Here is a 57,671-nt window from a genome sequence, read left to right as displayed (position 1 = left end):
GGTGCGTGCCGTACCGAACACCGACGGCGTGAGAAGGAGAGCGTCGACCATCGGGAAATCCTCCTGGTATGGCTTGTCGATCAGCATCGACCGCCCGTCGAAGGCGACCGTGTGGTGCAGGGTGGCAAGCATCTCGTCGGATCCATGTCGCACGGCGCGCCGGGCGCGCTGGTCGAGGTCGCGTTCCAGTCCGTCGCGGAGCGTGCGCCATACCGGGCGTACGGCAGCCTGCCAGTGCCGGTGCAACGCGGCTGCGGTGGCCTGCAGCAGGACGTCCTCGCCGCGGTCGAGTAGCGTCCGCACCGAAGTTGGGACTCCTCGGCCCGGCATGCCGACGGCCGGGTTGCCCGCGATGACCAGGGCGAGGTCGTCGACCGCGCGGCCCACCGCGCCCTCGAGCATCCGATCCAGCTCGTCCGCGAAGTTTGGATTGACTCCGTCGATCGGTGGCGGGTCGAGAAAATCCGGGATCGCCCCCGTCGATGGGACGAGGAAGCACAGCAGTTGCGCGTCGGCCGGCCGGCCGTGAAGCTCCGCGCGCGCGATGCGCTGCCAATGACGCTGACCGGGCAGCCCGGCGGCCTCGCCGAGGAACCGGAGGCTCGCCAGCGTCTCGGTTAGCGGTGAGTACCAGAACCGCAGGTTACGCATCGCGTGATCGCCCAGGCCAAGGCGGAACATGAGGTCCATGCTGGCAGCGTCCGGTCACGGCGTGGTCACGGAGCGCGCCGTTTCGATCGTCCTCGAATCGCTGTCGTCTGGAGGAAGGGAAGCGGTGAGGTGGGAGAGCGGGGGTTTCCCCGCCATCCCGTCTAGGAGGAGCCTGATGCGTCGAACGACAGTCACCGCTGTGCTCAGTGCAGCACTGGCGGCCGGCCTGCCAGCCGCCGCCCAACTCGGCCAGCCCACTCAATCCGATCGGGCCGCGGGCAGCCACATACCGGGTCGGCAATCCTTCGACGCGGCGGTGGCCGCGCATCTACGTGCCATCGTGCAGCGGGACCTGCCCGGCTACGCGGCGACGCTCGCGCCACAGGTGCAACTCGTACTCCCGGACGCGAGCGTGGTCTCCGGAAAGGACGCGGTTGTCGAGGTGAATCGGGAGTTCTTCGCCGACCGGACGTGGCGGCTGGAGGCGACCGAGGTGGCCCGAGGGCTCGGCGATCGAGCGGGCACGGTCGTCTACCAATTCTCGTTCGTCTACGCGCTGCCGGACGGCTCCACCCTGCGCGGGACCAGCCTCGTCGGTCTGACGTTCGTCTGCCAGCGAGGCCGGTGGCTCCTTCTGCACGACCAGAACACGAGGGCCCAGCCAACTCCCGAGCAGGCCATGCAGGCTCTTCGAAGTTGAGCAGGGTTCGAGGCCGAGATCCACTGGAGCATAGAGGGCTGCCCGGAACCCGCCAGGCGGCAGGAACCGGGCAGCCACTCAGTCAGCCGTTCCGGGAGGGCCTCAGCGGGAAGGTGCCGCGGCCCACGTCGCTGAGCGTGGTGGTGTTCGCCGCCAGGTACGAGTCCAGGTACGGCGAACGGCCATCCTGGGTCGGCGCATCGGACTGCGGATTTTGCACGGTCGAGGCGAGCCGGGCGCCGGAGACCTTGATCGTGTGGCCCGCTGCCGTGCTCCACCGCCAGGGGCCCGGCGGCCGCCGCCGAGGCACCGCCGTCGAGGTACTGGCCTCACGCCGGGTTGCAGGCGCTCTATGACCGGGACGCGGGACGGACCTCCGTTCCGGCATACAGGTCGACGACCCGGTCGCGGGTGGCACCCTGCCGCAGCCGGCCGTCGTGAGGATGCCGGTACGACCGACCGACCGAGCATGACCAAACTCGGCGTGGGGTGTCGGGAGGTGGACGATCGCCCGTCGACGCAACTCGGGAGGGGAGCGGCCGCCGGGGAGCTCGACGCCCCGGGATTTCGGCGGGCAGCAGGGTTCGCTGGCCGTGGACACGACCGGCGGGGCCGGCGTACGCATCGAGGTGCTGGTGCTGGTGCTGGTGCTGGTGCTGGCCGAGGCAGTGGTGCGCGGCGGCGCGAATCGGCTGGCGCCGACGCACGCCGGCCCAGACCGTCATCGGAGGGCGCTGTCGAGGATGCACCGAGGCAGGTTCAACCACCACGATGCCGCGGCTCGGGGTTCGCCGGGAAGGGTGGCATCGTTCCGCACGAGCTGAAGCATCCGCTCGTTGCGTGCGATGCCCAGCGCGTAGACCAGCCCGATCAAGGGGGTAGCGTGGGTGTTGCTCCGGTTATGTCGCCACCGGCTGGCGTGGTGCTCTATCGCCTGTCTCCAGTAGCGATCGCTACTGCGGCCACCGATGTGCCCGATCGCCTGAGTGGCGGCGATGGCGATGACCGAGGGAAGTCCGGTTGCTGTGGTCAATCGTTCGATAATGGGACGCTGCTCGGACGTACCAACGATCCGGAGCGCCTCGATAATGGCCAGCGCCTCTTCCGTCGGGCCGCTGGCGGCGCAGACGGCCAGCTCAGAGGCGAGCGCCGCAGCGAGGGGTTGACGATACGGCGTGCCGGAGAGCAACATCGCGGCGTACATCCGGACGTCGAAGACCGCGCTGAACAGCATCTCGTCCAACAACGCCGGGAGCAGCCGGTCGTGGAAATTGGGCACCGCGATCGGTGTCCGCGCCAACGTCGCGCCCACGAGCCGGGTGACCAGTAGCCGGGCTGCGTCCTCGTCGGTAGGACGCTCGGCCTCCAGCGCCGGCCGGGTCGAGCCGAGAGCCAGTGCCCGGCCGAGCTGCGCGGTGGACCGTGCGGCATGCGTTGGCAGCCGCCGTAGCAGCTCGGCGGCGAGCGGCTGCGCCCTTTCGTAGGTGGCAGGGTCGAGCACCAGGTCTTGGACGACCGGTAGGAGCCGCTGTAGCTGCGGTCCAGTGAAGTGTCCGTACCTCAGCTTCCGGACGCAGCCGAGCAGGGCTCCGTATTGCGCCCGGTCGTTGGTGGGGTTGGCGAGTTGCGCGAGCAGGTGCCGGCTCGCGTCCGGATGGGAGCTGCCGTCGAGGATGCTCACCGTCTCGACGAAAACCTGGCCCGTCCGGTCGGCCGCGAGCTCCGCGCAGGCGGCGATGGCGGCCTGTTGGCCGACGGGATGAGCCAGAAGCCGGTTGAACGCTTCGTGACGCTGCATCCATGCCAGGCCGTCGGCGATGATCATCTCTGACAGCAGTCGCTGCGCCATCTCGCGCCAGGCCGAGTGCGGCGTGATGACCTGGCGAGGGGCCACGGCCAGATGCGCGGTCAATTCGTCCCATTCCGGCCCGGTAACGGTGTTGTCGGAGAGGGTGAGCTCCAGCAGTTGCTCAATGCGCGCCAGATTTTCGGTGGGGTGCGAATCTGCACCTCTGGCTAGCAGGGGAGAAGCGCTGACATCCGGTGCGAAGTACCGGTAAATGGTGTCAAGAAGTGCAACGAGACTACCATCGGCAAGGTCGAGTAACTGCTCGTACCGCCGTACGGCCAGGAACGGCACCCGTACCGCCGCCGTTTCCCAGCGGGAAATACGGTAGACGCTGGTGCGCTCCTGCCAGCAGCCGCCCTGAAATGCGTCCGCGAACCCGGTGGCCGCTGCCCAGTCTCCTCCTCGCCCATGCAACCGGTTGACGCGGAGCAGCCATGCGGCCCGATCCTGTTGCGGTGGCCAGCCGGATCGGACGGGTGTCTGGCGCGGTGAGCGAGGCGGTCGGCCTCGACGCCCAGTGAGTCGACTCCCGCTCCCCACAGCGCATTTATTGCACGCCGTTCAGCGGAGTGCAACAGCGCCGCCACGAACTGACACTGAACGTACCGTTGACTGACCGCCCAACCAGGACCGCCAATATCAGAGCGAGAGCTCCAGGTCGAGTCGCGGTCATTTCTCTATCGATTCGGGGTTGATTGGCAAGGGGTGGCCCGGACGTCAGCAGGGAGGACGGATGGAGTTCATTCACACCAGGAAGGTATCCGAGTTGGTCGCAACGGCTGGGTCGGTGCCCCGTATCCCAGCTCAGCGCGGCGACACGGAGGGCATGGGACCCGAGCCGGTCCAGTCGCCGCGTATGCCCTCGCTCGTGCAGGCGATTCGGACCGTGCCGGTGCCGGGAGCGCCGCCGCCGTTGTCCCGCGAGGGGGCCGCCGTAGGTCTCGCCTTCCTCGACATGGCGTTGCGGCAGAACCACATTCGCCGACTCACCGAACGGCTTTCCTTCGTCGAGCACGGCGTGGCGAGCAGGACCACCGAGGTGGACGTCCGGTTGAGCCTGCTGGACCCCAGCCAGCGCGAGGCCAGCCACGTGTTCCAGCGCCTGAGCAGCCGCAGCGCCCGGGACCCGGAACAGGAGCAACCCGCTACACCCACCATCTGGGTACCGGTGACACGCATCTCGAGGTTGAGCGTCTCACCGATCGACGTCGTCGACGCGGCCGGAAACAAACTTCCCCGCCTGACCCAGTACGAGACGTCTCGACTGCTCGCGTCGGGTCTGTACCGACTGTTGAAGGGCATCCTGTCCAGCCGGCCGGAGTCGCGCCAACCGTCCAACGTGAGTCGGCTGCTGCGCGAGGAACGGGCCCGGTGGCTGCTCCAGGCCGCCCTGCTCGCGCTCTTGACCGAACGCAGCAGGCCGTTGGGTGACATCGAGCAGGACGAGCATCGCATCCTCCGGCCCCCGGTAGCCGGCGCCTCCGACGCTCACGACTGCCGAGAACTCGTCATGTCCGTGCTGCGCCAGTACGAGCCGCAACTTGAGTCGTACGCGAATCTGCTCGACGTGGCCCTCGACAACTACCTCCTGGTCACCGCCCTTGACATGAGCAAGGACGACCACCTGCTGAGCTACGACGCGCCGGTGCATCTGAGCGAGCAGACCCGCGCCGCCCGCCGCGCCGGCGTCTGGTCCCGCTCGACTTCGGCCCGATACCGCATCCAGTACCTGGCGCGGATCCCCGCGAGCCTGCGCTCCTACCATGTGGTCGCCGAAACCGAGCCCGGCGTCCACATCGAGGCGATGTCTCTCGTAACCGACGTGGACGAGGCAAACGCGACGGAGCTGAGCGCGGATCTGCGCGCCCTCGCCGACCGGCGACGCAGGCACAAGCCGGGGCGGCAGACCGAGGCCCGCCTGCTGGAACTCGAATTGCAGTCGGCGCTGGGTCGACTCTCCGAACTTCTCCGATCTCGGCGATGGGACGCCAGCCAGGCCGGGTTGGAGATGACGGAGGCTGCGCTTCGGAGCAGCAACCGCTTGGCAGAGCTTTACCTGTCAGCTGAGTCGCTGGTCAACGAGCCGGAGAGGCTCGAGGCACCCCTGCTGTCCAACCCCACCCTGACCGCCGACGATCTCGATCAGGCGGCCGACGAAATCGAGGCACAGCAGCTCGGCTCCGACTTCTCCGTGGAGAACGACCAGGAGAGCAGCCGGGCACACGCCTACTGGCGCCGCACCTCACCCCGATCGTCCGACGGCGAACACACCTCTGTGACCTGCACGCTGACTCTTCGAGACGCGACTGGGGTGCGCCCAGGCAGCGTCATCGCCTTCGCGGTCGCCGTGGCCGCCACGATCTACCTGGTCGGTGCTCTGCTCGCGGGAAGCCCGTGGCCCTATGGCCGGTCCGCCAACAGTTCCTCGAATGCGGACGCAGTGGTCGCGGTGCTGCTGCTGGTGCCCGGATTCCTTTACACGAGGCTCGAGCTCCCGATGCGACACACGATTCTCGGGCACCTTCGGCGACAGTCCCGGCGCCTGGCGCACCTGTCCATCGCGTCGGCCGTGGGAGCGTCCGCGGCCATCGCCACCGACGTCCACGATTACGCGCTGGGCGGGATGCTCGCCCTGACGACAGCGCTTCCGCTTCTGGCGGCGGCCATCCTGCACCGGCGAATTGTCAAGCATCGCGACCTCGTACCCGCCCGCCTGTCCGCTCCGAGATGGCTTCTTTCGCCGGCCGTCAAGCCAGTGCCGACGGACGCCGTCTTCCAATCGACTGGATGGCATCATGAGTGACGAAGAAGAAGCCTCCCCCGCCGCGCTGGCCGACCTCGCCCGAGCCGGATTTCTGATGGCAAGGCAGTCCCTGATGCAGGTGAACTTCGAGGTGCATCACGTCCTGGACCGGAGCGGCTACCTCCGTGACCTGTTCGACGACCGGGTTGCTGCCGGCCAATCTCCACTACCGCAACCCGAACATGGCATGGCGTACGGCAACCGCGAAGCGCCGCCATCACCGGGCCAGACTCCGCGCGAGACCCTCTCCGCCGCCGCGCACGGTGTCGGCCTTGTCGTCGGGACATACGTCGGCGCGCTCCCGCAGGGCATGCAGCGCCGGCGCCGTGGCAGCGATCTTCCGGTGGCGCTCAGGGTCGATGATCGGTCGTCCGACTCGTGGGTCTTCCAGGGCACCGCGTGGCCCAACCCGACCTTCATCTACGAGTCGGGGCAGAAATTCGAAGGCCTCATCCTGATTCAGGAGAAGACCACCGGACGGTCGAGCTTCCAGGGCCGGGCGATCGCCGAGTTGATCGCGGAGGTATCGAAGATCGCCGCCGAGCAGAAGGCACCTCTACTTTCCGTGCAGGGCCCGGTTCAGCTGCCCGCTCGACCCGACGACGGGGAATGGCCGGTACCGTCCGTCGTCGCGGTGCGTTTCGCCATGGCGCTGCGACGTGCGGGCACTGAACGGCGCCTCAAGCTCTCCGAGGCGTTCGCCGAGTTCGCCGGCAAACGCGGTTACGGGTTCTGGCGGGCCGACATCCGGCCGGGCCACCGGCAAGGCAACTGGTATCTGGTCCGCCCGCACGACCGGTCGAGAGCCGAGCAGTACGCGGCCCGGGCCCGATGGAACGACGAGGAACCCCGATGTTCCCTGCCCATCACCTTCGTCGGACCCGCGCGCGTCGGATCGACCAGCGCAATCATGTCCTACCTTCGCGAGTTCCCCGAACTGGGCGTGCTGGCGTGCTCGATCATCTCGCTGGACGACCTCGCTTTCATTCACCTGCAACTCGCCGTCAACCGGCTCCCAGCCGGAGGAACCCAGGAGTTCGAGAGTGACCTGCGCCGTCGTGTCCGATCGGCGGGAGGGAACGACATGGAGGGCCGGACCAGTGCTCCGCAGGAGTTGCTCCCGGAGATCCTGCCCCTGGTGACGGGAAACGGCAACGGCAAGCCCGGGCTTGACAAACTCACCAACCTGACCGACCGTGCAGGCGACTATCAGGTCCTCACCGGGCCGACCATGCTCGTTCGACATGAGGGGGATGACCGCATCCCGCTCTGGTTTTCCTGGCGGGCCGCCGGCACCGACGACGGTCTGGCCGCACCCCTGATCGCGTTCATGGACGCCCTCGCGGTGACGGGGTTAGCTCCCGCTTGCGGGGGAGCGAAGCAGGTCAGGGACCAGCCGAACCTCGACTACCTGGTGTGCCGGGATATCGGCGAGTCGACGCTGCGCGGGCGAGGGAAGATCACTCTGCCTCGCCATGTTCTCCGTCAATTCGCGGACACCAGGCCCGAAGTCATCGGCCCCCGGATATCCACCAACCTGGAGGATGCCTGGCGCGTGGAGCTGAGCCGATACGCGCTACCCGGTGGCGTGGAAGTCTCGGTGGCGTGGATGGAGTATCGCCTCAACAACTCGACAACCTTGATGTGATCCCAGCCGCTGCGGACGACAGGGCACGCTTGTCGGGGTTGCCGCTGCGACGGGGCCACCGAGAACACGTGGATGCTCTGGGTCGTCCGCGTCTGAGCGGTCCTGGGTTGGTATGGGTGGGGGGCGGTGACGCACACCGGATCCGCACTCCGTGAAGGGCGCGGGGCTGCTGGTCGCCGCGCGGACCTCGGCGAAGGACCCGAACCAGGTGGTCAGGTACGCCGTCGCGCTGCAGCCGGCCGGTGCAGGCAGGCCCACCTGGTATGCCGGGCGCAGCCTGGACGGCGACCTCAGCCTGCCCCAGGTCCGCAAGCGGTGGAAGCGGCCCCGTTATCGTCGGCTGGCGTGCTGGTGAGAGCTGCTGCAACGGGCGTCTCATCATGACTTGTGGGCCCAAACCTCGACGTCCACCCCGATGGCGTCTTTGGAGCCAACGGATTTTGGCACTTTCATACGGGCACGGACGCCAGGACCCACCAAGGTGATCCACCACTCTGTCTCCGAGAGCCACCAATCGCGGACGCGCAGCTGCACATCTGCGGGAAAATCGTCGACCCCAATTTGCTCAATCCGCTCTCGCAGAGCCACTCGCGCGATCTGAACCGCTTGAGTCTGGCTGAGAACCACTTTGGTATCAGCCTGACGAGACAGCAAGCGCGAGACGGTGGCCTTGAGCAGGTCGTAGGTCGCGTTACCCAGTACACCAGCGCTGACAGCGCCTCCTACCCAGACCATCGCGATGGTCAACAGCTCCATCTCACTGCCGCTGGCACTGCCGGTGGGTTCTACTGCGCGAGGTATGGGAGTCGGAGCCGGATACGCACCGCCGGAGTTTCGCGTCGGATACTGATCGTCGTCTGGCAATGAGGGCGTGCTGCTGCTCATGCGGTCAGGATAACGACGAACGTCGAACGGAAGGTGCCGCCGCAGGGATCCCTCAGCGGGGCGCCGGGAAATGCCACTGGTCGCCGCCCGCTTGGCATGGCGGGCCCGGTGCACCGCGGCCACCAGGTCTGGTTGCCGGTCGAGGTCGGCGGCCTACGCGGCCACCGCGTCGACCTGGTCGTGCTGCCTGCCGCCGCTGCGGCTGGCGCCGACGCGGTGCGGGTTGGCGTACCGGCTGGCCAGCAGACCGGGCGCGGGCATCTGCCTACTGCATGGCGAGACCGCACGGCCAGCGTCTGACGTCGCCCTACGCGGCGGCGGGACGCTCGCGGCGGGCAACCTGAGCTAGCGCGCGGACGACGTCGGCGGGTCGCACGGTGATCGGCTCGTCGCCGGCGGCGTCGAGCGTGGCGTAGTGCGCCTCCACGATACAGACGCATACGCGGTGCGGAGTGGGTTCCGGCTGGTGTGGTCCAGCGTGCGGGTCGAACGCGAGCGGCTGATCGCGAGATATCTGAGTTCCTGTTTGCCTCGACCCGTTGACCGCACCAGAAGTGCGAGGAACATTTGGTCCCGGCTGAACCGGCGCCGCGGACGCTGCTGCGACATCCTGATCATCCTCCGAGGCTGACAGTGGCCACTGTGCCGGGCAGCCACGGGGCATCTTGCTCCGTGGCTGCCCGGGATGTCGCTACCGGCGTAGATGTTAGTAATGGGTCACTGTTGGGCAGCAGCTTTCACAGCGAATCGGGGCGGTGGACCCCTTCGGTGTCAGAGCGTCAGGGGGCGCTCGCTTTCCGGTTGCTGGGTGTCTGGAAGCCGGTGAGGCCGGGTGTGTCATCCGTGGTCAAGGCGATCTGGTTGAGCACGAGCCCGGCCTCGCGAGGCGCCAGCGTGATCGTGTGCTCACCCGGCTCGAGCGCCATCGCGGCCGCGGCGACGCTCGTGGTGCCGTACCAGGTTTCGAACCCGGTCTCCGGCCCGGACTTGCTCGACTGGTATCGCCACTGCCCGTCGACGAGCACGTGGTAGGAGTCGGCGTCGGGGTTCGGGTTGCTCGAGTTGACGAACAGGTAGTACGTGCCAGCGGTCTGGATGTCGACGGTGAAGTCGAGCTGCGGTGGTGCTCCTGCCGCCGAACTCCCGTTGGCCTTCTCGGTCGGTCCGGCCCTGAACAACGCCTCGGCCTGAGCCGGCGAGGTCGCCAGCCAGTTCGCCTTCGCGCTGGCGTCGGCCGGTGGGACGACTTGCAGGCCGTTTCGAGCGAGGGCCCAGCCGTGCGTCCCGTTGTTGCTGCCGGTCGCGTGGGCTGCGGCACTGTTCTCGAGCGCGTCGGTCGTATCGAGGACGACCAGGCCGTCCTGTTCCAGGTACGGGCCGCCCGGCGCACCCTCGCCTCTGGTCACCGTGACAGGCGCCACCCAGGTCTCACCGCCACCGGTGGTGATGGAGACCTCGGCCTTCCCGACCCTGTGCCCGGTGACGCTCAGCCGACCGCCCTCGACGGCTACCGAGGCCGCGGTCGTGTTGTCCGACTCTGCGGCCACCACGTCCGTCACACCCTCGACCGTGCTCGTCCGGCCCACCGACGTCTCGATCGCCGGCAGCCGGTGAAGCTCCGGCATCACGCCGGGAAGTGGTGCAACGGTCGCCCTCTGGGGTGCGGCGATGTTGTTCGGGCTCTCGGGTGGGCCGACCAGGCTGTCACCGACCGCGCCGTCGCGAGTCTCGATGATGATCCGGTCGAAGAGGATCGCTGCGTCCGAGCGGTAGACCGTCAGTTCGTGCCAGCCCGGTGTGGTCACATCGACGGTGAAGTTCAGGGGTTCGATCTGACGCATGATGTTGAATCCCCAGGTACTGGTGCTCGTACCGGCGACAGAGTTTCCGCGCAGCAGGCTGGGAACCTGGTCGTCGAGCCCGATTGCCGTGCGCGCGGTTCGCGGCGTGCCGTCGTCCTCGGTGCCTTCGTTCAGCGTCGGGATCCGGTAGAAGGTCCCGGTGAACCTTCCGGTGGAGGTGAAGTAGATCCGGTATTTCAAACGGGCGGTCGTCTCGAATCCGGAGTCGACCCGGGGCGCGATCTCCGGGAAGCTACCCATCGATGCTCCCCGCTGACCTACGCCCTGAAGGGGCGCCCACCGGCTCCCGTCGGTGCCGGGCATGTTGTCGGAGAAGTGCTCGGCCTCGAGGGCCACGTATCCGTTGGCCTCCAGGTGCGCCGGCTCGGCGACCCGGCGTAGATCCACGGCGGCCCGCTCCGCGGCGACCGTGAAGGTTGCGACCGGGTCGCCGACCTTGGCGCTGTCGGCGGCGTTGAAGACCCGGATCGTCCCTGTCGTGGCTGGGTGCTTCTTGGCGACCGTCACCGTGACTCGCTGTTCTGTCGCGGTCGTGCCCGAGCGCTGTGAGAGGGTGATCCACGGGGCGTCCGCCTCGGCGACCCACTCCTGCGGGTTGGCTACGTCGTCGCGGGAGAACACGTCGAAGAACCGCTTGTCGTCGGGCGTGGCCGAGTTGAACGTCAGTGTGCCGCGGCCAGGCTCCTTGCTGCCCTCGGCGGCGGCGCCCACCGCATCGGTCGGTGCGGCCACCCGGGCATACCGGTCGTTGTTGAGCATGACCGTGCCCTCGTTCGGGAACCCTTCGGGATGGCTGTGGCCGATGGCGTGGTCCCACTTGCCGTCGCTGATCGTGTTCCAGTAGTCCTCGTCGGTGACGATGCGCTCACGGGCCTGCTTCGAGAGCAGCTCGTAGCTTCCCGCGCTGGCGTAGCGACCCTGGGCGGCAGCGAGCTGGTTCTTCCAGTAGTAGCCGATCTGCTCCGCCATGTTGCGGTAGGACCGCACTCGGTGGAGCACCTGCTGGTAGAACGCGGAGCGAGAGCGCGGGTCGAGCTTCGCGGAAACCCTCTCGAGAATCCGCACCAGATCGTTGGACTCGTTGATGTAGCGCTGGAGCTCATCCCCGTCCGAGGTGGCGCTGAACGGAAAGACCTGACCGGTGTGGATCCTTCCGGAGTTCGCGTTGGACGAGTTGACCTCCCCCCAGAACTCGGCACGCTTGGTGTTCTCGAGCGCGTCGAACCTTTCCAGCGCGTCAACGACCACAGCAGTGTCGTTGCCCCTCAGCCTGAATTCGCGCTGCACGTGCTCGGTGAGGAACTTGCTGCCGATGGTCGTCTCGTCATAGCCCTCGACGTCCCATGCGAGCTTGGCGAACAGGTCGAGCTTGATCTCGCCGGGCTTGATGTCCCCGACATTGAGGATCCAGTAGCGCCCCGCACCGGAATTCCACGCCCGACGCAGCTGCTGCACCATCAAGGACATCGGCGTCGAGTTCAGCCACAGGTAGCTCTTCGGCTCACCCCAGTAGGAGATGTGGTAGTAGACGCCGTTCCCACCGGACCGGGCGGCTTCGGTCGGCGTGGGCACCTGGCGCAGATAGCCCTGATTGTCCTCGGCCCACATCAGGGTCACGTCGTCGGGGATGTGGTCCTTCAGCCCGGCGTTGTAGAGATCGTTCATCTCCTTGTAGGGGATGAAGACCTGCGGCACGGCGTCGGCGCTGCCGTAGACCTCCGCGATCATCTTGCGCTGTTCGCGAATGACGTCGGCCTCCATCTCGACCTTGTCCTTGAACCCGTACGGGTTACCGGGTGTGAACACCGCATCGCTGTCGTGCACACCGCGGATACCCAAGGCAAGGATGTTCTCGAAGTCGGCGTTGGCGACCACCCGCTGGCGCCAGTACTCCAGGATCGCGGGCTTGTTGATCGAATAGTTGAAGGCCGCCACGGCGTCCGAGCCCTTGATGTCGAGCGCGTCCTTGTTGCGGTCGTACCACTGGCGCCATTCGCCCTCGTTGTTGCGCAGCATCAGCTCCGCGTGCGACGAGGAAGCGACCACGCCGAACGCTGCCGCCTCACGCGCGTTGATCGGCGTCCCCTCGTCGTACGTCCCGGTGTCGGTGACCGCGTTGAACGCCGTCGAAGACAAGTGCATCGCGGGCCACAGCGTGTTCAGCCTCAGCCGCAGCATCAGCTCGTAGACGTGCCGGTAGAAGTTGACATCGGGCGTGCCGTTGCCGGTGGGGAACTTCCGCTTCGCCCACGCGATGGTGCGTTCCTCGTCGTTGATGAAGAATCCGCGGTACCTGACGTCCGGCCCGTCGTCGACCCGGGTCTTGCCCTTGACGTCGATGTCGTCTCGATGTTTGACCGGCACGTCGCTGTACCAGTACCAGGGTGAGACGCCGATCTCCTCGGAGATCGAGTAGATCCCGTAGATCGTCCCTCGGGCATCACTTCCCGCGATCACCAGTGCCTTGTCGACCCCGGGGACCGGGTCGGTGATGGTCTTGGCCGCGTACGCCTCCCACCTGCCTTCGATGCCAGCGGCCTCGTCGAACTTGCCGGCTTCGACGATCTCGTCGATCAGCCGGCTCTGACCGATCTGGCCGACGATGATCGCGGTCTTCTGGCCCACTGCCTTGGTCAGCAGGGCCGGCAGTTTGCGCCGGTCGGCCTCCGCCAACCGCGCTTCCTTGGCCGACTCGTCGTCGACGAACACGCTCTGCACGTCACCGGGATCGATCGCCCCGGTCACCATGGCGACGTCCTGCCGCAGGTCCTGAACCGCGCGGCGCACCTGCGTGTAGTCCCGATCGCCGTGGTCGCCACCGTAGGACGGGTCGATCAGGATCGGAGAGGTCGTCCGACCGTCGAAGATGGTGAAGTCGCCCGGCGATGCGTGCGCCGGCGTCACCCCCACCGACGTCAGGGACGCGGCCAGCACAACGCCGGTCGCGGCGGCCGCGGACCACCGCCTGACCCGACCCGCGATACTGCGCTGGGCGTTCTGCACACCTCGAGTTCTTTGTCCGGGCAGCGACATCCCTCGCTCCTCTCCTCCGGTACGTCATCTTGTTTGCGGTCACGGGGTGATCGGATTTGGCTGCACCCGCTGCTCTGCGAGCGGGTCCAGGTGACGGAAGCGCCTTGGCGGCGTCGTCATCGCTGTTGCGGAGGATGACCTGAGGTCGATGTCGTCGGTGTTGTCCTGCCCCACCGGGAGCCACGGCGGAACGGGCTGTCGACGTCGAGGAGGGTCAGCCGCATCGTGCGGCTGTGCAGCCCGCGTGGATGCCGGGCAGACTAGTTGCGGACGACGACGGAGATCGCGGAGAGCGTCGAGTGCCCGTCGACCGGCGGCCTCGGCCCCGACGTCAGAACGGTTGAGAACGTTTCGGACCGTGCCGGACCGAAACTTGCGGTGTTGTACGGCGGGTTTCCCTGTTTCGATTCGTACGCCCTCATTGGGCCAGCCGGGCGTAGGCCTCCCGCGGGAGGCGGTAGGCCAGGTCGGCTGCCGTCTCGATCGCCTCGTCCTCGGTCAACCGGTGTTCCAGGACGAGACGGGCCAGGTAGCCGGCGTCGACGCGCCGGGCGAGGTCGTGCCGGGCCGGGATGGACAGGAACGCCCGGGTGTCGTCGACGAACCCTGAGGTGTTGTAGAACCCGGCCGTCTCCGTCACCAGCTCGCGGAAGCGGCGCATCCCGTCGGGGCTGTCCAGGAACCACCACGGCGCACCGAGGCGTACGGCGGGGTAGACGCCGGCGAGTGGGGCGAGCTCTCGGGAGTAGACCGTCTCGTCGACCGTGAAGAGCACCAGCCGGAATCTCGGGTTGCGGCCGAAGGCGTTGAGCATCGGCCGCAGCGAGCGGGTGAACTCGGCCGTGACCGGGATGTCGAAGCCGAGGTCGGAGCCGAAGTCGCGGTGGATTTCGGGATCGTGGTCGCGGAGCACGCCGGGGTGAATCTGCATGACCAGGCCGTCGTCGCAGGACATCCGGGCCATCTCGTAGAGCATGTGACCGGCGAAGGCTTCGGTCGCGTCGGGGCTGACGGTGCCGCGGTGCGCCTCGGAGTAGATCTGCCGTGCCTCGGCCGGGGTCAGCGGCTGGGCGGTGGCGGTGAGGTGGCCGTGGTCGGTGGCGCGGGCGCCGGCCGCCACGAACGCTGCGCGCCGCGCGCCCAGTGCCGCGAGGTAGCCGTCGTAGTCGCCGGTGTCCTCGCCGGTCAGCTCCTGGAGCTGCTCGAGCTGGCGGGCCCAGCCGGGGTGGCCGACATGGGTCAGGGCGTCCGGGCGGAAGGTGGGCACCACCCGTTCGCCGAGCCCCGCCTCGCGGAGCCGGGCGTGGTCGTGCAGCGGCGACGTCGCGGAGTCCGTGGTGGCCATCAGTTCGATGTTGAAGGTGTCGAGCAGGGTGCGCGGCCGCAAGCCCGGCTCGGACAGTCGTGCGTCGATGAGGTTGTAGAGCTCGTCCGCGGTGTCGGGCCCGGGGGTGAGGTCGAGCTTGAGCACTTCGGCGATCTCGTGCTCCAGCCAGTAGCGGCTGGGGGTGCCGCGGAACAGGTGCCAGTGGGCGCAGAACAGCCGCCAGATGGCGCGGGGGTCGGTTTCGGCTACCGTGCCGTCGAGGCGGGGGACGCCGAGTTGGTCGAGGGTGACGCCCTGCGAGACGAGCATCCGGGTCACGTAGTGGTCCGGCACGACCAGCAGGTGAGCCGGGTCGGAGAAGCGCTCGTCGTCGGCGAGGACGGCCGCGTCCACGTGCCCGTGCATACAGAGCAGCGGCAGTTCCCGCGTGGAGTGGTAGATGCGGCGGGCTACGGCGCGGACGTCGTCGCCGGCCGGTAGCGCGCGGTCGGGATGCAGACGCAGCTGTGCCACGAACTTCTCCTCTGCGGCTTCGATGGGACGGGCCCTGAAAAGGATTGCATCGATGAGTCTCTGTCACAAGGGTGGTGTCAGCAGAGCCAGGAAACATTCATGCGCAACAGTATTGACAGGGTTCTGCAATCGCTTTCAGACTTCGGACGTGACGGTTCCACGATCGAGGAGGTGAACCGTTGCGCACGACGATCCGCGAGGTGGCCCGGGAAGCCGGCGTGTCACCGTCGACCGTGTCCCGGGCCCTGTCGATGCCCGGACTGGTCAACCCGGTGACCCGGGAACGGGTGCTGCGCGCCGCCAAGCGGTTGGGTTACGAACCCAACCGGGCCGCGCGGGGTCTCATCACCGGCAGGACCGGCAACCTGGGGCTGATCGTGCCGGACCTGGCCAACCCGTTCTTTCCCAGCCTGGTGAAGGGTGTGCAGGCCAGGGCCCGGGAGGCGGACTACGCCGTATTCCTGGCCGACTCCGACGAGGACCCGGCCGCCGAGAGCGATCTGGTACGGGTCCTCGCCAAGCAGGTCGACGGGCTCATCCTCTGCTCTCCCCGAGGGCGTGAGGAGGACATCCTCACCCTCGCCGCGACCACGACCCTGGTCATGGTCAACCGGCGCTTCGGGCGGGTGCCGTCCGTCGTCTTCGACAACTCCGACGGGATCCGGCAGGCCGTCGCGCACCTGGCGGCGCTCGGCCACACCCGGGTGGCCTGGGTCGGTGGTCCGCGCACGTCCTGGTCCAACCGCGACCGGATCCGGGCGCTACGCTCGGCGACCGACGCGGCCGGGATGGACCTGTACGTGGCCGGTCACTTCCCGCCCCAGTTCGAGGGCGGGATCGCCGCGGCGGATCTCATCATCGCCTCCGGTGTCACGTCCGTCATCGCCTACAACGACGTCATGGCGCTGGGCCTGCTCGGCCGGCTCCGGGACCGCGGATTGCGCGTACCGCAGGACATCAGCGTGATCGGCATCGACGACATTCAAATGTCGTCGATGTCGTCGCCCACGCTCACCACCGTTTCGCTCACCAAGGGGCAGGCCGGCCGCGCCGCCGTCGACCTGCTGCTGTCGCTGCTGGAGCAGCCCGACGGCGTGCGCAAGCCGCGCCGGGAACTCCCCACCCAGCTGCTGGTTCGCGCCTCGACCGGGGTCGCGCCGACCGACTGACATTCGGCCGAAAGGACGCGCCCCCACCCACCACCACCCCGTGACTGACGACCGAGAGAGGGAAGTTTCATGGGCATCACCCGGCGGAGCGCCCTGATCGCCGCAGCATCGTCCCTGCTGACCGTTACCGCCGCCTGCGGCGCCCCGGACAACTCCAGTGGCTCCGGCGGCAACAGCGACGGCGAGGTTCCCGACAAACCGAAGAAGGCCGTGGCGCTGAACATCCTCGACGTCGCGGGCAACCTGCAACTGACCCAGGGGATGATCGACGAGTTCGTCAAGAAGAACCCGGACGTCATCTCCCGGGTGACCTACTCCAAGTCGCCCGCCCCGGAACTGGTCGGCAAGATCAAGGCCCAGCAGAACGCCGACCGGGTGGACATCGGCCTGGTGCTCACCGGCGTCGACGGTCTCGCGGCCGGCATCGACCAGGGCCTGTGGCTCGACGTCCTGCCGAAGTTCCAGAGCCGGCTGACCGGCATGAACAACTATCTCGCGCCGGCCGCCGAGATGCAGAAGCTCGCCGGCAACGCGGGCGTGACCGTCACCTACTACCCGTCCGGCCCGCTGCTGGAGTACCTGCCGGCGACCGTGGCGACCCCACCGACCAGCGCGGAGCAGCTGCTCGCGTACGCCAAGGCCCACCCCGGCAAGGTCCAGTACGCCCGCCCGTCGAACTCCGGTCCCGGGCGTACCTTCCTGATGGGGCTGCCCTACATCCTCGGCGACAAGGACCCGAAGGACCCGGTGAACGGGTGGGAGAAGACCTGGGCCTACCTCAAGGAGCTCAACCAGTACGTCGACTACTACCCGTCCGGTACCACCGAGACGATGAAGAACCTGGCCAACGGGTCGGTACACGTGATCGCGTCGACGACCGGCTGGGACATCAACCCCCGCGTGCTGGGCACCGTGCCGAAGGAAGCCAAGGTCACCTCGCTGCAGGGGTTCCACTGGGTGACCGACGCGCACTACGCGGTGATTCCGAAGGGCGCGTCGACGGACACCCAGGCTGCGGTGCTGGCCCTGCTGGCGTTCATGCTCACCCCTGAGCAGCAGGCCAAGGCGTACGACGACGGCTACTTCTACCCCGGCCCGGCGGTGCAGGGCGTGAATCTGTCCGACGCGCCGCAGAAGAGCCAGGACGCCATCCGGGACTACGGCCGGCCGGAGTACGAGTCGCTCATCGCGAACAACCCGACGGAGGTGCCGCTGGACGCGAAGGCCCTGGTGGCGGCGTTCGACCAGTGGGACCGCGAGATCGGTAGCGGGAAGGTCAAGCAGGGATGACCGCCGGCACCAAAGCCTTCACCCAACTGCGACTGGACGGCGTGTCGCGTCGCTTCGGCGGCCAGGACGCGCTGCGCGACCTCGACCTGACCATCGAGGCGGGCGAGTTCGTCGCCCTCCTCGGTCCCTCGGGCTGCGGCAAGTCCACCGCGCTGAACTGCCTCGCCGGGCTGCTGCCCCTGACCGGGGGCAGCATCTGGCAGGACGACCGGCGCATCGACACGCTGCCACCGGAGCGCCGCGGCTTCGCCATGGTGTTCCAGAACTACGCGCTGTTCCCGCACATGTCCGTACGCGCCAACATCGCGTTCGGGCTGCGGATGCGGCGGCTGCCCAAGGACGAGATCCGTCGCCGCACCCAGGAGGCGGTCCACCTGGTACGCCTCGAGGAGCACGCCGACAAGCTGCCCGGCCAGCTCTCCGGCGGGCAGCAGCAGCGGGTGGCGATCGCTCGTGCGGTCGTCCTGGAGCCGTCGCTGGTGCTGATGGACGAGCCGCTGAGCAACCTCGACGCCAAGCTGCGCCTCGAGATGCGTACCGAGATCCGCCGGCTGCACCAGTCGCTGGGCCTCACCACGGTCTACGTGACGCACGACCAGGAGGAGGCGCTCTCACTGGCCGATCGCCTGGTGGTGCTGCGGGCCGGCCGGGTGCAGCAGATCGGTTCGCCGCGGGAGCTGCACACCCGCCCGGCCAACTGGCACGTCGCCGACTTCATGGGCTACCGCAACCTCTGGGCGATGCGGGTGGGGGAGGCGGTGGACGACACCGTCGCCGTCGAGCTGGACGGCTTGCGGCTCGTCGGCGTCCCCGTCGGCCCGGCGGGGCCGGGCGACGAGGTGATCGTCGCGGTGCGCCCCGAAGACGTCCGGGTCGATCAGGCCGGCGCGACGACCAACGCGGTGCCGGCGGAGATCGAGGTGGTCGAGTACCAGGGCCGGGAACTGGCCGCGGAGGCGGTCACCGCCGCCGGCGCCCGGGTCCACCTGCGTACCGACCAGCGGGTGGCGCCCGGCGACCGGGTCACCCTGAGCATCGACCCGCAGCGGCTGCTCGTCTTCCCCAGCGACGCCACTGCCACGCGGGCCGTCGACGGGGAGTCGGCCGTGGTCGAGGAACCAGGGCTGGTCGGATGAGCGTCACGACCCCCACCCCCGTGGCGGCCTCCGCCGGACCCCCGCCGCCGACGCGGGCCCACTGGCAGCACCGCCTCGCCGAACGAGGCGTCGATCGTCAACTGTGGCTACTCACGCCGGCGCTGCTCTTCGTCGTGCTGCTCTTCCTCTACCCGTTCTTCTACGGACTGGGCCTGTCCTTCCAGCCCACCGAAGGCGGCCCCTTCAGCGACTACGCGCGCTTCTTCAGCGACGCCTACCAGCGCGGCACGATCTGGACCACCCTCGGCCTGTCGCTGCCCGCCGCGCTGCTCAACGTGGTCGCCTCGGTGCCGATCGCGTACCGGATGCGGGGACGGTTCCGTGGCAAGCGGCTGGTCACGATCCTGCTGGTGGTGCCCATCACCCTCGGCACCGTGCTCACCGCCCAAGGCCTGCTGAACTTCCTCGGCCCGACCGGATGGTTCAACCGGGTGCTGACCGCGCTGCACCTCACCGACGAACCGATCCGGCTCGTCCACAACTACTGGGGCGTCTTCTTCTCGCTGGTCATCACCGGGTTCCCCTTCGCGTTCCTGCTCGTCCTGTCGTACCTGTCCGGCATCGACCCGACACTGGAACGCGCCGCGGCGACCCTCGGCGCCGGCTGGTGGCAGCGGTTCCGCATGATCACCCTGCCGCTGCTGATGCCCGGACTGGCCACCACGTTCTGCCTGACCTTCGTCCTCGCGTTCAGCGTGTTCCCGTCGGCGGTCCTGGTCGGCAACCCGGCCGGCGAGACCCGGGTCATCTCGATCGCCGCCTACCAGGCGGCCTACGAACAGTACGACTACCCCTACGCGTCGGCGATCGCGATGATCATGGGGCTCATCGAGCTGGTGGTCATCTCGGTGGTGCTGTTCGCCCGCACCCGCTTCTACACCGGATCCACGGGAGGCAAGGGCTGATGGTCACCACCACCGCGGCAACCGACGTGCGTACCCGGCGGCGAATCACCGCCCGCCCCGCCGCCTGGCTCGTCTGGGGCGCGGTCATCTTCTTCTTCCTGAACCTGCTGGGCGTCGTCGGATCCGTGCTCGTCAGCTCGTTCGGCCGGCGCTGGTTCAACACCTGGCTCCCCGACGGCTACACCACCAAGTGGTACGGCGAGGCATGGACCGAGTTCGCGCTGTTCCAGGTGATCAAGGTGACCCTGGAGGTCTCCCTGCTCGTCGTGGGACTGTCGCTGGTGATCGGCGTACCGGCGGCCTATGTGCTGGCGCGCCGGAACTTCCCCGGGAAACGGGCCATCTACCTGATCTTCCTGCTCCCGATCTTGATGCCGCCGATCACCTACGGCATCCCGCTGGCGACCGTGCTCTACAAGTTCGGCTTCGCCGGCCACCTCTCCGGCGTCGTGCTGGCGAACCTCGTCCCGTCCGTGCCGTTCGTGATCCTCACCATGACACCGTTCATCGAGCAGATAGACCCCCGGATCGAAAGCGCGGCCCGGATGTGCGGAGCCGGCATGCGCTCGGTGTTCCTGCGGGTGCTGGCGCCCCTGCTGCTGCCGGGGATGCTCGCTTCGGCGATCCTCGTCCTGGTCCGGACGGTCGGCATGTTCGAACTCACCTTCCTCACCGCCGGCCCGGACTCGCAGACCCTCGTCGTCGCGCTCTACTACTCGATGTCCGCCGCCGGCATCCGCGCCCAGCAGTCGGTCGACGCCATGGCGGTCATGTACACCGCGATGATGCTGGTGCTGCTCGTCATCGCCCTCCGGTACGTCAACCCGACGCAGCTCGTCGCCCGGGTGAAGGAGGAACCGGAGCCATGAGGACCACCGACGCCCCGGCCATCGTGACCCGCCCGGAAGGCACACCCGTGGTGAGGGAGGCGAACCGATGAGCCTGGTGCTCCTGTACGACAGCGACGACGTCGCGGTGGCGACCACGCCGATGAAAGCGGGGGAGCCGTTGGCGCTGCCGGGGGTGGCGGGCACGACGCTGCGCGACGACGTACCCGCCGGACACAAGGTCGCCCTGCGCGACCTTCCCGCCGGATCGCCGGTACGCAAATACGGCCAGGTGATCGGCCGGGCCCTGGCGAAGATCCGCGCGGGCGAGCACGTGCACACGCACAACCTCGGGATGCCCCAGGACGCGGCCGCCCGGCTCGCGGGTGATACGGCGGTGTCCGTTCCGAGGCTCCCCGCCGACCTGCGCCGCACCTTCCACGGCTACCGCCGCCCCGACGGACGGGTCGCCACCCGCAACTACGTCGGCGTCCTGACCACCGTCAACTGCTCGGCCACCGTCGCCCGGAAGATCGCCCGGGTCACCGAGGACGACGCGGAAGCGCTCGACGGCGTCGACGGCGTCGTCGCACTGACCCACGGCACCGGCTGCGGGATGGCCGCCCAGGGCGAAGGGTGGGACCTGCTGCGTCGTACCCTCGCCGGCTACGCCCGCAACCCGAACATCGGGGGCCTGGTCGTGATCGGGCTCGGCTGCGAGGTGAACGCGGTGGCCGGGCTCATGACCGACCTCGGGGTCGCCGAGCACGTGCCGGTGTCGTCGTACACCATCCAGGAGCTCGGTGGCACCTCCGCCGCGGTCGCCCGCGGCGTCGAGCTGGTCCGAGGCATGATGCGCGACCTCGCCGGCACGCCACGCACCGAGGTGGGCGTCGAGGAACTCGTGCTCGGCCTGCAATGCGGCGGGTCCGACGGCTGGTCCGGACTCACCGCGAACCCGGCCCTCGGGGTGGCCTCGGACCTGCTGGTGGCGGCCGGCGCGACGTCCGTGCTCGGCGAGACACCGGAGATCTACGGCGCCGAACACCTGCTGGCCGCACGCGCCACCAGCCCCGAAACCGCCGACGCGTTGATGGAGCGGATCCGGTGGTGGGAGGAGTACACCGGACGGCAGGGCACGACGATGGACGCCAACCCGTCCCCGGGCAACAAGGCCGGCGGCATCACCACCATCCTGGAGAAGTCGCTGGGCGCGGTGGCGAAGGCCGGCAGGAGCCCGCTCGCCGCAGTGCGGCACTACGCGCAGCCGATCCCGCGACCCGGGCTCGTCTTCATGGACACACCCGGCTACGACCCCGTCTCGGTGACCGGGATGGTCGCGGGCGGCGTGAACCTCATCTGCTTCACCACCGGACGCGGCTCGGTCTTCGGCAGCCGTCCGGTCCCGACCGTCAAACTCGGCACCAACGCCGAACTGGCCAGCCGGATGGCCGGCGACATCGACCTGGACTGCTCGCCGATCGTCGAGCAGGGCGTCTCCCTCGAGGAAATGGGCCGGCGGGTCTACGACCTGCTGCTGGACGTGGCGTCGGGCCGCCGCAGCGCCAGCGAGGAACTGGGCCTCGGCGGTGAGGAGATCGTCCCGTGGCAGTTGGGCGCCGTGCTGTGAGCGACACGCAGCGGTTGAGCCTCGACGCGCTGGACCGGCTCGGACGCAACGTAACGTTCATCCCGCCGGCGGTGGATCCGCGCGCGCTGCGCGTCGGCGTCGTGCACCTCGGGATCGGCGCGTTCCACCGGGCGCACCAGGCAGTCTTCACCGAGCTGGCCATGGCGGCCGCCGGGCGCGACGACTGGGGCATCGCGGGGGTCACCCAACGGTCGACGTCCGTACGCGACCAGCTCATGCCGCAGGACAACCTCTACTCGGTGCTGGAGCGGGGCCCCGGCGCAGCGCCCCTGCACGTCGTCGGCAGCGTCCGCGAGGTGCTCTTCGGGGCGGGCGACCCAGCGGCGGTCGTCGACCGGATCGCCGATCCGGCGGTACGGGTTGTCACCCTCACCGTGACCGAGAAGGGCTACCGCCGCGACGGCACCGGCCGGTTGGACCGGTCCGACCCGGAGGTCGCCGCCGACCTCGCCGGGCGCCCGCCCCGCACCGTCGTCGGACAGCTCGCCCGCGGGCTGCAGCGCCGCTCGGCCGGCGCGGCCGGACCGGTCACCGTGCTCTCCTGCGACAACCTCGTCGGCAACGGCGAGGTCCTGCGCGGGCTCGTGCACGACTTCCTGGACGCGCTCCCGGAGGCCGAGGCGGGCCCGCTCGCCGAATGGATCGCCGCCTCCGTGCGCTTCCCGTCCGGCATGGTCGACCGGATCGTGCCGGCCACCACCGACGACGATCGCGCCGACGTCCGGACGGTGCTGGGGCTCGACGACCAGGGCGTCGTGGTGGCCGAACCGTTCCGCCAGTGGGTGATCGAGGACGACTTCGCGGCCGACCGACCTGCCTGGGACCTCGCCGGCGCGGTGTTCACCGACGACGTCGCCACCTGGGAGTCGGTGAAGCTGCGCATGCTCAACGCCACCCATTCGCTGCTCGCCTACCTGGGGGCCCTGCGCGGTCACGACACCATCGCGGCCGCGCTCGCCGACGACGAACTCGCCACCGCAGCCGAGGCGCTGATGGTCGAGGACGTGACGCCGACCCTGCGCGTGCCCGACGGCCTGGACCTGGCCGGCTACCGGCGGCAGGTGCTGGAACGGTTCGCCAACCCGGCGCTGCGCCACCGGACCGTACAGGTCGCCATGGACGGGTCCCAGAAACTGCCAGTCCGGCTGCTCGGCACCGTCCGCGACCGTCTGGCCGCCGGGGCGATCCCGCGGCAGGCCGCACTCGCGGTCGCGGCCTGGATGGTGTACGTGGCGAAGGGTCGGGACGCCAGCGGACGCGAACTACCGCTCGACGACCCGCTGGCCGACCGGCTCAAAGTGGCCGCAGCCGCCGGTGCGGGCGACCCCAAGCGACTGGTCGACTCGCTGCTGAACGTCGAGGAGGTCTTCGGTGTGGACCTCCCCGGCCAGGACGGATTCCGGACCGTCCTGGCCGACCACGTCGCCCGGCTCACCGCCTGAGACCTGCTGACGGAGGTGAGTGCGTAGGTTCCCGGTACAGCCGGTGTAGACGATCGTTGGCGCGACCGAGGCGGCGTGCGCGCGGGGGTGCGGCGAGCGTCGGCGGCCGCACGCCTCGACGCCGGCGCGGATCGCTGGGGTCGCGGCGGCGACCCGGTCGCGGACGGCCCCGCAGGCGGTCATGTCGAAGACCCGGGGCGGGGACTGCGGCGGCCGAACGTACGGAACGCCGGTCCGACGTCGCTGCTGCTTTGACCGGCAAGGTTCGCCGGGCTGGCGGGCCAGTCGATCCTGGAGCTGATTCGGTGAGAGTTCGCGTAGCGCGGGGCTCGTACGGCTCGGCCAGGGCGTCGTCGTACCCCGGGCGTAGCGTCCAGGCGGGGTCAGGTTCATGCTCAACGGTTGACGGAGGAGCGGGTTGACGACTACGACAGGCGAGCCTGTGGTGATGGTGTCCCGGCGCATCGGCGCCCCAGCGGGGGACATCTTCCGGATCCTGGCCGATCCCAGACGGCACGCGGACCTCGACGGTTCGGGGATGCTGCGCGGTGTCGTCTCCGACGCCGTGGTCTCGGGCGTGGGCGACGTCTTCGTGATGCGGATGCACTACGAGCGCTACGGCGACTACGAGATGAACAACCACGTCGTCGAGTACGAGCCGGACCGCCGCATCGGCTGGGAGCCCAGGCCCGGTCGCGGGCACCCGGACGCCACCGAGCCCGGGGCCGCCTGGGGCCACCAGTGGATTTTCGACCTGGTGCCGGACGGAGCCGGGGCGACGGTCGTGACCGAGATCTTCGACGGTTCGCGCATGCCGGAGGACAAACGCGCGGAAGTGAACAGTGGGCGTGCCTGGTGGCAGACGCAGATGGCGAGCACCCTGGAACGTCTCGCCGATCTGTGCGCCGCGCGGTGAACACCGACCTCGACGCCCTCTAGTACTCCAACGTCACTTAATCTCTCGGGCGGCTTGACGGCGGATCAAGCACCGGAGCCCTTTATATGGGCCACGGAGCACGCTCGGTGCCGACAACCGCCCCGCCGCGTCGCCGAGGTCGCCCGTAGCTGGGTGCGGTGATCGCGTCAGGCGCAGAGCCCTGTCATTACGGCTACGCACCAGGGTTGACAACCTTTGTTGTCGAGCGGACCCTGAATGTGAGCTACCTGGCGAGAGGAGTCGCACCATGCGGGATCTGACACCGGACGAGCAGCAGGAGCTGCGGCGGGAGCTGGGTGCTGTCGCCGCCGATTGGGCGCGGCGGCTGACGGCCGCCGGCCCCGGTGCCCGGGCCACAGGCGACCGCGAGTCGGGGGACGCGGAGCGGATGTTGGTCGCCCACCTGGCGCGCATGGCGGCAGGGGAACAGATGCGCCGCCTGCTCGCTGACCTCGTGTCCGACAGCGCGGAGGAAGCGGTGCAATGTGGTGCCGGCTATCCCGAGCTAGGCGCGGCGGTAGGTGCCAGCCGGCAAGCGGCACGAAAGCGTTGGCCCCACCTGCCGATCTCGAAGAAGCGTGCCGGCGATTGGAAGCAGCCGCCCGGAGGCCTCGGTTCCCAGGCCGGCGAGAGTTACCTGGGATATCCGAAGGGAGTGGCCTAATACTCCAACTCACTTGATCTTTCGACCGGCTTGGTGACCGAGTCTGCGCTGGTAGTGGGATCGTCGGGCTCGCGCTTGGGATGTTCGTCGCCACGTTGACCAGTGCAGGGTGTGTGCTGGTGGGAGTGGTTGGGTGAGGACGAAGGCGTTGAGGAGTCGGCGGATCTCGGCGACGGTCAACGCGATGGTCTCGGGGTCGGAGTCGGGCTGCTGCGCGGCGAGGATGGTCAGGACGGCCAGGGCGAGCATGGCCAGGGTGATGAAGCGGTGCCAGCCGGTCCAGCCGCGGACCTGGTAGTGGTCCAGGCCGACCTGGCCTTTGCCGGTTTGGAACAACGCCTCGATGCTCCAGCGGGATCCGGCGACGGTCACGAGGGTGTGCAGCGGCACCGGGCGGGGTGACCAGCACAGGTAGAAGGCGAGCTGACCGGTGGTGCGGTTTAGGCGGATGAGCAGCCACCGATGCTCATCCGGCCGAATGGCGGTGGTGATCCAGGCCCACACATAGTCGCGGGGACCTTTCGCACCCGGCCCGCAACTGGCAGGTAGAGCCGGCGGTCGATCATCGCCCGCCCCGCCGGTGACACGTAGGCCAGGAACACCCCGACCTGGCTGTTCTCGACACGACCGGCGGTGCCCGTGTACTGCCGCTGCACCGCGACCGAACACACACCCTTCTTCAGGAAGCCGGTCTCGTCGGTGACCAGTACGGCGTCGGGGTGGCCGAGCCGCTCGATCAGCCGGTCACGCACGTCATCGCGGACGGCGTCGGCGTCCCACACCGCCGTACGCAACAGCCGCTGCATTGCCTGCGGGTCGGCGTGACCGGCGCGTTCCGCGAGGGACAAGCAGGTCTTCCGCTCTACCGTCGACAGCAGCCCTTCGACGAACTGCTCGGCGGTCCGACGTGGCTCCGCCCGCACGAACCGATCAGCGACACGCGTCACCACCTCGTCCAGGATGACCCGCCACCCGGTCGGGTCTACGCTGTGGCACACGGCCACCCACGGTCTTCGGTTGTCCTCACAAACCATCGATAATCAACGCGGTGGCCGTCCTCATGCCCGCGCCACGCCCAACGACGAAGCCAAGTGACGTTGGAGTACTAGGCCCCCTGGACCACTCTGAAACCCTTTGCGCCTACCTGACGGCAACAAATGGCGGAGGCATCCGTCAATGCGTCCGAGGGTTGAAACAAGTTTCAAACGCGATCGTGGTCCGGCCGGTTCGCTGTCAGCGGGAGGTTCGCCCACCCGCCCGACGGCGATCGCCGGGGACGAAGATCGATTCTGAAACAAGTTTCAAGCGGGTAACGCATTGACCGATGTTCAACTGTTTGGTGTCGTGAAGGTCGGACCGCAAACGATTTCAGGGTCCGCGCGGTCCCCGACGCGGTTCGGAGGAGAGATCATGTCGCCGATGACGGATCCCGCCATCACCCGACGCGGGCTGCTCGGTCTAGGGGCGGCTGCCACCGCCGCCACGACGCTTACCGGCGTCACTGGACCTGCGCGGGCGGCGAGTCCGGATGACATCACCCCGCCGGGCGACGCCGCCGCGGATCTCCTCCGACAGTGGCGGGAGGATCCAGGCAGCCATCCGTTACTTCCGGACGTGTCGACCGCCGGCTACCGGCTCGGCCAGCGGCCCCCGCGACCACGGGTCACCACGAAAGTCACCGATTTCGGCGCCCGGCCGGACGGAACGGACTGCACCGAGGCGTTCAACGCGGCCGTACGCCACGCCGGCGAGCACGCCGGGGGAGTGGTGCTGGTGCCACCCGGGACCTGGACACTCACCGGACCGGTCTGGATGCACTGGTCGGGGGTGGTGCTGCGCGGCGCCGGCCGGGATGCCACCGTGCTGCACTGCACCCGTACCCTCGACGACGGATACCGGCCGAACCGCCAGCCCAACGGCAACAGCCGCTGGTCATGGACCGGCGGACAGATCTGGTTCCTCGCGCCCGAGCGACGTGCCCGCTCCGAGGCCGAGGACTACGCGGGCACCGAGGGATGGCTGCTCGGTGACGTGCTCGCCGAGGTCGGCGCCGCCTCCCGCGGCCAGCGGACCCTGGTGGTCTCCGGCACCAACCGGCTCACCCCCGGCGACATGGTCGTGCTCGAGTGTCAGAACCCACCAGACGCGAGCCTGCTGCGCCACCTCGCCGGCGACGTGCCCGGCACCCGGGACTACGACTGGCCCCGCGGCGCACCGCAACTCGTCACCGAATCCGGCGGGCAGTACGTGCAGTACGCGACCCTGCAGTGGCCGGTGCGGGTGGCAGTGGTACTCGGCGACCGGATGGTCCGGCTGGCGCAGCCCCTCAAGTACGACCTGCGGCCCGGCTGGCCGGCCCGGCTACGCGCGATCGGCCCCACCGTCCACGACGCCGGCGTCGAACATCTCACGGTCCGCAACGAACCCGTACCGCAAACCGCGCACAACCGGCACCCAGGCTCGAACGGGGTGTGCTTCCAAGCGGTCCACGATTGCTGGGCGCGGGACGTCCGCGTGGAGAACTGCGACCTCGGATTCGGGCTGACAACCGCCAAGTCGGTCACCATCACCGGAGTGACCGTCGGCGGGCGCGCCGCCCACCACAGCTTCGCCTGCCGGATGCAGTCGAACGACAACCTGGTGGAGGACTTCGAGATCGAACGTTTCACCGTGCCGGTACCCTCCGGCGCGATCCACCACGGCCTCAACGTGGAGGGGCTCTCGGCCGGCAACGTCTACCGCAGCGGGCGCATGGCGGAAGGCACCTTCGACACCCACCGCGCACTGCCCTTCGAGAACGTCCGGACCGACATCACGCTGGAGAACAACGGCCGCGTGGGCGGATCCGCCGCCTCCGGCCCGCTGTTCGGCGCGCGGATGACGCACTGGAACGTGCGCATCACCAACGGCCGGCCGTACGCGATCACGATTGCCGACGTGGCGCCGCGCAGCGTGACCGTCGGCGTGCAGGGCGTCGAGGACACCGACAGTGGACTGCCCCGCGACTTCCCCGGCGACCTGGAATCACTGCTCGCCGACCACGGGTCGGCACCATCCGTCAAAGACCTCTACCTCGCCCAACGCGGACGGCACTAGCTTTCCGCACCTGCCCCAGAAAGACACCCCCGTACCGAGTCCTGTGTCAGCTGGAGCCCGGGAGAGTGCGATGACCACCGAACACAGCAGGCGTAACGTCCTTCGCTGGGCGGCAGCGACAGGCGCCGCCGCAGCCCTGACGCCGCTGCTCGGCAGTCACGCGCACGCCGATCCGACGCCCAACGGCAACCCATGGGCCCGCGCCCGGTACATCAGCGCCAAGGTGCGCCGCCCACACTTCCCGGACCGCTGGTTCGACGTCACCCGGTACGGCGCGGTGGGCGACGGCGCCACCGACTGCACGCGGGCCATCCGACGTGCCGTCGAGGCCTGCCACGCCGCCGGGGGTGGTCACGTGCTGGCGCCCGCCGGCCGCTTCGTGACCGGCCCCATCCACCTGCGCAGCAACGTCGACCTGCACGTCACCGCCGACGCCGTGGTGCTGTTCAGCCAGGACCCGGCCGACTACCTGCCCGCCGTGCTGACCCGGTTCGAAGGCGTGGAGCTCTACAACTACTCGCCGCTGATCTACGCCTACGGTCAGGAGAACATCGGCGTCACCGGCGCCGGAACGCTGGACGGCCAGGCGGACGACGCGCACTGGTGGCCGTGGAAGGGCAAACCGGAGTACGGCTGGAAGCCCGGCGACCCCAAGCAGGACGACGCCCGTGCCCGGCTGTTCGCGATGGCCGAACACGGCGTGCCGGTCACGCAGCGGGTCTTCGGTGAGGGGGACTACCTGCGGTCGTCGTTCATCGAGCCGTACCGGTGCCGCAACGTGCTCATCGAGGGCGTCACGATCATCCGGTCCCCGATGTGGGAGATCCACCCGACACTGTCGACGAACGTCCTGATCCAGGGCGTCACCGTCGACTCGCACGGCCCGAACAACGACGGCTGCGACCCGGAGTCCAGCCGGCTGGTCGTCATCCGGGACTGCATCTTCGACACCGGGGACGACTGCATCGCGATCAAGTCCGGGCGCAACGCCGACGGCCGCCGGGTCGCCGCACCCAGCGAGGACATCCTCATCGAGGGATGCGTGATGCGCGACGGCCACGGCGGCGTGACCATCGGCAGCGAGATGTCCGGCGGCGTACGCAACGTCTTCGTCGACGACTGCGAGATGTCCAGCCCCAACCTGGACATCGCGCTGCGGTTCAAGACGAACTCGGTCCGCGGCGGTTTCATCACCGGCTTCCACGCCCGCGACATCCGCATCGGCGAGGTCGCCGGCGCGGTGATCGACATCAACTTCTACTACGAGGAAGGCCCCGGGTACGGGTTCAACCCCGTCGTCGGCGACATCGACGTCCGAGATCTCACCGTGCGTTCGGCCGGGCGGGCCCTCAACCTCCGCGGCTACTCGGATGCGCACATCCACGGGGTGACCCTCACCGACATCGACTTCGGCACGACCAGCAGTCCCGGCGTGGTCGAGTATGTGGACGACCTCGTACTACGCAACGTGCTGGAGAACGGCGCGCCGCTCGAACCGGCCTCGGCCTGAACTCAGCCACCGCTCGAGCAGTCACCCGCACCTGCGCCAGGAAGCCCCCCGCCGCATCAGGCGCCTCCCAACAAGGAGAAGCATGACCACGCCCTCTACTCGTCGCGACGCTCTTCGGTTCGGCGTCGTCGCGGCCGCCGGCGTCCTGCCGCTCGCGGGAGCAGGCGCCGCGAACGCCGCCGCGCCGGCGGCCGCCGGCCCACGACCGGGTGATCCCCACGGCCCCTACCTGCAGGTCACGGCGTACGGGGCGAAGGGCGACGGCGCGACCATCGACTCGCCGGCCATCAACCGGGCCATCGAGGCAGCGTCCGCAGCCGGCGGCGGCACGGTCTACTTCCCCGCCGGCACGTACGCGAGCTATTCCGTACGGCTGAAGAGCAACATCACACTCTTCCTCGACCACGGCGCGACCCTGCTCGCCGCCACGCCGAAGGACGGCGTCGGGTTCGACGATCCGGGCGACGGTGCTGGTAACCCGTACCAGGACTTCGGGCACAGCCACTGGCGGGCCAGCCTGATTTGGGGCGAGGGGCTGGAGAATGTCTGCGTCCAAGGACCGGGCCGGATCGACGGTGCCGCGCTGGTGCGGAACATGTCGGCCAACAGCCCCGCCGGCACCGGCGACAAAGCCATCGCCCTCAAGCTCTGCCGCAACGTGGTCATCCGGGACCTGACCATCATCCGCGGCGGTCACCTGTCCATCCTGCCCACCGGCGTGGACAACCTGACGATCCACAACGTCAAGATCGACACCATCCGGGACGGCATCAACGTCGACAGCTGCCGCAACGTTCGGATCTCGGACTGCACCATCAACACCCACGGTGACGACGCCATCGTGCTCAAGAGCTCGTACGCGCTCGGCTTCGCCCGGCCGACCGAGAACGTCACCATCGCCGACACGATGGTGAGCGGATACGACGTCGGGACCATCGTGGACGGGACGTACGGGCGGGACGAGCCGGCCGCCGCCGACCGCGACGGGCCCACGGGCCGGATCAAGTGCGGCACCGAGTCCAACGGTGGGTTCCGCAACATCGCCATCTCGAACGTCATCTTCGAGCGGTGCCGTGGTCTGGCGCTGGAGACGGTCGACGGAGGCCTGCTGGAGGACATCACGATCAGCAACGTCACCATGCGGGACGTGTCCAACGCGCCGATCTTCCTGCGCCTGGGTGCGAGGATGCGCGGCCCCGAGGGCGTAGACGTCGGAAAGCTGCGCCGGATCAGCATCAGCGACGTCACCGTGCACAACGCGGACCCGCGATACCCCTCTATGATCATCGGCCTACCCGGGCACGACGTCGAGGACGTACGCATCAGCAACGTGCGGATCCACATGCGCGGTGGCCTGTCGATGACGGAGGCGGCAGCGCAGCCGGCCAACCTCATCAACACCTTCTTCGCCGAGCCTGGCGCGCGGGAGCCGTACGCCGTCCCGGATCGGCCGCAGGCGTACCCGGAACCGTCGATGTTCGGCATCCTGCCGGCGTGGGCGTTCTACGTACGCCACGCCACGGGTGTCCAGCTGAACAATGTCGACGCCAGGTTCGAGCGCCCGGACACCCGTCCGGCGATCGTGCTCGATGACGTCCGGGACGCCGAGTTCCACCACGTCCGGCTGCAGAAGGCGCAGGGTGCACCGACGTTCGTGCTCCGGAACGTCACCGACTTCGCGTTGCACCAGGGCAGGCCGGTCGAGGACGTGCGGATCCCCGATCACGTCGACGTCCGCGAGATATGAGGGGGCAAGCCCGATGAGGGGAGCCGAGGAGTGAAACGTCGTATGCGGGTTCTGCTGTGCCTGGGCGTGGTCGCGGCCATGACGGCCGGGCTGTCGGGCCCGAGCCTCGCCGCCGGGCCGGACGACACGACGGTCGCCGGAGGCCGCCCCGGGGTGCTATCGACGGGCACGGTCGTGGTGGCCCGCCCAGGCTCCGCGCCCATCGTCACGAACGTCGGCACGTCCACGATCACCGTGCGCCCCGGCGCCCGGGTGCCCGCGGTCAAGGAGCAACTGGTCGCCTCCGACCGGTCACGGCAACGGCTCGCAGTCTTCGACGCGGCCGGCAGCGAAAAGCGGGCCGAACGCATCGAGGCCGGAGACGTCCTGCGGGTCACCGCCGAGGACGGCCACTCCGTGGGCAGCTACACCTTCGCCCTCGACGACCCCGATGCCGCGCGGCGCGACGGCGTCTACTGGAACCACACCCGGTACGACGAGATCGACCGCACCGTCAACGCCAACACCCCGGTCTTTCCGGACCGCCGCTGCGACATCACCGACCACCGGTACGCGCACCTGGTCAGGCAGATCACCGAGCGGTACGCCGTCGGCAACGAGGCCGGTGATCCGGCGGTCAAGTCCTCACCGCTCGTCTACGCCTCGCACCAGGTCTGGTACTACACCGATGCCATCGCCGCGGCGATCGCCGACTGCCACCGGGCAGGCGGCGGGATCGTCGTCGTCCCGGCCGGTGGCTCGCGCAACTCCGACGGTGCCTACTACTCCGGCGCCATCACCTTGCTGAGCAGAATCAACCTGCACATCGAGACCGGCGCCACCGTGAAGTTCGTCCGCAACAAGACGAACGAGTACTACCCGGTCGTGCTGACCAGTTACGAGGGCAGCGACCTCTACAGCTTCTCGCCCTTCGTCTACGCGCTGCGCCAAACCGACATCGCGGTCACCGGCGGCGGCCTGCTGGACGGGCAGGAGGACATGTGGAACTGGCGCCCATGGAAGAAGGGCTACTGGGGCGAACCCTCGGTGGAGAACAAGGACACCAACGCGCCGTACGGCACCAACGGCGTCCTCAACGCCATGAACTACGCCGACGTACCGATCCAGAAGCGCATCTTCTCCGACGACGGGCACCTGCCTGCCACCATCCCGGTGATCGACGGTGACACGGTGCGCAATGTGACGCCGCCCGCCGACGCGGCGCCCCTCAGGTCGACCTTCCGGCCGTCGCTCATCCAGACCTACGCGTCCAGCAACGTCCTCATCGAGGACGTGAAGATCCGCAACACGCCGTTCTGGATCGTGCATCCGGTCAGCTCGAAGAACGTCCTGATCCGCAACCTCGACATCTACAGCGACAAAACCAAGGACTTCGAGGCCGGTGGGTGGAACAACGACGACGGTGTAGACCCCGAGTCGAGCAGTCAAGTGGTGATGGAAGGCAACCACGTCACGGTCAGCGACGACGGCGCGGCGATCAAGGCCGGCCGTAACGTCAACGGCCGGAAGCACCGCGATCCCAGCGAGGACATCATCATCCGGCACTCGGTCTACAACAACGACGGAGGCGGGTCCGCAGCGATCTCGATGGGCAGCGAAATGTCCGGGGGGATCCGCAACGTCTTCATCCACGACAACGAGTTCGGCGGCCCCGGGCTGTCGCTGGCGCTGAAGATCAAGACCAACTCCAACCGGGGCGGCTACGTCGAGAACATCTACCTGAGGGACTGTCTGTTGCGCAGCGGCATCTCCGGGATGGTGCAGTTCGACGGCAATTACTCCGAGACCGTCCCGTTCCCGGGCGCGGACGTGTTCAACCCGACCATCCGGAACATCTACCTGGACAACGTCGACACCGCGCCCAGCATGACGCCCGGGCGGACGACCTTCCAGATGTCCAGCGCGGCGTCGCGGTCGCCGGTGGAAAACGTCTACTACCGAAACTCGGACTTCTACACGACGAACACCCTCGACGCGGGCTTCCGAACGAACAAGAACATGAAGAACTTCGTCGTGGAGAACGTGTCCTACATCAACCCGTCAACGTTGCAGCGCACGGTCTACGACACGACCCAGCTGAACCTGCTGGACGACACGGAGGCGGTGACAGAGTCAGGTCAGACCGTCCGATTGACAGCGACGAGCAGCGCCGCCCCGGACACCATCACCGCGGTGCCGACGAGGACCTTCACCCTTCGCGGAAAAGTCGACCTGACGGCCTATCCGGACTTCGTCGTCGGGGGAACCGTCCGGGTGTTCGTCGACCGGAGTGGCACGCCCATCCCCGCCGATCTCGCTGCCGACGGAAGCTTCGCAACGGGACCGATCACCCTCGACGACGACCAGAGCTGGTACCAGGATCGGCATTACGTCGCGGTGAACCTTTACCGCGGCATCAACATGAACACGGAGGTGTACCAGGTAGCGCTCGCACCAGCGGATTGACTCGCCACACCGGCGATCGTCCTCTCGCTCGTTCCCGTGAGCGCCATCGCTCACGGGAACGAGCTGAGGTGTGCGTGGCCCTGCGGAGGAGGTGGTCGGAGATACGCGCGGTAGCGCTCACGACAGGTGGCGATCCGGTGGATCGCGAGCTGCCTGCCGTACGGTCCCCTCATGACGCACCTTCTGTTGATCTCCGGGAGCACCCGCGCGGGGTCGACCAACACCGCAGCCCTGCGTACGATCGCCTCGCTCGTTTCCGACGACGTCACTGCCACGCTGTACGACGGACTTGTCGCCCTCCCCGCGTTCGTCCCCGGCGATCAGGAACCGCCAGTCGCCGTTGCGGAGCTTCGCCGCATGGTCGAGGAGGCGGACGCGGTGCTGTTCTGCACCCCCGAGTACGCCGGCAGCATCCCCGGCAGCCTCAAGAACCTCCTCGAGTGGCTGATCGGGAGCGGAGAACTCAACGGCAAGCCGGTCGCCTGGCTTTCGGTGGCACCTCCCGGGCGGGGTGAGGGGGCCCGCGAAACACTCGAGACGGTGCTCAGCTATGTCGACGCGAACCTGCTGACGTCGGCGTGCGCGCGTATTCCCGTCACCCGTGATGCGGTGACCACGGACGGGATCATCGCCGACCAGCAGGTAACCGCCGCGCTGCGGGACATGCTGACGCGCTTCACCCAGGCGATCGACGCCAACTGAGAACGCCAGGCTCGCGCCGAGCGGAAAGAGACTCAACCAACATCGAACCGGCGATGGTGAGGCGCGCAAGGCCGTGGAGTGGTTCGTGCCGGTGGGCAAGCACGCCACGGGTCCTATCGTTCGGATTCGTTGAGTTCCAGGACCGCTCTCATCTCCTCGATCCCGCGCTCGAGCCGGGCCCTCACCGCATCAGCCATCGTGTGGGGGAGGACGTCGGTCAGCCAGACGAGCCGGCTGTGATCGCTCTCGTCGCGCACCTGGAATGCCGCGTGGTGGTAGGTCATCTCGACCACTGCGTACGCCATCCTCCGGATGCTGTGACGATGGCCAGGATGAGTTCCCGTGTCTGCGTCCCGTCCGGCATTGTCAGAATGCGGACGTCACCCTCGATCTGTACGTCGTCCACACGCCCGGGCAATAGTCGCCGGTGTACCGCCTGACCTTTTCCGCGCGCCGGAAGAGGCCATGGCCGTGCTGGCCTATGGCCTGACCACGACGGAGGTGTTCGCTTCGCCGATCGGTCGGCTCCATCATCTGATCGTTGACCGCCCCGATCCGATGGCCCGGCGAGTGGCGGGCTGCCACCGGACACGACCAGGCCAGCCGCGAACAGGACAGACGCGACGGCAGGGCCGAAGACGACTTGGGGGGCCTGTTCGTGCACGATCTCCCGTCGCAACTCGCGGCCGAGGCGCTCCGCTGGCAGAAAGCCCAGGCCGGCACCCGAGGAGTTGGCCAACCCTGGACTGTATAGTCCAGTGGGAGTCTCAATCCTGGACAGATCAGCTGGACGTCACGCCAGTGGCGCGTTTGCCATTTGGCCTGTCCAGTCCAGCCAACAATGAGGATGAAGTGAGTGTGATGTCGGAACGTACGGCCCTGATCACGGGCGGCACCAGCGGAATCGGAAAGGCGACCGCGCGGACTCTGCACGATCGCGGCTACCGCGTCGCCGTCACCGGACAACGTCAGGAGAGTGTGGCTCTCGCACGGCAAGAATTGCCCGACGACGTCCTGGTTCTGCAATCTGACGCGCGGTCGCTATCGGACATCGACAACGTCGTGTCCGAAGTCGGACGACAGTTCGGAAGTCTGACCACGCTGTTCCTGAACGCCGGCGTCAACCGCCCGATGACGCTGGAGAATTGGGATGAATCGGGCTACGACGAAGTGTTCGCCGTCAACACGAAAGGGGTGTTCTTCACCCTGGTCAAGGCCTTGCCGCTGCTGTCCGACGGCGCTTCGGTCATTGTGACCGTGGGTATCGGAGCAACGCGCAGCCTCACCGGCAGCAGCGTTGCGGCCGGGTCGCACGGCGCCATGCTGGCGATGATCCCGACACTTGCGCTCGAGCTCGCACCGCGCCGGATTCGTATCAACGCGGTCAGCCCCGGAATGACCGATACTCCGATGACGAGAGCCTCGATCCGGACGGCAACCGATGACGTCGCGGGAACGATGACGGCGATGGCCGGGCAGAATCCGTTCGGCCGCCTCGCGACGCCAGAAGACATCGCGGGGACGGTCGCCTTCCTGGCTTCGGACGATGCCGTTTACATCACCGGGCAGGAGATCGTCGTGTCCGGGGGTGCCGGGTTGGCCATCTGACCCAATTGGTCGAGCTCAAGTCGTGCTCGAACCTGCCGATCTGATGGTTGTCACCAGAAGCGGGTTTTCGTGTCGGAGTGACGGTCTCGATCTGTACTAGCACTCCAGCCGGGGATCGTGATTACGGCTCAACGGACACGTGCGAGCGTTGGCGCTCCTAACGAAATGATGTTGGCGCGTCCTCAGGACGTGGATCGTTCTGTCTGAACGTGAGGAGGGGTGAGCAGCCGCCGTGGATCGTCTCGGACGAACTCTGGGCCGAGATCGCACCGCTGTTGCCACCCCGTCCGCCCCGGCGGCATCGGTTCCCGGGCCGCAAGCCTCTCGATGACCGCAAGGTGCTGTGCGGGATCCTGTTCGTGCTCTACACCGCGATTCCCTGGGAGTACCTGCCCCAGGAGTTCGTTTCGCGAACCGGAGAAGGTCCGATCGCTCCGGACCAGCCTGCGCCTGATCGCAGCCGCCATCGGCGTCCTGCTTATCCCCGGTACGGCAGGGCGACCATCCCTCACCGCCTTCTGTGCTTCCCAGCGCGCTCGTGGGTAGGGTGGGCCGATGCCAAGATCGAAGCCTCCGCTGTACGTGGTCGCGGACGTTCATGGTCACCGATCCGAGTTGCGAACCGCGCTTCACGACGAGGGACTTGTCGACAGGTCAGGGCAGTGGTCCGGGGAAGACGCCCGGCTGTGGCTCCTGGGCGACTACGTCGATCGTGGCCCGGACGGCATCGGCGTCATCGACGACATTCGACGACTTGCCGTGTCCGCCGCGACCAGCGGCGGCGAGGTGCATGCACTGCTCGGCAACCACGAGGTGCAACTGCTCGCCGCGCACCGGTTCGGCAGCACGCCGATCGCCGGGTGGGACGAGCCCGGCGGCTTCCAGGGCGGTTGGGCGCGCTTCGGTGGGCGCGAGGACGACTTGCGTCGGCTGACTCCGCAGCACGTCGCCTGGATCATGAGCTTGCCCGCGGTCGCGGTCGTCGACGGGCACCTGCTCGTCCACTCCGACACCGCACGGTACCTGGAGTTCGGATCGAGCGTCGGAGCCGTCAACGCGGCCGTGACCGAGGCCCTGGCCGCTTCGGAGAGCGCGAAGTGGCTGGAGTTCTGCGGCCGGATGAGCGACCGGGGCGCGTTTCGTGAAGCCGAGTCGGCGCGCCCGGACGATGCGGTGTCGACGATGCTGCGCGTGCTCGGTGGCGAGGTACTCGTGCACGGGCACAGCACGCTCACCAAGTACTTCGGGGTAGCGCCGCAGGACGTCCGGGCTGCGCTGAGGTACGCCGACCGCCGGGTCGTCGCGATCGACGGCGGGGTGTACGAGGGCGGCCGAATCCTGCTCACCCGGCTCGTCTGACTCGTCGCGTTCCCAACGCCATGGATCAGGGGGATGCGCAGCGGCTGTACCACCAACAGCACTTGGTGGCTGTCATGGGCTTGGTTTGGTGGCCGCGTCGGCCGTGTACTCAGAGAAGATCTCACCGAGGACGCGCAGGGCACTGGCGTATTCTTCCGCGTCCTCGGGATCTTCGAATGTGTAGGAGCAGGCAGCGAGCGTCTTCCAGAGGGCCCAACCACGTCCACGCGCCCACGTCGCTTCATCCACCGATAGCCGCTCGCGGAATGCCTGCCGGCCGTCGGGGGTCAGCAAGGTCCAAGCGATTGCCAGATCGCAGGCCGGGTCGCCGACGCCGCATGTTCCGAAGTCGATGACGGCCACCAGCTGCCCGTCAGCAACCAGGAGGTTCCCTGCGGCGATGTCCCCGTGGAACCAGCGGTCCACACCGTCCCAGTCAGCGCCGAGTGCACTCGTCCAGATCGCGCGAACCAGCTCGGTATCCACGCGGTCGCCCAGCTCCGCGAGCGCACGCTCAACCTCTTTGTCGAAGGTACGCAGGGTGCCACCCCGGAACCAGTTGTGGAGACCAGGCTGTGGACCACCAGCGGCATCGATGTTCTGCAGGGCCGCTAGAAACTCAGCCAGATCGAGCGCGAACCGCACGGGGTCGGCGAGCCGGTCCGGGTGCGCCGGCGTACCGGCGAGCCACCGGTAGATCGACCATGAGTAGGGGTAGCCGGCACCGGGCTCGCCCTTCGCCAGCGGGGTGGGGACGGGTAGCGGTAACCGGGTGGCGAGCGTCGGGAGCCACCGATGTTCCTTGTCGACCGCGCGGGCGTACTCCGCGGCGCTCGGCAGGCGCACGGACATCTCGGGGCCGAGATGGAACGTCCAGTTGTCCCAGCCGCCGTTGGCCACGGGCTCAACTGGGAGGTCGGCCCACTGCGGGAACTGGTCGGCGACGAGCCGGCGCGCCTGCTCCACGTCGACGGCAATGCGCTGTGGCAGGGGACCGAGAGCCGGAATATCACTCACCGAGCCATCCTCGTCTGAGCATTGAAACTGAGTGCGCCTGGTGCACGAGCGGAAGCTCGCCCATGCCTTCCTCACCGCTGCCACCGCTCACCACAAGCGGCCGAATCCAGCCGGGCTGATCCCGCTGACCGTTGACGAGCTACGCCACCTGTTCAACAAACTGATCATCGAACCCACCCGCCGGCACACCGACCCCCTGCTCTGGTCAATCCGCCGACGCCGCCACCGAGCCCGAGCCATAGGCAGCTGTTACGCCCGCCAAGCCCTCATCGAGCCGTAATCACGATCGCCGGCTGGACTACCAGATGTCAGCCTGTCGGGGTGGCGGGCCATTGCCCGCCACCCCTCCGCGCGTGCCCGGGGATCAGGAGATGGCGTACGCCCGGATCACGGTCTGGGTGACCGTGTTCCCGGCGGCGTCATCCGCCTGCACCCGCAGCGACACGAACCCGGCGGCCTTCGGGTGGCTCACCTTCACGACACGGTGGTCACCTGAGCCCGTGACAACCGCCCGCCGCCAGGTCTGCCCGTCGTCGTACGACACCTCCACGGACATCCGCTTCGTGGGCCCGGTCGAGGCGCCTGGCTGTCGCTTCACCGTCAACGGGATGTCGAAGCGTCGACCCGCCGGTGCCTCGTTCAGCTCGTTCAGCCGCGGGCTGAGCCGCACCGTGGACAGCGGCAACCGCTGCGGCGTCTTCCCGTCCACGTGCCCGGAGCGGAACGTCCATACCCCCGACACGCTGGTCGACAAGTTGCTCGGTTCGGCCCGGGTCGCCGATGCCTCCAGCCGGTAGGTCGCCGGCCCGGCCGGCACCTCGAACTGCCCGACCGGCTTGTCGACGGAGCCGAGCAGCGTGTCGCCGCGGTAGAGGGCGATGCGGGTGGCGGAGACATTCGAGTTGCCGGGCCGACCGGTGCCGTCGGCGAACATCGGCACTCCGGCCTGGATCATGTCGCCGGTGCGGGTCACCCAGTCGGCGGGCCCGTTCGGGCTGGTCAACGACGGGCCGAACACCGCCTGGTTCCACGACTGCCGGTACGTGCGCCCGCCGAGGTACGCCTGCCACGGCTGGTTCGACTGGTACATCGTCGCCGGGTAGGTGCTGCCCTCCGGCATCGCCCGGTGCATGAACGTAGAACTCCACCCCACCCCACCGTCGGTGTTGACGTATTCGGTACGGCGGAACGGCAGGTCGAACGGGACGTACACGGTCCAGTAGGTGTCGCTGGGCGCGAGCCGACCGCCGTTGGCTTCGACGCCGTCCTCTCCGGGCATTCCGGTGCTGGCGTACGTCGACTCGATGCTGGCCAGATCGGTCGGCTTCGGTGCCTTGGTGAGGCCGTCGAACATGCCGCCCTGGTCGATCCACACCAGGTCGTACACGTACGGACTGTTGCGGATCGTGCCGCCGGTCGAGGCGGCGAACGATGCCCCGATCGTGCTCTTGAACTCCGGGGCGGGCTCGTCCGGCCCGACCTGTCCGACGTAGTTCCCGGCGAAGGCGGCCGGCGTGCTGAGCGCGACGGCGCCCTTGCCGGGGCCGGCGGACCAGGTCGCGTTGATCGCGATCAGGGTCGGCACCGCATCGGCCTTCGGCACGGTGACCGAGATCGGCTTGGCCAGTCGGGCGTCCAGTTGGATCGTGAGGGGGCGGTCGACGACGAATGCGGGCTGCACGAGCATGGTGGAGGAGTAGCGCGTCGGGTCGGTGTCCGGACCGTTGATCCAGCTGTACAACCCGTACCGCCCGCTGGGCAGATGCAGCACCGGCGTGGGGTTGGTCGTCCACTCGTAGATGACCTCGTAGGTGTCCAGGTTGACGATCGAGGTGTACCGGGTCGTCGCCGCAGCCCCGTTGCGTCCGGTGTGCACCAGGGTCACGTCGTAGCCTTCGCTCTCCCGGTCGACGGCGAACGGCGTCTGGACCTGTACGCCGCCGGCCGCGCTGGCGGACAGGTAGCCGGTCCAGTAGCCGTCCGGCCCGTCGACGGCCGTGTCGGCGGTGAGCGTGGTCGACGCGGTGCCGCCCGCGGGCACGGTCAGGCTGGTGGCGCCCGTGGTGAAGGCGCTTGCCGGTACGCCTGCCGCGGTCTGCACGCTCAGTGACAGCGTCACCGGGTCCGGGCCGTCGTTGCGGTAGGTGACGGTCTTGACGATGGGCGCGTCGTCGGCGTGCGGCCAGGGCTGGCGGCCGAAGCTGACGCTGCCCTCCTGGGTGGCCACCGTCTGGCTGATCACCCGCGCCACGTCGACCCGACCTGCGCCCTGCCCGAGGACTGTCATTCCCGTGGTGGGCTTGGCCGCCGCCATCAGGGCGGTCTTGCGCTGCTGCGCCGACCAGCCGGGGTGCGCCTGGGTCAGGATCGCGGCGGCGCCCGCGACGTGCGGCGTCGCCATCGAGGTGCCGGACATGGTCGTGTAACCGGCGACCGGCGCTGGCGTGCCGCCGGCGCCGTGCACGGCCTGGGCCGCAACGATGTTCACGCCCGGCGCCGCGATGTCGGGCTTGACCGCGTGGTCGCCGACGCGCGGGCCCCGGCTCGAGAAGGAGGCGAGCTGATCGTTGCTGTCGACCGCGGCGACGGCGAGGGCGGCGTCCGCGCTGGCCGGCGAGCCGACGGGAGTCGCGGTGCCCTCGTTGCCGGCGGCGATCACGAACAGGGTGCCGTACTGGGCGGTGAGGTCGTTGACGGCCTGCTCAAGTGGGTCGATGCCGGCGGTGTCGCCGCCACCCAGGCTCATGTTGATGATCTGCGCCCGCGGGGCCGCCCACGCCATGCCCGCCAGGACGTCGGATTCCGTGCAGGATCTGTCGCCGCAGATCTTGCCGATGAGCAGCTTGGCTCCCGGCGCGACACCCTTGTACCGGCCGCCCGAGGCGGCGCCGGTGCCCGCGATCGTCGACGCGACGTGGGTGCCGTGCCCCACCGTGTCGTCCGTGCTGGGCGTGCTGGTGAAGTTCTGCATGCCCACGATCTGTCCCGCCAGGTCGGGATGGGTGGCGTCCACGCCGGTGTCGAGGACCGCGACGGTCGTGCCGGTCCCGTCCAGGCCCGCCTGCCAGGCCGTCGGCGCACCGATCTGCGGCACGCTCACGTCCAGGTCGATCGTGCGCTTGCCGTCCAGCCAGACCCGGTCGACCCCGGTGGACAGCGTGCGGGCGGTCGCCGTACCGCCCGTCAGCGACTGCCACAGCTTCGCCCGGTCGGCGCGGTCGGCGCGGACCGCGAAGGCGCCGATGCTGGGCAGGTCCCGCACCACCCGGGCGCCGGCGACGGTCGAAGCCGTACGCGCGGCGGCTTCCTTCTTCGTGCCTGAGGCCGGGTACGACACGAGCAGCGGAAGTTCACCGGACCGGTCGTCGTAGCCGAACTCGGCCAGCGTCGTCAGGTCGAACAGCCGTCGGTCGAGCCGGCCGTCCTGTAGCAGCGGCAACGCGTCGACCGGGATGACGTACTGGTGGTCGTCGATCGTCTGGCTCACGAAGTCGGTACCGGCGCGGCCGGGTCCGCGCTCGACGGCCGTCCCGCCGTGACCGTCGGTGATGACCCGGTCCCCGGTGATCAGGGTGATCGTCGTGGCGGCTCCGGCCGGGGCCGCCGTCGGTGGCGTGCCGGCCGGAGCCGCGTCTGCGGTGGGGGCGCCGGTGCCCGTCACGGCGACTGCGGCGACGCCCAGCAGCAGGGAGCCCAGTAGCAGGCTTGGTAACCTTCGTCGACGCATACGCCGCACTCCTCAAGATCGTCTGTCCGTCCGGATTGGACGATGCGTCTCGATGGCGTCCGAATGCCTGTCGGGCGGCCATCGAAACAATCACGATCTTGATCATTGATGATGATCTCGTCAACCGGCTTGTGCCGCGGCAGCCGCCGATCGCCTCGAACCGTTCCCGGTCGGCCGAGCCGGCCGATCGTCGGCGAGGCCACCCGTCGAGGCCACGGCGACGGACCGGCGCTGGCAGCGCTGTGCCGAATCCTGCCTCCGATGTCCCGACAGGTTGATTCCTACCTGCCGGGCCGGGTCAGAGCAGGCCGCGGCGGACCGCGCGGACCCCGGCCTGGAACCGGCCGGTGGCGTCGAGGTCGTCGAGCAGAGCGGCGATCCGGCGGCGGACAGTCCGCGGGCTCACCCTGAGGTGACGGGCGATCGACTCGTCCTTCATCCCCGCGTTGAGCAGGTCGATGAGCTTGCTCGTGTCGGCGTCGCGCGCGTCTTGCCGGCCCGACCCGAACCGGATGGGGCTCGCGTGCGACCACAGTTGCTCGAAGATGGCCTGGAGACCGTCGGTCAGCGCCGAACGAGCCGCCACGACCGAAAGGGTTTCCGGCGCGGTCTCTTCGCCGGCGAGAAGCACCACGGCGGTCTCCCGGTCGACCACCAGCAGCTTCATGGGTACCTGCGGCAGTGTTCGGGCCTCCTCGCCGTTGTCGACCATCCACTGGATGCGGGCGACCAGCGCCGGTTCGTCGAGGACCTGGCTGGCGTACAGCGAGCGGAAGCGGACGCCTCGTTGCAGCAGACCGAGTTCGGCATCACTGATGGGGGTGCTGTTCGGCGCGACGTACGGCGGGGTGTCGATCCCGACCACCTCTGTCCTCGCCGAGCCGAGCAGGTCGTGAATGCGGCTCGCGGTCGCCGTACGTCCCTCGACCACCTCGAAGAGTCGTCGTGGTTCGGTACGCATCAGTCCGGCGGCGAAGACCCGGGACAGCTCGTACGACGCGGCCTCGAGCCGGTCCAGGGCGTGCCGGCGATCCCGCACCAACGCGGCCAAGCCGGCGAGCGGATCCACGGCCTGGTACCGGCCGTCGATCTCGGTGTCGCGGCGGATCAGGCCCAACGAGGCCAGACGGTCCAGCGCGGCGCGTACCTGCGAGGTAGAACACCGCAGCGCGTCGGCGTGCGAATCGGCGTCCGCCCTCGGGTCGAGCAGGAGCCGCCGATACACCTGTTGGTCCAGGTCGGATAATCCGACCAGGTCCCATGCTCCCCGCTCCCCGTCGTCCAGCACAGCGTGAGCATAGGCCCGTGCGTCCGGAACGGGCACCTGGCCGAATCGGGCACCGTTGCGTGCCATCACGCTGTTAATGTCTCGCCGCCGGTGATCAAGATGCATGGAGTGCATGTGGGATCCCCTCGCGGCGACGCATGACGACCGTGACGTTCGGTGCCGGCACGATTGAGGAGGAGCAATCATGTCGCGTCGTTCGTTACGCGCGCTCGCGGTGGCCGCCGTGGCTGCCTGCACACTGATCACCCAGGGTGCTACGGGCGTGGCCCACGCGGCTCCGCTGACCACGACATCCACAGATCCCGTCACCACCGCGACCGGCTCTGGCCCGTCCGGCGAGTGGCGGGTCGAGCGAGTGTGCAGCGGACCCGTGCAGGTGGGGTACGCGCAGTGCAATTCGATCCGCCGCATCCCGCCGACGGCCCCCGCACAGCCGTCGGCGCCGTCCCGGCAGGCCAGCGCCGACGACCCGGTCTACGGGTACGGGCCCGCCGACCTCGCCTCCGCGTACAACCTGCCGGCGGCGGGCGGTGACGGCATCACCGTCGCGGTCGTGGCCGCCTTCGACAACCCGACGGCTGAGGCGGACCTCGCGGTCTACCGGGCGCACTGGGGCCTGCCCCCATGCACCACCGACAACGGCTGCTTCACGAAGATCGACCAACGCGGCGGCCACGACTACCCCATCCCCGACGAGTCGTGGGCCGGCGAGATCTCGCTCGACCTCGACACCGTGTCGGCGGTGTGCCCGCGCTGTCACCTCCTGCTGGTGGAGGCCGACAGCAACTCGGTCGCAGACCTGGGCCAGGCCGTCGACCGGGCGGTCGCCAGCGGCGCGCAGGTGGTGTCGAACTCCTACGGCGGCCCCGAACACGCCGACGTGAGCTCCACCTACGGGAAGCACTACCAGCACCCGGGCGTGGCGATCGTGGCCGCCTCCGGCGACTACGGGTACGGCATGTCTTTCCCGGCCTCGTCACCGCATGTGACGGCCGTCGGCGGCACCACGCTCACCCCCGACGACACCACCAGCCGCGGCTGGACCGAGCAGGTGTGGGACAACTACTCCGGCGCACCGGGCAGCGGATGCTCCACGGTCGAGCCAAAGCCCTACTTCCAGGCCGACGCCGGATGCCCCGGCCGTACCGTCGCCGACGTGTCCGCCCTCGCCGACCCGCTCCACGGTCTGGCCGTCTACCAGAGCTTCGGCGGCTACGGCTGGGCGCAGGCCGGCGGCACGAGCCTGTCCGCCCCGATCATCGCCGGCGTCTACGCCCTCGCCGGCCGGACACCAGCCGGCGACACACCGAACTGGTACCCCTACGCCGCGTCCGCCGGCAGCCTCAACGACATCACCACGGGCCGGAACGGCAACTGCGACCCGGCAGCGGCGTACCTGTGCACCGCCGGTGAAGGCTTCGACGGCCCGACGGGCCTCGGCACGCCGAACGGTGTCGCCGCGTTCCGGGCACCCGGTCCGCACGGCCACCTCGCCGGCACCGTGACCGACGCGACCAGCCACGCGCCGATCGCGAACGCCACCGTCACGGTGAGCGGCGGCGGCCGCAGCGTCACCGCCACCACCGACGCCGCCGGGCGGTACGACGTCACGGAATCCGTCGGCACGTTCACCGTGGCGGTCGCCGCGTTCGGCTACGCCGGCGTGACCCGTGACGTCGAGGTCACCGACGGGCAGACCTCCACGGTGAATCTCGCGCTGCACGCCAAGCCCCAGGTCACCCTCTCCGGCACGGTGAAAGATGGTTCCGGGCACGGCTGGCCGCTGTACGCCACGGTGTCCGCACCCGGCACGCCGCTGCCGGCCGTGCGCACCGATCCGTTCACCGGCCGCTACCAGATGCGGGTGCCCGTAGAGTCCGCCCTGACCCTGAACGTGCGGGCCGATCCGGCCGGGTACCGCACCACCGACGCGCAGATCACCGTCGACGCCACCGATGTCGGCCGGGACTTCGCGGTGCCGGTGGACGACGAGATCTGCGGGGCCGCCGGCTACCAGCACAACTACGCCGGCCTGCCCGCCGAAGCGTTCGACTTCACCGGCGTGCCGACCGGCTGGCGGGTCGACAACGCGACCGAGAACGGCGGGTGGGAGTTCAACCGGGGCACGGTGATCCCGCGCACCAACGAGACGACGGGCAGCGGGAACTTCGCCCTCATCGACACCCAGTTCCAGGACCGCAAGGACACCACGCTCACCACGCCGCCGGTCGACCTCACCGACGTCGACCATCCCGTCGTCGGGCTGCGCACCCGCTTCGTCGGGTACCTGCCGACCCAATCGGCCGAGGTACGCGTCTCTATCGACGGCGGTGCCACCTGGTCGACGATCTGGAAGCAGGACGCGCTGGCCATCATCAACGGGCCCCTGGCCCTGCCGATCCCGCAGGCCGCGCACCGCGGCGGGGTGCTGGTGCAGTTCCACTACGCGGGACAGTTCGCCCGCTACTGGGAACTCGACGACGTTTACGTCGGCGAACGGACCTGTGACCCGGTGGCCGGCGGGATCATCGCCGGACGGGTCCTCGACGCGAACACCGGCGACGGCGTCGACGGGGCCACCGTGACGTCGGCCGCCCACCCGGATTCGCAGGCCACGTCGGTGGCCACACCCGACGACGACAGCCTCGGCGACGGCTACTTCGCCCTGTTCGGGCAGGGGGTAGGCGACCAGAAGTTCACCGTGTCGGCCCGTAACCGGGTCAGCGAAACCCGATCGGTGCACGTCTCGGCCGACACGGTCACCCGGGCCGACTTCTCGCTGGCCGCCGCGGCGCTCACCGTCGACCGTTCGACCGTGACACGTGACGTGCGGCTCGGCGAGAGCGGGCAGGCGTCGTTCACCGTCACCAACTCCGGTTCGGCCCAGGCGCGCGTCTCCCTCGTGGAGCAGCCCGGCGGCTTCGCCCCGGTCGCCGCACGGGTCGCCGCCGCCGCGGCGGTGCCGGCGCGGCGGGTCCCCGGCGGCGCCACCGGTGCCCGGCGTACCACCGGCGGGCAGCGCGTCACCTCCCCGGCGACTGTCACCTCCCCGGCGGCGATGGGCGCCTCGACGGCGTCCGACGCTCCGGCGTGGGCGCCGATGGCCGACCACCCGGGCGGCCCGATCATGGACCACGCGATGGCCCGCGGCGACGACGGCAAGGTCTACGTCGTCGGTGGCACGGCCGACGGCTACGGACCCACCGCGAGGGGCTACGTCTACGACCCGGTCCGGCTGCTGTGGTCCCCGCTGCCGAACCTGCCGGTGCCCGTACAGCGACCGGTGGCGGCGTTCCTCGCCGGCCGGCTCGTCGTCGCCGGCGGCTGGGGCCCGCTGGACGCGGTCACCGACGTGCAGATCTACGACCCGGCCACCGGGGCGTGGACGCGCGGCGCACCGATGCCCGCACCGCGCGCCGCCGCCGGCGGCGCCGTGCTCGACGGCCTGCTGTACGTGGTTTCCGGCTGCACCGTCGGCGACTGCATGCCCGCCACCACCACCGTCTTCGCCTACGACCCGGTACGCGACCGGTGGGGCAGCCGGGCGGACTACCCGGCGAGCGAGGCGTTCATGTCCTGCGGCGGACTGGCCGGGCGGGTCACCTGCGCCGGAGGTGTGGACCTCACGACCGGCGACGGGTCGGCCGCCACCTACTCGTACGACCCTCGCACGGACGAGTGGACCCGCGCCGCCGACCTACCGACCGGCTGGTGGGGCGCCGCGTCGACGGTCGCCAACGGGCAACTGCTGCTCAGCGGCGGCGTCGCCGGCGGCACGGGCCCGACATCGTCGGTCACCAACGAGGGGCACGCGTACGATCCGGTGGCCGGGGAATGGCACGCCCTGCCGAACGCGCCCGCGCCGTTCTACCGCGGCGCCGCCGCGTGTGGCGTGTACCGGGTCGGCGGGGCACGGCAGTACTTCGAGGCCACCGCCACCGCCCAGGAGCTGCCCGGATACGACATCTGCGGGCCGTCCGGCGACGTACCGTGGCTCTCCGAGAGCGACAGTGCCTTCACGCTCCGGCCCGGGCAGAGCAAGACCGTGACGCTCAAGCTGAACACCGGCGAGACGTCGACAGTGGACCAGCCGGGTGACTACCTGGCCGCGCTGGCGGTCCGGGTCGACGGCCCGGTGCAGCCCGCACCGGTCCAGGTCACCATGCACGTCGACCCGCCGAAGAGGTGGGGGCGGGTGAGCGGCACGGTCAGCGGTGCCGACTGCACCGGCTCCGTCGCACCGATCTCGCGCGCCACGGTCACGGTTCGGACGAAGCACTCCAGCACCACGCTGTGGGCCGACGAGGCCGGCAACTGGTCGTTCTGGGTCGACAAGCGGGACAGCCCGGTCACGCTGGTCTACTCGAAGGACGGATTCAGCAGCCTGACGAAGCGGGTCAAGGTGCGCTCCGGTAGCACGGTCAGCACCGACGTGGTCCTGCAGCCGGACCGCTGCTGAGCCTGAGGGCACGGGCGCGGGCACGGGCACGGGCCGGGTGGCGCTTCGGCGTCGACCGGCCCGTGCCTGTTTGGGTGCCTCATACCACGCGAACAGGCAGGTGGCTCGCGTCGAGTGGTGGGTGAACTCTCGGGCACGTCCGTACTGACCGCGCCCTGTTCCTCCACACCCTGATCAAACTTCTGCTGGCGGAGCAGCTCCCCACCGTCGGAACGCGCTGCGCTGCACCAGGCCGTCAACGAGGCCTACGACCGCGCCGGTATCTCCACCGACCCCGGCATCTGGCGCGGGCAAGCGCCAGTCCTCCGAACGTCGGCAGCCGGCCTGCATGCCTGATAATCGACCCCACGACCGGACAGGCACTGGCTCAGGAGACCTGGGTCGCGGACAGCCCGGCGAGCTGGACCGCGGTGATCGCCGCGCGATGGTCCGACGACGGTCTGCCGGAGGCGTCCTCCCTGCGGTGACAGCACCGAGGAAGTGAGGCGGTGCGGCGCGACCGGGCCGCACCGCCGCGTCCTTTGTCGGCTGCGGGCTGCTGTTTGGTTTTCGCCGAAACACGGTCCTGTGCCAAGAGGCCCGCCGATATCAGAGCCGATCTGCGCTGCTGCCTCGGCCTTGGGCAGCAGGAACTGAATGGGAAGAGCCAAACACCATTTCTTTCCCGCACGTGCCCGAAACCCGTCCGGACCACGGGGGATCGCGGGGAGTGCCGATCACGCGCGGAACGCCCGGATCGCGAGCGCGGCGAAGCGGCGGGAGGCAGCTATCCGGGCGTCTGCCGATGCGGCGTGCAGGCCGCCGTTCGCCGTGAGCACGAGGATGAGGTCGTCCAGGACGAAGTCGGGCCGCAACTGGCCGGTGTCCTTGGCGCGACGCGCGAGCTCGGCGAGCGAGCGGAGTGTGCGCTCGCGTTCCGCGGCGAGATCGATGGCGTGGGGGAAGGCCGAGGTGAACGCCGTGGTGATGCTGCGGTTTCGTGCCTGCAGCTCACAGAGCCGCTCGATCACGTGGCAGAAGCCGCGCCACGGATCCGGGTCGGCGAGCTCCTCCTCGGCGATGGTGCGGCACGCATGCATCTGCTCGGTGAAGGCCTCGGCGGCCAGCGCCTGCTTCGTGGGGAAGTGGCGGTACAGGGTGGCGGGTCCGACGCCGGCGCGCCGGGCTATCTCGCGCATCGGCACGTCCAGGCCTTCGGTGGCGAATACCGCCCGAGCCGCGTCGAGGATGCGCTCGCGATTGTCCAGGGCGTCCGAACGCAGCTTGTGAGGCAAATCGTCGGCCACTGTCTCACTATAGCTAAACGGACGCCGGCGTCCGCTACCGTTCCCGGACAAGCAGGGCCGCCGCACAGCGGCTCGTATCCAGCCCACGAAAAGGGACGACGGTGAAGGCAATCGCGATTGAGGAATTCGGACGCCCCGAAGGGCTCGCTCTTATCGACATCCCTGACCCGGCTCCCGCTCCCGGCCAGGTGCTGATCGCCACCGAGGCGATCGGAGTCGCAGGCGTCGACGTCATGATCCGAAGCGGCGCTCTCGCCGCCTACGGCTATCGAGAGGGACACATCCCCGGCGGCGAGGTCGCGGGGACGGTGACCGCGGTCGGCGACGGCGTCGACCCCGCATGGCTCGGGCAGCAGGTGTGGGCTTTCACCGGCACGGGCGGCGGCTACGCCGAGCAGGCCATCGCACCGGTCGCGGAGGTCGTCACCCTCCCGGCGGGTCTTTCCGCCGTCGACGCCGTAACGCTCGGCAGCGCCGGGGTCGTCGCCCACTTCGGTCTCGCTCACGCTCGTTTCTCGCCCGGGGAGGCCGTGCTGGTGCGCGGCGCGGCCGGCAGCATCGGGATCATGGTGGTCCAACTTGCCGCGCGCGGTGGTGCCGGCGCCGTGGCGGTCACCACCTCCTCCCCGGAACGTGGCCGTCGGCTGCGTGACCTCGGTGCGACCCACGTGCTGGACCGCTACGGAGAAGCAGGTCCGGACGAACCCGCGGGCTACGACGTGATCATCGACGTCGTGGCAGGTCAAGGCATGCCTTCGTTCTTCGACAGGCTCAACCCCAACGGCCGGCTCGTGGTCGTCGGCGCGGTCGGGGGCCAGCCGCCGGCCGACTTCGGTACGAGATTGATGGCCGCGTTCCAGAAGTCGATGTCCTTCGCCACGTTCAGCGCCGCGACGGTGGCTGAGCCCGCTCGACGCGCCGTGCGGATGGAACAGTTCGCCGCCGTACGTCGTGGCGAGCTCCAGACCGTTGTGCACGAGGTGCTGCCGTTGAAGCACGCCGTGGCGGCGCACCAGAAGATGGACGCCGGCGAGGTCTTCGGGAGGATCGTGCTGACCCCGAACTGACCAGCACTCGGGTCGGCGCGGCATGACGGCTCGGGATTCGTCGTCCAAGCGCGTCAGCTAGGAGCTGTCCGGCGGATCTTGTCTGGGCGGGGCTCGGTAGGTTGGCCGCATGCCTTCTGCACTTGTCGTCGGCTACGACCCGCAAGCGATACCGGGCGTCGACGCAGACGCACTTCGTGCGGCGCTCGATGCGGAGCTGGCCCGGTTCGGTGCGCACGGCATCGACGCGGCCATGATGCTGATCGTGCTCGACGAATCCGCCGAGTCCACACTCATCGCATCGTTGACCAGCCGGCCCTGGGATGTCGTGGTCGTCGGTGGCGGAATCCGCAAGGCCGAGCAACTGCTTCCGCTCTTCGAACAGGTCGTGAACCTGATCCGCCGCCACGCGCCCCAGGCCGCCATCGCGTTCAACACCAGTGGCGGGGACAGCGTCGAGGCAGCACAACGATGGCTCTGAAACCCGAGGAGCCGCACCCCGCCTACTTCCGGGGACGGCCAGAGCCACGTTCGACAGCACGCACCCCCGGTCACGTACGCGTGCGAGCGGTCTATCCCGGAACCTTCGATCCCTTCACTCCCGGGCACTTGAATGTGGTCGACCGGGCACGCGACCTCTTCGACGAAGTGGTCGTGCTCGTCGCGGTCAACAGCAACAAGCATCCGGGCGCCGACGAGGAGGAGCGAGCGGCGGCTGTTCGCGCCAGCCTGCCGGTCGAGTGGACCTCGGTCACCGTTGCGGCCTGGAGCGGGCTGACGTCCACCTACTGCCACCGCCATGACGTAGGAGTGATCGTCCGCGGCGTGCGTAACACCACCGACCTTCGCGCCGAGTACCAGCTCGCCGCGATGAACCAGTCGCTGGATGTCCCCACGGTGTTTCTGCCTGCGCAGCCTGAACTGGCCGCGGTGTCTTCGACCGCGGTGCGAACGCTGGGGGAGTGAGCCTCCTCCACGCAACCGGGCGAGCACCCTCTTGAGACTGCCGCTTCAAAATCGGTTCACGTACTACGCCGATGCGAGATCCACGTGGGTGCACCCGCTCGCTGGGCTTTCGCTGGACGTGATGACTGCGTCGAGTCGCTCCCTTGCGGCGGCGAGTTCGGAGATCCGCTGGTCGATGCGGTCCCGTTCGGCACGTAGCAGGGCGCGGGACGCCGGGGTGTTGACCTTCGCGTCGACGCAGGGCAGCAGGTCGAGGATCGTCTTGCTGGACAGGCCGGCGGCGTAGAGCGTCTGAATCAGGTGCACGCGGTCGGCGGCGTCGTCCGGGTACTGGCGTTGCCCGCCGCTGCTGCGCAGCGAGGTCAGCAACTGCTGCTCCTCGTAGTAACGCAATGCGCGCACCGACACGCCCGTCCTCGCGGCCAGTTCACCGATCCGCACGGCATGGCTCCTCTCCCGCGGGTGACCCCGACCACAGCTCTTGCCTCTCACGTCAACGTCAGATTTTAGCGTAGCTCGCGAACTGCCCATCCTTCCTGGCTGGAGGCAAGACATGAAGATCAATGGTTCGGTCGCGCTGGTCACCGGCGCAAACCGGGGCATCGGCCGGCACTTCGCGCGGCAACTGCTCGAGCGCGGCGCGGCGAAGGTCTACGCGACGGCCCGCAATCCGGAGCGGATCGATATCCCTGGCGTGGAGGCCGTCCGGCTCGACATCACCGACCCGTCGCAGGTCGCCGCCGCAGCGGCGATCGCCTCCGATGTCACCCTGCTGATCAACAACGCCGGGGTCGCCACCTGGACCAACCTGGTCACCGGCGACCTGGCCAACATTCGGCTGGAAATGGACACCAACTTCTACGGAACGCTCAACATGGTGCGGGCCTTCGCTCCGGTACTCGGCGGCAACGGTGGTGGCACCATCCTCAACGTCCTGTCCGCGGCGTCGTGGTTCTCGCACGACGGGGCCAACGCCTACGGCACCGCGAAGGCCGCGGCCTGGAGCCTCACCAACGGCATCCGACTCGAACTGGCCGGCCAGGGCACCCTGGTGACCGGCCTGCACCTGGGTGCCGCCGACACCGAGATGATGGCCAGCTACGACGGCGACAAGGGCGATCCCGCCGATGTCGTCCGTGCCGCCCTGGACGGCGTCGAGGCCGACAAGCTGGAGGTCATCGCCGACGACTGGAGCGCCCACGTCAAGGCGTCGTTGGCCGCCGACCCGAGCACCTTCTACACCGACCTCGGTCGCAGCTGACGGCCAGCGCGGGGGCGGGCGAGCGCTGACCGGAGCAGCTGACCAACTTCGGGATCCCCGCCCCCGGCAGTCGGCCGTGAGCAACACCAGCGGTGCGCCAACCGCCTTCCACCGGGGCGTGGTGGTGGCTGCCGCCCGACCGCCCGGGCCTGGACGATCGCCGCGGGCCGCCGGGCCTGACCTCGGCGCCGGGGACGTACGATGTCTCTGGATGTCGTCACTGCTGAGGCGGACAGGGGATCATGGCGCGTTGGGAGCCCGGGGCGCAGGCGCGGCTGCAGAGTGCGGCGCTTGAGCTGATCGCGCGGCAGGGGTTCGAACGGACGACAGCGGCAGAGATCGCGGAAGCCGTCGGGCTGAATCGGCGTACGTTCTTCCGGCATTTTCCTGACAAGCGGGACGTGTTGTTCTCCGGGCAGGCGGAGCTCGAGGCCGCCTTGGTTGCCGGGGTCGAGCAGGCGCCGGAGGGTGAGTCGCCGATGGGCCTGGTGGGTTTGGCCCTGGCCCGCGCGGCCGACCTGTTCGTGAACGTGCCGCGGGAACGGGCACGGGCCAACCAGGCGATCATCGACGCGGAGCCGGCGTTGCGGGAACGCCAGCGCCAGAAGTACGCCGACCTGGCCCGACGCCTCGGTGAAGCCCTGCGGGACCGGGGTGTCGGCGACCTTGCGGCTATGCTGGCGGCGGAGTCCGCCGCCAGCGTCTTCACGCTGGCGTTCGCGCAGTGGCTGGCCGACGGCGAGCCGCGATCCCTGTCGCTGATCATCGCCGAGACCCTCGCCGAGCTGCGTGCGCTCTACGTCCCGCGCTGACACCCTTCCGTCTGACGCCTCTCAGGGACGTCGCAAGGCCCGGGTGCATGCTGCCTGCGATCAGAGGGTAAGTGCTCGTCGCGCGGTCCGTGAACAGCGCAGACGGCATTTTCGTTGGCAGGTATGAAGGTTCGGCCGCGTCCTCATACGCGCACCGCGATGTCACTTGGTGACATGACAGTGCTATGGTTATGTCTCCGAGAGACATCGAGGTGGGGAGGATGGCGCCGTGAAGCGCATCCAGTATCACGAGTACGGTGGCCCCGAGGTCATGCGGCTGGAGGACTTCGAGCCAGCACTGCCAGGCAAGGGTGAGGTCCTGGTCCGCGTGCGGGCGGCGGCGGTGAACCCGATGGACGCGGGCATCCGCCGCGGCAGGCTGAAGATGGTGACTGGACGGAAGTTTCCGCGCGCCCTCGGGCACGACTTCTCCGGCGTCGTGGAGGCGGTCGGCGAAGGCGTCACCCGGTTCCGCGTCGGCGACGAGGTTCTCGGCGGGGCGAGCATCAAGGGGGCGGGGGCTTTCGCCGAGATGGTCGTCGCCGAGGAGAAGGCCGTCGCGAAGAAGCCGGCGAACATCTCCTGGGAAGAGGCCGCCGCGCTCCCGACGCCCGCGGTCACCGCCTACCAGGCGCTGGTCAACAAGGGCAAAGTGAAGGCCGGCCAGTTCGTCTTCGTCGCCGGTGCTCTCGGCGGGGTCGGCCGGTCCGCCGTCCAGCTCGCCTTGATGATGGGCGCCTCCGTCGGCGGCAGTTGCCGCGGAACCGCCGTGCAGGAGGCACGCGACCTCGGCATCTCCCCGATCGTCGAGTTCGATTTCGATCCGGCGAAACTCGCGGGGCGGTTCGACGTCGTCCTCGACGCCTCCGGCAAGCTGCCGCTCGAGTCGGCGAAGACGTTGGTGAAGCCCGGTGGCCACATCGTCGACATCCACCCCGCTCCCGCGAAGTTCGCGCGGGCGGCCCTGCCCGGGCCGTACGAGGTGCTGGTCACCAAGGCGGTCCCCGCCGACCTCGAACAAGTCGTGCGGGCCGCCGAGAGGGGGGCGCTACGGATGCCGATCGCCGGCATCGTGCCGCTCGGCGAGGCGATCCCGGCGCTCACCGAGTTCGAACGCCGGAGCGGGCCCAAGCGCGGCAAGCTGATCATAACGACCTGACGACGAGGGCCGCCGAGCTCGACGCCCGGCGGCCCGTACCCGGGGGTCAGGTCCGGAAGCGGGCCACCGAGCTCGGATGGTTGGGCCGCTCACGAGCGCGTTCCCCGCCGATGCTGGACAGCCGGCGGATCACTCGGCTCGGTCGGATCGGGCGGCACCGCGACACATGCAGATCGCGTAGGCACGCGCGTCGGACGGCCTCACATCCGGGATTTCAACACGTCGATCTCGCAGCCGGGCGCGGCGGGGTCGAAGCCGTGCTCCGCCAGCCAGCGGATCGCCAGCAGGCTCCGCAACGACCACCACCCGCGGACAACGTCCAGGTCGACGTCGGTTCCGTAGCCGGCGACGACGTCGCCGAGGTGCTCCTCGTGCCCGAGCGTCAAGCAGGCGAGGTCGAAGAGGGCATCGCCCTGGCCCGCCTCCGACCAGTCGATCACACCGGTGATCTCGTCGTCCTCGAGGAACACGTGGGCGATCTGCAGGTCGCCGTGCATGAACACCGGAGTCCGCGGCCCCAGCGCAGCTTCGGCGACCTGGCGGTTGCGGGTGACCAGGTCAGCAGGAAGGGTGCCGCTGGTGACGAGCCATTCGCATTCAATGTCGAGGCGCGACGCCAACCCGTCGAGGCACCGGCTGCGCCACGGCGGCAGCGGCGCGTCGTGCAGCCTCCGCACGGCGGCACCAGCCGCAGCCCATGCCGCCGAGGACGCGGTCGACGGGTCGCCGAGGCGGCCCAGTACCTTCCCCGGGACAGCGGCGAGCGCGAGTACGGGCGGCTTGCGCCACAGGATCTCCGGAGTGGGGATCGGGGCCAGAGCCATCGCCTCGACCTCGACTTCGATGCGGGCCTGATCAGCGTCGACTTTCAGGAACACGTCGCCGACGCGAAGCGTCGCGCGCTCCCGATGGGCGACGACGACCTCAACTTCTTCCACGTCGGCCAGTTTCGCTGAGTTGATCACCGACGTCACCCGATTATCGGCTGTGACCATGGGGTCGACCGCAGCGCGTCCCGCGCCGCGGTCGACCCCATGCAGGATGCGGGAAACCATCCGGCCCGACGTGTGGCGGACGGCTCCCGCACCCGGGTTCTCTCCACGATTGCGCTGCCGCAGGCTCAGGCCGCCCCGGCGCTCATCACGACTTCGCCGTTCAGACCGGCTGGGTAGAAGCCACCGGACGCCGCCGGCGTCGGGCTCAAGTACACGATGTTCAAGACGGACTGGGCCGATCGGCCGTAGCACATCCCGTTCTCATCCGTGGGGATGAAGTTCGGGTCCGCCGCCGTGCCGACACCCTGGTCGTCATCCGCCGGACCGTCGAGACTGTTTCGCGCGTCGGAGAGCTTTTGTACCGAGTCGAATACCGTGTCGTCGGTGAGTCCAACGCTGTAGAGCGCGGATCGTACGATCCCCGCGTGGTAGGCCTCGGTCGCCAGCAGGCCTGCTGCGGCATCAAGGTACGTCTTGTTCGACAACAGTGACGCGGATCCCTTGAAAGCCGAGACGCCGACGTCTTCGAAGAGGAACGCCGCGAAGAGGAAGTTGAGGTCGTTGGCGTACGGGTCGAAGCTCTCGCCTTGCTTGATCAGACCAGCGGCGGTCGCCGCCGCAGTGAAGCTCGTGTCCAGCGAGATCGCGGGACGAGCGACAGCGGCACTGCCGAGCGCGGATCGCAGGAAGGCCACATGCTGCATCTCGTCAGAGGCGATCTCCTTCGCGAACCGCTGCACGAACTTGCTGCTGAAGTTGACTGATCCTCCGCCGGACACCTCGCCGCGTTCCCCGGTGCCGGTGGTCATCTCGTCAGGAAGCCCGGATCCCGTCGTCGCACGGAGATAGAACTCGGCTTCGAGATATTCGAGATTGAGCGCGAAGTTGAGGATGGCCGCGTCGCTCGGCGAGCCACCACCCGCCGGGTCGGCTTTGCACACCCCTGGATCTACCAGGGCGGCGAGCCTTCGCCGGTCCGTTTCGGATTCTGCACTGCGTGACACCGACTCTGTGATGAACCAGTTGTCCATGCTGCCTCCGTTTTGACGCATCCAGGTCCCCTGCCTGTATGCGCCGGCCGACCTGACTGGAAGGGGTGGCACTCACGTTAGTTGCGCGAAATAACCTCAGGAATCTTTTGGGGAATGCGGTACCGGGTGGGCCGAACGTGGACTAGGCTCCGCGTCCGGTGCACCGTGCACCGGACGCGGAGCGCGCAGTCGCCAAGCCTGGCCGGGTGCGGCGAGCTTCCCGGCGCCCGGGTGCGCGGCGTCACCGAGCCGCGGCCGGATCATTCCCCCTGCATCTCTCCCGGATCCCGCCGCCTGCGTGGGCCTTGACCTGGGTTCCGTTGCGAGTCGAGCGGGTTCTCGTTCGCTTCGCGGGTGCCTTCGAAGGTGGGCCGGCGGGTCTCCTCGGGCGTGGGGACGTCGACCGGACGGGCGCCCGAGTCGGGCATCGGCTCGTACCCGGCTGCCGCCTCCGCGCCGATTGCGCCCTCGCCGCTGGGGACCGGCGTCGCGTGCATCTGCTGCGGCGGCCTGGCGGCGCGTTGGGGCAGGTCGCGGCCCAGGTCGGAGACGAGAGGTCCGTACTTGACGTCGAAGGCGGGACGCTCCGAGCGGATTCTCGGAATGCGGTCGAAGTTGCGGAGTGGTGGGGGGCAACTGGTGGCCCACTCCAGCGAGTTTCCGAACCCCCACGGGTCGTCCACCGAGACGGCGGCACCGAACCGCCAGGACTTCCAGACGTTGTAGAAGAAGAAGAGGGTGGATGTGCCGAGTATGAACGAGCCGATTGTGGAGATGGTGCTCAGGGTGGTGAAGCCGTCCTGGGGAAGGTAGTCGGCGTACCGGCGGGGCATGCCCTTGTTGC

Annotated in this window: 42 protein-coding genes and 2 pseudogenes (2 of these 44 running past the window's edge); 29 read left to right on the top strand and 15 right to left on the bottom strand. The window is 68.9% G+C overall.

Annotation, left to right across the window (positions count from 1 at the left end; genetic code table 11):
* Positions 1-681, bottom strand: partial view of a helix-turn-helix domain-containing protein gene (locus tag AB0F98_RS19175; protein ID WP_357737014.1) — the 5' portion only. Its footprint begins 324 nt before the window's first position; only the first 681 of its 1,005 coding nucleotides appear in the window; the start codon lies at positions 679-681; its stop codon lies beyond the left edge, outside the window.
* Between the two features lie 145 nt (positions 682-826).
* On the opposite strand from AB0F98_RS19175, the gene AB0F98_RS19170 reads away from it, so the two are divergent.
* Complete coding sequence (locus tag AB0F98_RS19170; protein WP_357737012.1) at positions 827-1,351, top strand: nuclear transport factor 2 family protein; 525 nt, start codon at positions 827-829, stop codon at positions 1,349-1,351.
* A gap of 721 nt (positions 1,352-2,072) precedes the next feature.
* On the opposite strand, the gene AB0F98_RS19165 is transcribed toward AB0F98_RS19170, so the two are convergent.
* On the bottom strand, positions 2,073-3,491 hold the full coding sequence (locus AB0F98_RS19165) for a hypothetical protein (protein ID WP_357737010.1): 1,419 nt from the start codon (positions 3,489-3,491) through the stop codon (positions 2,073-2,075).
* 577 nt (positions 3,492-4,068) lie between these two features.
* Between AB0F98_RS19165 and AB0F98_RS19160 the strand changes: the two genes are divergently transcribed.
* The 3 genes from AB0F98_RS19160 (at position 4,069) to AB0F98_RS19150 (ending at position 8,006) form a co-directional block, all read left to right on the top strand.
* Positions 4,069-6,003 carry a hypothetical protein gene (locus AB0F98_RS19160; protein ID WP_357737008.1) on the top strand — a complete coding sequence of 645 codons (1,935 nt, stop codon included), beginning with the start codon at positions 4,069-4,071 and terminating at the stop codon, positions 6,001-6,003.
* The gene (locus AB0F98_RS19155; protein WP_357737006.1) at positions 5,996-7,651 is read left to right on the top strand and encodes a hypothetical protein; all 1,656 of its coding nucleotides are present in this window, start codon (positions 5,996-5,998) and stop codon (positions 7,649-7,651) included. Before AB0F98_RS19160 ends, AB0F98_RS19155 begins: the two co-directional genes overlap by 8 nt.
* A gap of 151 nt (positions 7,652-7,802) precedes the next feature.
* A complete protein-coding gene (locus tag AB0F98_RS19150) occupies positions 7,803-8,006 on the top strand; it encodes a hypothetical protein (protein ID WP_357737004.1) in 204 nt (67 codons plus the stop codon).
* A 23-nt stretch (positions 8,007-8,029) separates the two neighbouring features.
* On the opposite strand, the gene AB0F98_RS19145 is transcribed toward AB0F98_RS19150, so the two are convergent.
* From AB0F98_RS19145 to uxaC, 3 genes are all read right to left on the bottom strand, one after another.
* A complete protein-coding gene (locus AB0F98_RS19145) occupies positions 8,030-8,536 on the bottom strand; it encodes a hypothetical protein (protein ID WP_357737002.1) in 507 nt (168 codons plus the stop codon).
* A gap of 779 nt (positions 8,537-9,315) precedes the next feature.
* The gene (locus AB0F98_RS19140) at positions 9,316-13,431 is read right to left on the bottom strand and encodes a glycosyl hydrolase 115 family protein (RefSeq protein WP_357737000.1); all 4,116 of its coding nucleotides are present in this window, start codon (positions 13,429-13,431) and stop codon (positions 9,316-9,318) included.
* 418 nt (positions 13,432-13,849) lie between these two features.
* The gene (gene uxaC, locus AB0F98_RS19135) at positions 13,850-15,271 is read right to left on the bottom strand and encodes a glucuronate isomerase (protein ID WP_357736996.1); all 1,422 of its coding nucleotides are present in this window, start codon (positions 15,269-15,271) and stop codon (positions 13,850-13,852) included.
* Between the two features lie 179 nt (positions 15,272-15,450).
* Here uxaC and AB0F98_RS19130 point away from each other — a divergent pair, with 179 nt between their 5' ends.
* The 9 genes from AB0F98_RS19130 (at position 15,451) to AB0F98_RS19090 (ending at position 25,313) form a co-directional block, all read left to right on the top strand.
* Positions 15,451-16,440 carry a LacI family DNA-binding transcriptional regulator gene (locus tag AB0F98_RS19130; RefSeq protein ID WP_357736993.1) on the top strand — a complete coding sequence of 330 codons (990 nt, stop codon included), beginning with the start codon at positions 15,451-15,453 and terminating at the stop codon, positions 16,438-16,440.
* 69 nt (positions 16,441-16,509) lie between these two features.
* On the top strand, positions 16,510-17,730 hold the full coding sequence (locus AB0F98_RS19125; RefSeq protein ID WP_357736989.1) for an extracellular solute-binding protein: 1,221 nt from the start codon (positions 16,510-16,512) through the stop codon (positions 17,728-17,730).
* Positions 17,727-18,866 (top strand): ABC transporter ATP-binding protein, encoded by a 1,140-nt coding sequence (locus AB0F98_RS19120; protein ID WP_357736986.1) that lies wholly within the window; start codon positions 17,727-17,729, stop codon positions 18,864-18,866. Before AB0F98_RS19125 ends, AB0F98_RS19120 begins: the two co-directional genes overlap by 4 nt.
* Positions 18,863-19,792 carry an ABC transporter permease gene (locus AB0F98_RS19115; protein WP_357736983.1) on the top strand — a complete coding sequence of 310 codons (930 nt, stop codon included), beginning with the start codon at positions 18,863-18,865 and terminating at the stop codon, positions 19,790-19,792. Before AB0F98_RS19120 ends, AB0F98_RS19115 begins: the two co-directional genes overlap by 4 nt.
* A complete protein-coding gene (locus tag AB0F98_RS19110) occupies positions 19,792-20,661 on the top strand; it encodes an ABC transporter permease (protein WP_357736980.1) in 870 nt (289 codons plus the stop codon). Before AB0F98_RS19115 ends, AB0F98_RS19110 begins: the two co-directional genes overlap by 1 nt.
* Positions 20,662-20,728: 67 nt before the next feature.
* Positions 20,729-22,249: an altronate dehydratase family protein gene (locus tag AB0F98_RS19105; RefSeq protein WP_357736977.1), complete on the top strand. Its 1,521-nt coding sequence runs from the start codon at positions 20,729-20,731 to the stop codon at positions 22,247-22,249.
* The gene (locus tag AB0F98_RS19100; protein ID WP_357736974.1) at positions 22,246-23,712 is read left to right on the top strand and encodes a mannitol dehydrogenase family protein; all 1,467 of its coding nucleotides are present in this window, start codon (positions 22,246-22,248) and stop codon (positions 23,710-23,712) included. Before AB0F98_RS19105 ends, AB0F98_RS19100 begins: the two co-directional genes overlap by 4 nt.
* Before the next feature lie 418 nt (positions 23,713-24,130).
* The gene (locus AB0F98_RS19095) at positions 24,131-24,628 is read left to right on the top strand and encodes an SRPBCC family protein (protein ID WP_357736971.1); all 498 of its coding nucleotides are present in this window, start codon (positions 24,131-24,133) and stop codon (positions 24,626-24,628) included.
* Between the two features lie 268 nt (positions 24,629-24,896).
* Complete coding sequence (locus tag AB0F98_RS19090) at positions 24,897-25,313, top strand: hypothetical protein (RefSeq protein ID WP_357736968.1); 417 nt, start codon at positions 24,897-24,899, stop codon at positions 25,311-25,313.
* Between the two features lie 228 nt (positions 25,314-25,541).
* Here the strand turns inward: AB0F98_RS19090 and AB0F98_RS19085 are convergent.
* Positions 25,542-26,275 (bottom strand): annotated as a pseudogene (locus AB0F98_RS19085) (transposase); the annotation flags it as partial.
* Positions 26,276-26,732: 457 nt separating this feature from the next.
* On the opposite strand from AB0F98_RS19085, the gene AB0F98_RS19080 reads away from it, so the two are divergent.
* From AB0F98_RS19080 to AB0F98_RS19060, 5 genes are all read left to right on the top strand, one after another.
* Positions 26,733-28,409 (top strand): glycosyl hydrolase family 28-related protein, encoded by a 1,677-nt coding sequence (locus tag AB0F98_RS19080; protein WP_357736965.1) that lies wholly within the window; start codon positions 26,733-26,735, stop codon positions 28,407-28,409.
* Between the two features lie 70 nt (positions 28,410-28,479).
* Entirely contained in the window at positions 28,480-29,919 is a 1,440-nt protein-coding gene (locus AB0F98_RS19075) for a glycoside hydrolase family 28 protein (protein ID WP_357736962.1), read from the top strand.
* 82 nt (positions 29,920-30,001) lie between these two features.
* Entirely contained in the window at positions 30,002-31,666 is a 1,665-nt protein-coding gene (locus tag AB0F98_RS19070; RefSeq protein ID WP_357736959.1) for a glycoside hydrolase family 28 protein, read from the top strand.
* A gap of 42 nt (positions 31,667-31,708) precedes the next feature.
* Complete coding sequence (locus AB0F98_RS19065) at positions 31,709-34,111, top strand: glycosyl hydrolase family 28 protein (protein ID WP_357736956.1); 2,403 nt, start codon at positions 31,709-31,711, stop codon at positions 34,109-34,111.
* A 171-nt stretch (positions 34,112-34,282) separates the two neighbouring features.
* Complete coding sequence (locus AB0F98_RS19060; RefSeq protein WP_357736953.1) at positions 34,283-34,813, top strand: NADPH-dependent FMN reductase; 531 nt, start codon at positions 34,283-34,285, stop codon at positions 34,811-34,813.
* A gap of 113 nt (positions 34,814-34,926) precedes the next feature.
* Here the strand turns inward: AB0F98_RS19060 and AB0F98_RS19055 are convergent, their stop codons facing one another.
* On the bottom strand, positions 34,927-35,118 hold the full coding sequence (locus AB0F98_RS19055) for a hypothetical protein (protein WP_357736950.1): 192 nt from the start codon (positions 35,116-35,118) through the stop codon (positions 34,927-34,929).
* Positions 35,119-35,674: 556 nt separating this feature from the next.
* Here AB0F98_RS19055 and AB0F98_RS19050 point away from each other — a divergent pair.
* The 3 genes and pseudogenes from AB0F98_RS19050 (at position 35,675) to AB0F98_RS19040 (ending at position 37,780) form a co-directional block, all read left to right on the top strand.
* Positions 35,675-36,421, top strand: coding sequence for an SDR family oxidoreductase (locus AB0F98_RS19050; RefSeq protein ID WP_357737205.1), 747 nt, complete (start codon positions 35,675-35,677; stop codon positions 36,419-36,421).
* A 236-nt stretch (positions 36,422-36,657) separates the two neighbouring features.
* A pseudogene (locus tag AB0F98_RS19045) lies at positions 36,658-36,822 on the top strand (transposase); the annotation flags it as partial.
* Positions 36,823-36,976: 154 nt separating this feature from the next.
* Positions 36,977-37,780, top strand: a complete 804-nt coding sequence (locus AB0F98_RS19040) for a metallophosphoesterase (RefSeq protein WP_357736947.1) — start codon at positions 36,977-36,979, stop codon at positions 37,778-37,780.
* 72 nt (positions 37,781-37,852) lie between these two features.
* Here AB0F98_RS19040 and AB0F98_RS19035 read toward each other — a convergent pair whose 3' ends face one another.
* Entirely contained in the window at positions 37,853-38,797 is a 945-nt protein-coding gene (locus tag AB0F98_RS19035) for an aminoglycoside phosphotransferase family protein (protein WP_357736944.1), read from the bottom strand.
* A gap of 40 nt (positions 38,798-38,837) precedes the next feature.
* On the opposite strand from AB0F98_RS19035, the gene AB0F98_RS19030 reads away from it, so the two are divergent.
* Complete coding sequence (locus AB0F98_RS19030; protein WP_357736941.1) at positions 38,838-39,077, top strand: hypothetical protein; 240 nt, start codon at positions 38,838-38,840, stop codon at positions 39,075-39,077.
* Positions 39,078-39,161: 84 nt separating this feature from the next.
* On the opposite strand, the gene AB0F98_RS19025 is transcribed toward AB0F98_RS19030, so the two are convergent.
* Positions 39,162-42,524 carry a S8 family serine peptidase gene (locus AB0F98_RS19025; protein WP_357736938.1) on the bottom strand — a complete coding sequence of 1,121 codons (3,363 nt, stop codon included), beginning with the start codon at positions 42,522-42,524 and terminating at the stop codon, positions 39,162-39,164.
* Between the two features lie 298 nt (positions 42,525-42,822).
* Positions 42,823-43,812 carry a helix-turn-helix domain-containing protein gene (locus AB0F98_RS19020; protein WP_357736935.1) on the bottom strand — a complete coding sequence of 330 codons (990 nt, stop codon included), beginning with the start codon at positions 43,810-43,812 and terminating at the stop codon, positions 42,823-42,825.
* 184 nt (positions 43,813-43,996) lie between these two features.
* Here AB0F98_RS19020 and AB0F98_RS19015 point away from each other — a divergent pair, with 184 nt between their 5' ends.
* Positions 43,997-48,271, top strand: coding sequence for a carboxypeptidase regulatory-like domain-containing protein (locus AB0F98_RS19015; protein WP_357736932.1), 4,275 nt, complete (start codon positions 43,997-43,999; stop codon positions 48,269-48,271).
* Between the two features lie 716 nt (positions 48,272-48,987).
* On the opposite strand, the gene AB0F98_RS19010 is transcribed toward AB0F98_RS19015, so the two are convergent.
* Positions 48,988-49,557: a helix-turn-helix domain-containing protein gene (locus AB0F98_RS19010; RefSeq protein ID WP_357736929.1), complete on the bottom strand. Its 570-nt coding sequence runs from the start codon at positions 49,555-49,557 to the stop codon at positions 48,988-48,990.
* 101 nt (positions 49,558-49,658) lie between these two features.
* Between AB0F98_RS19010 and AB0F98_RS19005 the strand changes: the two genes are divergently transcribed.
* From AB0F98_RS19005 to coaD, 3 genes are all read left to right on the top strand, one after another.
* Positions 49,659-50,624, top strand: a complete 966-nt coding sequence (locus AB0F98_RS19005) for a zinc-dependent alcohol dehydrogenase family protein (protein ID WP_357736926.1) — start codon at positions 49,659-49,661, stop codon at positions 50,622-50,624.
* Between the two features lie 109 nt (positions 50,625-50,733).
* Entirely contained in the window at positions 50,734-51,084 is a 351-nt protein-coding gene (locus tag AB0F98_RS19000) for a hypothetical protein (protein WP_357736923.1), read from the top strand.
* Between the two features lie 80 nt (positions 51,085-51,164).
* Positions 51,165-51,569 carry a pantetheine-phosphate adenylyltransferase gene (gene coaD, locus AB0F98_RS18995; protein ID WP_357736920.1) on the top strand — a complete coding sequence of 135 codons (405 nt, stop codon included), beginning with the start codon at positions 51,165-51,167 and terminating at the stop codon, positions 51,567-51,569.
* A 63-nt stretch (positions 51,570-51,632) separates the two neighbouring features.
* Here the strand turns inward: coaD and AB0F98_RS18990 are convergent, their stop codons facing one another.
* Positions 51,633-52,010: a MerR family transcriptional regulator gene (locus AB0F98_RS18990; protein WP_357736917.1), complete on the bottom strand. Its 378-nt coding sequence runs from the start codon at positions 52,008-52,010 to the stop codon at positions 51,633-51,635.
* 112 nt (positions 52,011-52,122) lie between these two features.
* Here AB0F98_RS18990 and AB0F98_RS18985 point away from each other — a divergent pair, with 112 nt between their 5' ends.
* The 3 genes from AB0F98_RS18985 to AB0F98_RS18975 all read left to right on the top strand — a co-directional run bounded on the left by AB0F98_RS18985 (position 52,123) and on the right by AB0F98_RS18975 (position 54,801).
* Positions 52,123-52,830, top strand: coding sequence for an SDR family oxidoreductase (locus tag AB0F98_RS18985; RefSeq protein WP_357736914.1), 708 nt, complete (start codon positions 52,123-52,125; stop codon positions 52,828-52,830).
* A 242-nt stretch (positions 52,831-53,072) separates the two neighbouring features.
* Positions 53,073-53,642 carry a TetR family transcriptional regulator gene (locus tag AB0F98_RS18980; protein WP_357736908.1) on the top strand — a complete coding sequence of 190 codons (570 nt, stop codon included), beginning with the start codon at positions 53,073-53,075 and terminating at the stop codon, positions 53,640-53,642.
* 229 nt (positions 53,643-53,871) lie between these two features.
* Positions 53,872-54,801, top strand: coding sequence for an NADP-dependent oxidoreductase (locus AB0F98_RS18975; RefSeq protein WP_357736905.1), 930 nt, complete (start codon positions 53,872-53,874; stop codon positions 54,799-54,801).
* Between the two features lie 200 nt (positions 54,802-55,001).
* On the opposite strand, the gene AB0F98_RS18970 is transcribed toward AB0F98_RS18975, so the two are convergent.
* The 3 genes from AB0F98_RS18970 to ctaD all read right to left on the bottom strand — a co-directional run.
* The gene (locus tag AB0F98_RS18970) at positions 55,002-55,856 is read right to left on the bottom strand and encodes a phosphotransferase (protein WP_357736902.1); all 855 of its coding nucleotides are present in this window, start codon (positions 55,854-55,856) and stop codon (positions 55,002-55,004) included.
* A gap of 65 nt (positions 55,857-55,921) precedes the next feature.
* Positions 55,922-56,827, bottom strand: coding sequence for a ferritin-like domain-containing protein (locus AB0F98_RS18965; RefSeq protein ID WP_357736898.1), 906 nt, complete (start codon positions 56,825-56,827; stop codon positions 55,922-55,924).
* A gap of 260 nt (positions 56,828-57,087) precedes the next feature.
* On the bottom strand, positions 57,088-57,671 hold the 3' end of the coding sequence (ctaD, locus tag AB0F98_RS18960; RefSeq protein WP_357736895.1) for a cytochrome c oxidase subunit I. Its footprint extends 1,387 nt past the window's final position; the window shows 584 of its 1,971 coding nt (coding positions 1,388-1,971); the start codon falls outside the window, past its right edge; it ends in the stop codon at positions 57,088-57,090.

It is taken from the genome of Micromonospora sp. NPDC023737 (assembly GCF_040639715.1).
GTDB lineage: Bacteria > Actinomycetota > Actinomycetes > Mycobacteriales > Micromonosporaceae > Micromonospora.
The sequence above is the reverse complement of the archived record's forward strand: the minus strand, read 5'-3'. Positions and strand labels throughout refer to the sequence as shown.

Excerpts from the sequence above, each read along its gene's own strand:
- AB0F98_RS18985 (WP_357736914.1), top strand. The coding sequence starts at position 52,123 with ATGAAGATCAATGGTTCGGTCGCGCTGGTCACCGGCGCAAACCGGGGC.
- AB0F98_RS19110 (WP_357736980.1), top strand. The coding sequence starts at position 19,792 with ATGGTCACCACCACCGCGGCAACCGACGTGCGTACCCGGCGGCGAATC.
- AB0F98_RS19055 (WP_357736950.1), bottom strand. The coding sequence starts at position 35,118 with ATGGCGTACGCAGTGGTCGAGATGACCTACCACCACGCGGCATTCCAG.
- AB0F98_RS19075 (WP_357736962.1), top strand. The coding sequence starts at position 28,480 with ATGACCACCGAACACAGCAGGCGTAACGTCCTTCGCTGGGCGGCAGCG.
- AB0F98_RS19065 (WP_357736956.1), top strand. The coding sequence starts at position 31,709 with ATGCGGGTTCTGCTGTGCCTGGGCGTGGTCGCGGCCATGACGGCCGGG.
- AB0F98_RS19050 (WP_357737205.1), top strand. The coding sequence starts at position 35,675 with ATGTCGGAACGTACGGCCCTGATCACGGGCGGCACCAGCGGAATCGGA.
- AB0F98_RS19115 (WP_357736983.1), top strand. The coding sequence starts at position 18,863 with ATGAGCGTCACGACCCCCACCCCCGTGGCGGCCTCCGCCGGACCCCCG.
- AB0F98_RS19145 (WP_357737002.1), bottom strand. The coding sequence starts at position 8,536 with ATGAGCAGCAGCACGCCCTCATTGCCAGACGACGATCAGTATCCGACG.
- AB0F98_RS19140 (WP_357737000.1), bottom strand. The coding sequence starts at position 13,431 with ATGTCGCTGCCCGGACAAAGAACTCGAGGTGTGCAGAACGCCCAGCGC.
- AB0F98_RS19155 (WP_357737006.1), top strand. The coding sequence starts at position 5,996 with ATGAGTGACGAAGAAGAAGCCTCCCCCGCCGCGCTGGCCGACCTCGCC.
- AB0F98_RS19015 (WP_357736932.1), top strand. The coding sequence starts at position 43,997 with ATGTCGCGTCGTTCGTTACGCGCGCTCGCGGTGGCCGCCGTGGCTGCC.
- AB0F98_RS19080 (WP_357736965.1), top strand. The coding sequence starts at position 26,733 with ATGACGGATCCCGCCATCACCCGACGCGGGCTGCTCGGTCTAGGGGCG.
- AB0F98_RS19120 (WP_357736986.1), top strand. The coding sequence starts at position 17,727 with ATGACCGCCGGCACCAAAGCCTTCACCCAACTGCGACTGGACGGCGTG.
- AB0F98_RS18980 (WP_357736908.1), top strand. The coding sequence starts at position 53,073 with ATGGCGCGTTGGGAGCCCGGGGCGCAGGCGCGGCTGCAGAGTGCGGCG.
- AB0F98_RS18970 (WP_357736902.1), bottom strand. The coding sequence starts at position 55,856 with ATGGTTTCCCGCATCCTGCATGGGGTCGACCGCGGCGCGGGACGCGCT.
- AB0F98_RS19040 (WP_357736947.1), top strand. The coding sequence starts at position 36,977 with ATGCCAAGATCGAAGCCTCCGCTGTACGTGGTCGCGGACGTTCATGGT.
- AB0F98_RS19170 (WP_357737012.1), top strand. The coding sequence starts at position 827 with ATGCGTCGAACGACAGTCACCGCTGTGCTCAGTGCAGCACTGGCGGCC.
- AB0F98_RS19060 (WP_357736953.1), top strand. The coding sequence starts at position 34,283 with ATGACGCACCTTCTGTTGATCTCCGGGAGCACCCGCGCGGGGTCGACC.
- AB0F98_RS19025 (WP_357736938.1), bottom strand. The coding sequence starts at position 42,524 with ATGCGTCGACGAAGGTTACCAAGCCTGCTACTGGGCTCCCTGCTGCTG.
- AB0F98_RS19090 (WP_357736968.1), top strand. The coding sequence starts at position 24,897 with ATGCGGGATCTGACACCGGACGAGCAGCAGGAGCTGCGGCGGGAGCTG.
- AB0F98_RS19125 (WP_357736989.1), top strand. The coding sequence starts at position 16,510 with ATGGGCATCACCCGGCGGAGCGCCCTGATCGCCGCAGCATCGTCCCTG.
- AB0F98_RS19000 (WP_357736923.1), top strand. The coding sequence starts at position 50,734 with ATGCCTTCTGCACTTGTCGTCGGCTACGACCCGCAAGCGATACCGGGC.
- AB0F98_RS18965 (WP_357736898.1), bottom strand. The coding sequence starts at position 56,827 with ATGGACAACTGGTTCATCACAGAGTCGGTGTCACGCAGTGCAGAATCC.
- AB0F98_RS19070 (WP_357736959.1), top strand. The coding sequence starts at position 30,002 with ATGACCACGCCCTCTACTCGTCGCGACGCTCTTCGGTTCGGCGTCGTC.
- AB0F98_RS19105 (WP_357736977.1), top strand. The coding sequence starts at position 20,729 with ATGAGCCTGGTGCTCCTGTACGACAGCGACGACGTCGCGGTGGCGACC.